The sequence below is a fragment of the Flexivirga alba genome, from assembly GCF_042661025.1.
Lineage (GTDB): Bacteria > Actinomycetota > Actinomycetes > Actinomycetales > Dermatophilaceae > Flexivirga > Flexivirga alba.
In genome coordinates this window covers 844,163-901,680 of the sequence record NZ_JBHSWH010000001.1, presented here as the reverse complement: position 1 = coordinate 901,680, position 57,518 = coordinate 844,163, and the positions used below count along the sequence as shown (strand labels likewise).

General features: G+C 67.6%; 50 protein-coding genes and 4 pseudogenes (1 of these 54 cut by a window edge). 27 read left to right on the top strand and 27 right to left on the bottom strand.

Annotated elements, in window-relative coordinates:
* From ACFQDH_RS04475 to ACFQDH_RS04465, 3 genes are all read left to right on the top strand, one after another.
* Positions 1-296, top strand: the end of a protein-coding gene (locus ACFQDH_RS04475; RefSeq protein WP_382398866.1) for a response regulator. 379 nt of this gene lie to the left of the window's left edge; only the last 296 of its 675 coding nucleotides appear in the window; the start codon falls outside the window, past its left edge; it ends in the stop codon at positions 294-296.
* Between the two features lie 221 nt (positions 297-517).
* A complete protein-coding gene (locus ACFQDH_RS04470; RefSeq protein WP_382398864.1) occupies positions 518-2,260 on the top strand; it encodes a phospholipase D-like domain-containing protein in 1,743 nt (580 codons plus the stop codon).
* Positions 2,261-2,453: 193 nt separating this feature from the next.
* Positions 2,454-3,611: a lactonase family protein gene (locus ACFQDH_RS04465; protein ID WP_382398862.1), complete on the top strand. Its 1,158-nt coding sequence runs from the start codon at positions 2,454-2,456 to the stop codon at positions 3,609-3,611.
* 2 nt (positions 3,612-3,613) lie between these two features.
* Here ACFQDH_RS04465 and ACFQDH_RS04460 read toward each other — a convergent pair whose 3' ends face one another.
* The 6 genes from ACFQDH_RS04460 to ACFQDH_RS04435 all read right to left on the bottom strand — a co-directional run bounded on the left by ACFQDH_RS04460 (position 3,614) and on the right by ACFQDH_RS04435 (position 7,296).
* Positions 3,614-3,826, bottom strand: a complete 213-nt coding sequence (locus tag ACFQDH_RS04460; RefSeq protein ID WP_382398860.1) for a hypothetical protein — start codon at positions 3,824-3,826, stop codon at positions 3,614-3,616.
* Complete coding sequence (locus tag ACFQDH_RS04455) at positions 3,823-4,515, bottom strand: sigma-70 family RNA polymerase sigma factor (RefSeq protein ID WP_382398858.1); 693 nt, start codon at positions 4,513-4,515, stop codon at positions 3,823-3,825. The genes ACFQDH_RS04460 and ACFQDH_RS04455 overlap by 4 nt, the downstream gene beginning before the upstream one ends.
* Positions 4,516-4,577: 62 nt before the next feature.
* Complete coding sequence (locus ACFQDH_RS04450) at positions 4,578-5,222, bottom strand: hypothetical protein (RefSeq protein ID WP_382398856.1); 645 nt, start codon at positions 5,220-5,222, stop codon at positions 4,578-4,580.
* Positions 5,223-5,237: 15 nt separating this feature from the next.
* A complete protein-coding gene (locus tag ACFQDH_RS04445; protein WP_382398854.1) occupies positions 5,238-5,957 on the bottom strand; it encodes a class F sortase in 720 nt (239 codons plus the stop codon).
* Positions 5,958-5,963: 6 nt separating this feature from the next.
* A complete protein-coding gene (locus ACFQDH_RS04440) occupies positions 5,964-6,737 on the bottom strand; it encodes a hypothetical protein (protein WP_382398852.1) in 774 nt (257 codons plus the stop codon).
* 142 nt (positions 6,738-6,879) lie between these two features.
* Entirely contained in the window at positions 6,880-7,296 is a 417-nt protein-coding gene (locus ACFQDH_RS04435; RefSeq protein ID WP_382398850.1) for a hypothetical protein, read from the bottom strand.
* A gap of 112 nt (positions 7,297-7,408) precedes the next feature.
* Between ACFQDH_RS04435 and ACFQDH_RS04430 the strand changes: the two genes are divergently transcribed.
* The 3 genes and pseudogenes from ACFQDH_RS04430 (at position 7,409) to ACFQDH_RS04420 (ending at position 11,094) form a co-directional block, all read left to right on the top strand.
* Positions 7,409-8,437 carry a GNAT family N-acetyltransferase gene (locus ACFQDH_RS04430; protein ID WP_382398848.1) on the top strand — a complete coding sequence of 343 codons (1,029 nt, stop codon included), beginning with the start codon at positions 7,409-7,411 and terminating at the stop codon, positions 8,435-8,437.
* Positions 8,438-8,469: 32 nt separating this feature from the next.
* Positions 8,470-9,692 (top strand): annotated as a pseudogene (gene rocD / locus ACFQDH_RS04425) (ornithine--oxo-acid transaminase).
* 82 nt (positions 9,693-9,774) lie between these two features.
* Positions 9,775-11,094, top strand: a complete 1,320-nt coding sequence (locus ACFQDH_RS04420) for a lipase family protein (protein WP_382398846.1) — start codon at positions 9,775-9,777, stop codon at positions 11,092-11,094.
* A 25-nt stretch (positions 11,095-11,119) separates the two neighbouring features.
* Here ACFQDH_RS04420 and ACFQDH_RS04415 read toward each other — a convergent pair whose 3' ends face one another.
* The gene (locus ACFQDH_RS04415) at positions 11,120-11,788 is read right to left on the bottom strand and encodes a class I SAM-dependent DNA methyltransferase (protein WP_382398844.1); all 669 of its coding nucleotides are present in this window, start codon (positions 11,786-11,788) and stop codon (positions 11,120-11,122) included.
* Positions 11,789-11,924: 136 nt separating this feature from the next.
* Between ACFQDH_RS04415 and ACFQDH_RS04410 the strand changes: the two genes are divergently transcribed.
* On the top strand, positions 11,925-12,731 hold the full coding sequence (locus tag ACFQDH_RS04410) for a hypothetical protein (protein WP_382398842.1): 807 nt from the start codon (positions 11,925-11,927) through the stop codon (positions 12,729-12,731).
* Here ACFQDH_RS04410 and ACFQDH_RS04405 read toward each other — a convergent pair.
* The 3 genes and pseudogenes from ACFQDH_RS04405 to ACFQDH_RS04395 all read right to left on the bottom strand — a co-directional run bounded on the left by ACFQDH_RS04405 (position 12,644) and on the right by ACFQDH_RS04395 (position 14,348).
* Positions 12,644-13,119 (bottom strand): annotated as a pseudogene (locus ACFQDH_RS04405) (aminoacyl-tRNA deacylase). The gene ACFQDH_RS04410 and the pseudogene ACFQDH_RS04405 overlap by 88 nt on opposite strands.
* A 19-nt stretch (positions 13,120-13,138) precedes the next feature.
* On the bottom strand, positions 13,139-13,330 hold the full coding sequence (locus ACFQDH_RS04400; protein ID WP_382398840.1) for a hypothetical protein: 192 nt from the start codon (positions 13,328-13,330) through the stop codon (positions 13,139-13,141).
* Positions 13,331-13,601: 271 nt separating this feature from the next.
* A complete protein-coding gene (locus tag ACFQDH_RS04395) occupies positions 13,602-14,348 on the bottom strand; it encodes a glucosamine-6-phosphate deaminase (protein ID WP_382398838.1) in 747 nt (248 codons plus the stop codon).
* Between the two features lie 59 nt (positions 14,349-14,407).
* On the opposite strand from ACFQDH_RS04395, the gene ACFQDH_RS04390 reads away from it, so the two are divergent.
* From ACFQDH_RS04390 to ald, 7 genes and pseudogenes are all read left to right on the top strand, one after another.
* Positions 14,408-15,331 (top strand): MurR/RpiR family transcriptional regulator, encoded by a 924-nt coding sequence (locus tag ACFQDH_RS04390; protein WP_382398836.1) that lies wholly within the window; start codon positions 14,408-14,410, stop codon positions 15,329-15,331.
* A 60-nt stretch (positions 15,332-15,391) separates the two neighbouring features.
* On the top strand, positions 15,392-15,907 hold the full coding sequence (locus tag ACFQDH_RS04385) for a GNAT family N-acetyltransferase (RefSeq protein ID WP_382398834.1): 516 nt from the start codon (positions 15,392-15,394) through the stop codon (positions 15,905-15,907).
* 89 nt (positions 15,908-15,996) lie between these two features.
* Positions 15,997-17,151 (top strand): sensor histidine kinase, encoded by a 1,155-nt coding sequence (locus ACFQDH_RS04380; RefSeq protein WP_382398832.1) that lies wholly within the window; start codon positions 15,997-15,999, stop codon positions 17,149-17,151.
* The gene (locus ACFQDH_RS04375) at positions 17,148-17,804 is read left to right on the top strand and encodes a response regulator transcription factor (protein ID WP_382404805.1); all 657 of its coding nucleotides are present in this window, start codon (positions 17,148-17,150) and stop codon (positions 17,802-17,804) included. The genes ACFQDH_RS04380 and ACFQDH_RS04375 overlap by 4 nt, the downstream gene beginning before the upstream one ends.
* A gap of 211 nt (positions 17,805-18,015) precedes the next feature.
* A pseudogene (locus tag ACFQDH_RS04370) lies at positions 18,016-18,686 on the top strand (ATP-binding cassette domain-containing protein); the annotation flags it as partial.
* Between the two features lie 62 nt (positions 18,687-18,748).
* Positions 18,749-19,537 carry an ABC-2 transporter permease gene (locus ACFQDH_RS04365; protein WP_382398830.1) on the top strand — a complete coding sequence of 263 codons (789 nt, stop codon included), beginning with the start codon at positions 18,749-18,751 and terminating at the stop codon, positions 19,535-19,537.
* 82 nt (positions 19,538-19,619) lie between these two features.
* Complete coding sequence (gene ald, locus ACFQDH_RS04360; RefSeq protein WP_382398828.1) at positions 19,620-20,735, top strand: alanine dehydrogenase; 1,116 nt, start codon at positions 19,620-19,622, stop codon at positions 20,733-20,735.
* A 184-nt stretch (positions 20,736-20,919) separates the two neighbouring features.
* Here ald and ACFQDH_RS04355 read toward each other — a convergent pair whose 3' ends face one another.
* Positions 20,920-21,300: a DUF1304 domain-containing protein gene (locus ACFQDH_RS04355; RefSeq protein WP_382398826.1), complete on the bottom strand. Its 381-nt coding sequence runs from the start codon at positions 21,298-21,300 to the stop codon at positions 20,920-20,922.
* Between the two features lie 115 nt (positions 21,301-21,415).
* On the opposite strand from ACFQDH_RS04355, the gene ACFQDH_RS04350 reads away from it, so the two are divergent.
* Complete coding sequence (locus tag ACFQDH_RS04350) at positions 21,416-22,948, top strand: M1 family aminopeptidase (RefSeq protein WP_382398824.1); 1,533 nt, start codon at positions 21,416-21,418, stop codon at positions 22,946-22,948.
* A gap of 35 nt (positions 22,949-22,983) precedes the next feature.
* Here ACFQDH_RS04350 and ACFQDH_RS04345 read toward each other — a convergent pair whose 3' ends face one another.
* The 3 genes from ACFQDH_RS04345 to ACFQDH_RS04335 form a co-directional block, all read right to left on the bottom strand.
* Positions 22,984-23,664, bottom strand: a complete 681-nt coding sequence (locus ACFQDH_RS04345) for a class I SAM-dependent methyltransferase (protein ID WP_382398822.1) — start codon at positions 23,662-23,664, stop codon at positions 22,984-22,986.
* A gap of 69 nt (positions 23,665-23,733) precedes the next feature.
* Positions 23,734-25,230: a DHA2 family efflux MFS transporter permease subunit gene (locus ACFQDH_RS04340; RefSeq protein ID WP_465253890.1), complete on the bottom strand. Its 1,497-nt coding sequence runs from the start codon at positions 25,228-25,230 to the stop codon at positions 23,734-23,736.
* A gap of 137 nt (positions 25,231-25,367) precedes the next feature.
* Positions 25,368-25,658, bottom strand: coding sequence for an Rv0909 family putative TA system antitoxin (locus tag ACFQDH_RS04335; RefSeq protein ID WP_382398820.1), 291 nt, complete (start codon positions 25,656-25,658; stop codon positions 25,368-25,370).
* A gap of 51 nt (positions 25,659-25,709) precedes the next feature.
* Between ACFQDH_RS04335 and recC the strand changes: the two genes are divergently transcribed.
* The 3 genes from recC to recD are packed head-to-tail and all read left to right on the top strand — an operon-like array spanning position 25,710 to position 34,418.
* A complete protein-coding gene (gene recC, locus ACFQDH_RS04330) occupies positions 25,710-29,168 on the top strand; it encodes an exodeoxyribonuclease V subunit gamma (protein WP_382398818.1) in 3,459 nt (1,152 codons plus the stop codon).
* The gene (locus ACFQDH_RS04325) at positions 29,165-32,623 is read left to right on the top strand and encodes a UvrD-helicase domain-containing protein (RefSeq protein ID WP_382398816.1); all 3,459 of its coding nucleotides are present in this window, start codon (positions 29,165-29,167) and stop codon (positions 32,621-32,623) included. Before recC ends, ACFQDH_RS04325 begins: the two co-directional genes overlap by 4 nt.
* Positions 32,610-34,418: an exodeoxyribonuclease V subunit alpha gene (recD, locus tag ACFQDH_RS04320; protein WP_382398814.1), complete on the top strand. Its 1,809-nt coding sequence runs from the start codon at positions 32,610-32,612 to the stop codon at positions 34,416-34,418. The genes ACFQDH_RS04325 and recD overlap by 14 nt, the downstream gene beginning before the upstream one ends.
* A gap of 274 nt (positions 34,419-34,692) precedes the next feature.
* Here the strand turns inward: recD and ACFQDH_RS04315 are convergent, their stop codons facing one another.
* Together ACFQDH_RS04315 and ACFQDH_RS04310 are read right to left on the bottom strand one after the other, a co-directional pair.
* Positions 34,693-35,313, bottom strand: coding sequence for a response regulator (locus ACFQDH_RS04315; protein ID WP_382398812.1), 621 nt, complete (start codon positions 35,311-35,313; stop codon positions 34,693-34,695).
* A complete protein-coding gene (locus ACFQDH_RS04310) occupies positions 35,310-36,524 on the bottom strand; it encodes a sensor histidine kinase (protein WP_382398810.1) in 1,215 nt (404 codons plus the stop codon). Before ACFQDH_RS04310 ends, ACFQDH_RS04315 begins: the two co-directional genes overlap by 4 nt.
* 160 nt (positions 36,525-36,684) lie before the next feature.
* Here ACFQDH_RS04310 and ACFQDH_RS04305 point away from each other — a divergent pair, with 160 nt between their 5' ends.
* Genes ACFQDH_RS04305 through ACFQDH_RS04295 form a run of 3 tightly spaced genes read left to right on the top strand, consistent with a single transcriptional unit; the run spans position 36,685 to position 38,470 of the window.
* A complete protein-coding gene (locus ACFQDH_RS04305; RefSeq protein WP_382398808.1) occupies positions 36,685-37,404 on the top strand; it encodes an ABC transporter permease in 720 nt (239 codons plus the stop codon).
* 2 nt (positions 37,405-37,406) lie between these two features.
* Positions 37,407-37,769 (top strand): FtsX-like permease family protein, encoded by a 363-nt coding sequence (locus ACFQDH_RS04300; RefSeq protein WP_382398806.1) that lies wholly within the window; start codon positions 37,407-37,409, stop codon positions 37,767-37,769.
* 14 nt (positions 37,770-37,783) lie between these two features.
* On the top strand, positions 37,784-38,470 hold the full coding sequence (locus ACFQDH_RS04295) for an ABC transporter ATP-binding protein (protein ID WP_382398804.1): 687 nt from the start codon (positions 37,784-37,786) through the stop codon (positions 38,468-38,470).
* A gap of 5 nt (positions 38,471-38,475) precedes the next feature.
* On the opposite strand, the gene ACFQDH_RS04290 is transcribed toward ACFQDH_RS04295, so the two are convergent.
* From ACFQDH_RS04290 to ACFQDH_RS04280, 3 genes are all read right to left on the bottom strand, one after another.
* A complete protein-coding gene (locus ACFQDH_RS04290; RefSeq protein WP_382398802.1) occupies positions 38,476-39,759 on the bottom strand; it encodes an aminoacyl--tRNA ligase-related protein in 1,284 nt (427 codons plus the stop codon).
* Positions 39,760-40,030: 271 nt separating this feature from the next.
* The gene (locus ACFQDH_RS04285) at positions 40,031-40,345 is read right to left on the bottom strand and encodes a hypothetical protein (protein WP_382398800.1); all 315 of its coding nucleotides are present in this window, start codon (positions 40,343-40,345) and stop codon (positions 40,031-40,033) included.
* Between the two features lie 44 nt (positions 40,346-40,389).
* Positions 40,390-41,433, bottom strand: coding sequence for an OmpA family protein (locus ACFQDH_RS04280; RefSeq protein ID WP_382398798.1), 1,044 nt, complete (start codon positions 41,431-41,433; stop codon positions 40,390-40,392).
* Positions 41,434-41,529: 96 nt separating this feature from the next.
* Here ACFQDH_RS04280 and ACFQDH_RS04275 point away from each other — a divergent pair, with 96 nt between their 5' ends.
* A complete protein-coding gene (locus ACFQDH_RS04275; protein WP_382398796.1) occupies positions 41,530-41,997 on the top strand; it encodes a PPOX class F420-dependent oxidoreductase in 468 nt (155 codons plus the stop codon).
* 82 nt (positions 41,998-42,079) lie between these two features.
* On the opposite strand, the gene ACFQDH_RS04270 is transcribed toward ACFQDH_RS04275, so the two are convergent.
* From ACFQDH_RS04270 to ACFQDH_RS04260, 3 genes are all read right to left on the bottom strand, one after another.
* Positions 42,080-43,720, bottom strand: coding sequence for a DHA2 family efflux MFS transporter permease subunit (locus ACFQDH_RS04270; protein ID WP_382398794.1), 1,641 nt, complete (start codon positions 43,718-43,720; stop codon positions 42,080-42,082).
* A gap of 172 nt (positions 43,721-43,892) precedes the next feature.
* A complete protein-coding gene (locus ACFQDH_RS04265; protein ID WP_382398792.1) occupies positions 43,893-44,456 on the bottom strand; it encodes a dienelactone hydrolase family protein in 564 nt (187 codons plus the stop codon).
* Positions 44,453-45,844, bottom strand: a complete 1,392-nt coding sequence (locus ACFQDH_RS04260) for an MFS transporter (RefSeq protein WP_382398790.1) — start codon at positions 45,842-45,844, stop codon at positions 44,453-44,455. Before ACFQDH_RS04260 ends, ACFQDH_RS04265 begins: the two co-directional genes overlap by 4 nt.
* A gap of 38 nt (positions 45,845-45,882) precedes the next feature.
* Here ACFQDH_RS04260 and ACFQDH_RS04255 point away from each other — a divergent pair, with 38 nt between their 5' ends.
* Together ACFQDH_RS04255 and ACFQDH_RS04250 are read left to right on the top strand one after the other, a co-directional pair.
* Positions 45,883-46,305 (top strand): hypothetical protein, encoded by a 423-nt coding sequence (locus ACFQDH_RS04255; protein ID WP_382398788.1) that lies wholly within the window; start codon positions 45,883-45,885, stop codon positions 46,303-46,305.
* A gap of 524 nt (positions 46,306-46,829) precedes the next feature.
* Positions 46,830-47,321, top strand: a complete 492-nt coding sequence (locus ACFQDH_RS04250; RefSeq protein ID WP_382398786.1) for a GNAT family N-acetyltransferase — start codon at positions 46,830-46,832, stop codon at positions 47,319-47,321.
* A 62-nt stretch (positions 47,322-47,383) separates the two neighbouring features.
* Here the strand turns inward: ACFQDH_RS04250 and ACFQDH_RS04245 are convergent, their stop codons facing one another.
* Entirely contained in the window at positions 47,384-48,247 is an 864-nt protein-coding gene (locus ACFQDH_RS04245; protein ID WP_382398784.1) for a helix-turn-helix transcriptional regulator, read from the bottom strand.
* Between the two features lie 603 nt (positions 48,248-48,850).
* Between ACFQDH_RS04245 and ACFQDH_RS04240 the strand changes: the two genes are divergently transcribed.
* A complete protein-coding gene (locus ACFQDH_RS04240; protein ID WP_382398782.1) occupies positions 48,851-50,797 on the top strand; it encodes a hypothetical protein in 1,947 nt (648 codons plus the stop codon).
* A 146-nt stretch (positions 50,798-50,943) separates the two neighbouring features.
* Positions 50,944-53,073, top strand: a complete 2,130-nt coding sequence (locus tag ACFQDH_RS04235; protein ID WP_382398780.1) for a C13 family peptidase — start codon at positions 50,944-50,946, stop codon at positions 53,071-53,073.
* Here ACFQDH_RS04235 and ACFQDH_RS04230 read toward each other — a convergent pair.
* From ACFQDH_RS04230 to ACFQDH_RS04215, 4 genes and pseudogenes are all read right to left on the bottom strand, one after another.
* Positions 53,009-54,280, bottom strand: coding sequence for a sensor histidine kinase (locus ACFQDH_RS04230; protein ID WP_382398778.1), 1,272 nt, complete (start codon positions 54,278-54,280; stop codon positions 53,009-53,011). The two genes, ACFQDH_RS04235 and ACFQDH_RS04230, sit on opposite strands and share 65 nt — an antisense overlap.
* A gap of 12 nt (positions 54,281-54,292) precedes the next feature.
* Positions 54,293-54,940: a response regulator transcription factor gene (locus tag ACFQDH_RS04225; protein WP_382398776.1), complete on the bottom strand. Its 648-nt coding sequence runs from the start codon at positions 54,938-54,940 to the stop codon at positions 54,293-54,295.
* Between the two features lie 396 nt (positions 54,941-55,336).
* A pseudogene (locus ACFQDH_RS04220) lies at positions 55,337-55,519 on the bottom strand (DUF6069 family protein); the annotation flags it as partial.
* 335 nt (positions 55,520-55,854) lie between these two features.
* Positions 55,855-56,877, bottom strand: a complete 1,023-nt coding sequence (locus tag ACFQDH_RS04215; protein ID WP_382398775.1) for an ATP-dependent 6-phosphofructokinase — start codon at positions 56,875-56,877, stop codon at positions 55,855-55,857.
* Positions 56,878-56,937: 60 nt separating this feature from the next.
* Here ACFQDH_RS04215 and ACFQDH_RS04210 point away from each other — a divergent pair, with 60 nt between their 5' ends.
* Positions 56,938-57,432 (top strand): 8-oxo-dGTP diphosphatase, encoded by a 495-nt coding sequence (locus ACFQDH_RS04210; protein ID WP_382398773.1) that lies wholly within the window; start codon positions 56,938-56,940, stop codon positions 57,430-57,432.
* Positions 57,433-57,518: the final 86 nt, after the last annotated feature.

Here is a 57,518-nt window from a genome sequence, read left to right as displayed (position 1 = left end):
TCCTGTCACCCGCGGCGACGACGGCCTTGCTGCGGCGGTTCCTGTCCACTCCGGTTTCCAATGCGGCGGCCGCGCTGCCGCAACTGGTCGCTCTCACCGCGCGAGAGCGGGAGATCGCCATCCTGGTTGCGCGCGGGCTGTCCAACGACGAGATCGCCGAGCGCCTCGTGATCAGCCCGGCGACTGCGAAGACACACGTCAATCGCGCCATGACCAAGGTTCATGCCCGCGATCGTGCCCAGCTGGTCGTGTTCGCCTACGAGAACGGCCTGATGGCAACAGGTTCGGGACTTTGACTGGAAGCCTCCTTTTCGGGAGTTCGCTCGATCATGGCTGAATGCTGAGTGATGGCAGGCTGATTGAACGGCAAAGGGAACGTACGACTTCGGTTCTGGTTCGCTATGGAAACGGTTCGAGCCACCTGATCGCTCATACGCTGCCGCTCGCGAAAGCCGCCCCGATCATCCCTGGCCGGCGGCTTGCGCTTCCTTTCCACCCACTCGCAAGGAGGCCATCCGTGAAGACCAAGCACTGGCTCGTCAGCACCATCTGCGCCGCGACCACTGTCGCGGCGGGCATGTTCTTCCCGCTCGCCGGGGCTGCGAACGCTGCCGGCGACTACTCACTCGTCGTCCTGCCCGACCAGGGCGAAAGCGCGATCTACAACTTCGTGAACACCGCGACCAAATCGGTCGACGTCACGATCTACGAGTTGCGCGACACCACCCTGGTGAACGACCTGGTCGCGAAAGAGAAGGCCGGCGTCAACGTCCGCGTCATCTTCGACTCCCAGCACTCCTCGATCGACGGCCCGGCATACACCGCATTGCAGAACGCCGGTGCGGGAGTGACGTATTCGTCGTCGGCATTCGTCTACACCCATCAGAAGACGATCACCGTCGACGGGACGAAGTCCTACATCAGCACCGGCAACTTCGACACGACCTACTACTCCACCTCGCGCGACTACGGGGTCTTCGACACCAACCAGTCGGACGTATCCGCGATCGAGACGGTCTTCAACGCCGACTATGCCAAGCAGTCGATCACGCCCTCTGACGGAGCAGACCTCGTGTGGTCGCCGACCGACTCACAGACCCAGATCCTCGGCGTGATCAATGGTGCGCAGCACAGTCTCGACGTGCAGGAGGAGGAGTTCGGAGACCCGACGCTGGTCAACGCGGTCGTCGCCGATGCCAAGCGCGGTGTCGCGGTCCGAGTCGTCGCGGAGAACGAAAGTAACTCGTACACCACGCAGTTGAACGAGGTCACCGCCGCCGGTGGACAGGTAAAGACCTACACGAGTTCCACCGGCTATTACATCCACGCGAAGGCGATCGTCGCCGACTACGGCACCTCGACGGCCAAGGTCTTCGCCGGCTCGGAGAACTTCTCGGACAACTCCCTCAACCACAACCGGGAGCTGGGCCTCATCGTCACGGACTCCGGCATCGTGAGCGGGATCGAGCAGGCCTTCGACAACGACTTCGGTGGCGGTTCCACCAGCGCGGTCAGCGTCACCAACCCGGGCAGCCAGTCGTCCACGGTCGGCACACCCGTCTCGCTGCAGATCAAGGCCACCGACTCGAGCGGCGGTGCGCTGAGCTACTCGGCCAGCGGACTGCCGGCGGGGCTGTCGATCAACGCTTCGACCGGGCTGATCACTGGCACGCCGACTGCGGCGGCAACTTCGAATGTAACTGTCACCGCAAAGGATTCGAGCGGGGCATCGGGTCAGGCGTCGTTCGGCTGGACCGTGGCGACCTCCGGTGGCGGTGGCGGCTGCACAGCCGGCCAGCTGCTCGGCAACCCCGGGTTCGAGAGCGGGACTGCGGCGCCATGGGCCGTGTCGTCCTCGCAGGTCTTGTATGGCGGCACCAAGGAACCCGCACGCACCGGTTCCTGGGACGCCTGGCTGGACGGCTACGGGACCACGCACAGCGACACGCTCGCGCAGAGCGTTGCGCTGCCGGCCGGCTGCACGGTGAAGGCGTCCTTCTGGATGCACATCGACACCGCAGAGACGTCGACGACAACCAAGTACGACACGCTCAAGCTGCAACTGCTCGCCGCCGACGGCACCGTGCTGCGCAACCTCTACACCTACTCGAATCTCAACGCCAACACCGGCTACAGCCAGCACACGTTCGACCTGTCGTCGTATGCCGGCCAGACGGTGACGCTGAAGTTCACCGGAGTCGAGGACTCGCAGAAGCAGACCAGCTTCGTCATCGACGACACGTCCGTCGCGACGTCTTGACGCCGAAGTCGGTATGACGAGTCCGGCGATGGTGGAAGGCGCAATTCGAACAGTTCCGTAATGCCGGCAATCGGTATGACCGGCGAGCGGTTCGACGCTCATGAGATGTCGTCGAGGCGGCACGAGCCGAACGGGCTCGTGTCGCCCCGGCGACGGACCCACGAGTTCGCTCACCGACCGCAAAGGAACTGCCATGAAATCCATTACCAAGCTCGTAGTCACGTTCGGGACCGTCGCTGCCACGGGAGTCCTCGCGGCCGCTCCGGCGATGGCTGCGACCAGCCACGCCGGGGCGTCATACAGCGGACCTACCGGTCAGGGAGTCGTGTTCGTGCAGAACGACGATCCGGCGGGAAACACGATCGTCGCCTACGACCGCACCGGTTCCGGCGGGCTCGCCCAGGCGGGTTCCTATCGCACCGGCGGCGCCGGTGGCGTGCTGTCCGGCTCGGTCGTCGACCACCTGGCCAGCGAGGGATCGCTCGCCTACGACCGATCGTCCCGCTCCCTGTATGCCGTCAACGCCGGCAGCAACACCCTCACGTCGTTCCGGGTCGCCGGTGACCATCTTGCGCGTCAAGAGGTCGTCTCCACGGGCGGGCAGTTCCCGGTCAGTGTCACGTCGCACGGCAATCTCGTCTTCGTCCTGAACGCACGGGACGGCGGTTCGATCTCCGGCTACCTGCGCGTCGGCGGCGCCTTGCTGCCCGTCCCCTTCTGGCACCGCGACCTGCACCTGAACACCTCGGCACCCGGGCAGGCCGATGAGTTCACCTCGACACCCGGCCAGATCGGGTTCACCCCGGACGGCCGCACGCTGATCGTCTCCACCAAGAACGGCGGCAACACGCTGGACGCATTCCCGATCGGGCTCTTCGGACCGTCGGCACAACCGGTCGTCACTTCGTTGCCCGGGAAGGTGCCCTTCGGTTTCGCATTCGACGCCAGCGGTCACCTCGTGGTCAGCGAAGCGGGGACGAACAGCGTTGCCACGTTCAATGTTTCGCGCAACGGCCACGTGGCGGCCCTGGACACGGCCGCCACCGGTCAGGCAGCGACCTGCTGGATCGCGACGATCGGGAACAAGGTTTATGCGTCGAATGCCGGCAGCGCGAACCTGTCGCGATACACGACGTCATACTCCGGGGCGTTGACCGCTCATGGCGTGACTGCCACCGACCCCGGGACCGTCGACGCGGCGGCATCATCGGACGGGCGCTACCTCTACGCGCAGACCGGCGCCAAGGGGATCGTGGACTCCTACCGGGTCCAGAGCGACGGTTCGCTGGCGAAGACCGGGTCCGTCACCGTGCCGAACGCGGTCGGTGCCGAAGGGATCGTCGCGCTCTGAGCTCACCCGGTCACTGCGGCAAGCAGTCCGTCGAAGTCCTCCGAGCACGGACCGCAGGCCGCAAGGTGCACGCCAATCCCCGGATAGCGTTGCGCTGCATCGGATTCGGCGGCGATGAGGTCGACGTAGACATGCAACATCGCGATGGCCTCATCGCAGCCGACGTCCCGCGGGTCGGTGGCCAGAAAGTGCTCCAGAGCCGTCCATCCGGTCATGACTCGCCCTCCTCGTCTGCGTTCTGGGGTGTCCCGGTGACCGTTCCCAACTGTCCGTTGGCGACGAGAAACAGCCGGATCTTACGGCGGGCGTCAGCAATGGTCTTGTAGATCGCACCACGGCTCGACCCGGTCTGCGCGACGAGCGCGTCCAACGGGACCCCGTTGAGCACGATGGCTACGAACAGTCCCCGTTGGTGCCCGGTCAGGGTCTCGTCGACCGCCTGGCGCACCGCGTCGATCAGTTCACGCTGCTCGGCGAGGTGCTCGGGGCCTGCTCCGAGTCGACCGGGCAGTCGCTCCCATTCCTCGACGTCCAGTTGCGCGTGCGGTTTTCGCCAGTAGTGCCGACCCAGTTTGCCCGAGACTTCCAGCACGACGAACCGATAGGCCCAGGTGGTGAAGCGGCTCTCGCCGCGGAAGGAGTCGAGTTTGGCCAGAATCGCGAGCATCGCGTCGCTGGCTGCCTGGTGGGCGAGGTCGTCGAGCTCAGGACCGGCGATGCCGGTGGACGGACCCCGGCGATTCACTTCGGCGAACGCCACGCGCAGCAGGAGCTCGTGCAGTCGGCTCAGCGCTGTCTCGTGCTGGGGTCCGCTGGCACGCAACTGTGCCAGCCACGCCGTCGTCTCCGCGTCGGCGGGTGCGGACGGCCCGTCGATCGACCGAGCGGGCGGTGAAGGGACCACAACCGCAGGGTACCGAGGGCACATCGTCGAGCGCAGAGCCGACCGGCGCGTTTACGGGGGTGTCAGTCGTGACTCCAGCAGGCAAGCACATCGGTGGCCACGGTGTAGGCGAAGTCCGTCTGGTTGGTGTCGGTGTTACCGAGCGTGCCGGAGAGCTTGCTGGCGTCGACGACCAGGGTGAAATCGTCCTTGGCGAATGCCACCGTGCCAGCACGGTCCTGGAAGCCAGGCAGGCCGAGCGACTGCAGACCGGTGATGGTTCTGCCGCCCGCTGCCTTCTTCCGGTCCTGCAGGTAACTCCGTGCAGCGTCGTTGTCCGGCGACTGGTGCACCGTCAGCACGAGCGGCCCAGCTGCGAGGTCGTAACGGCAGGTGTAGAGCGTGCCGTCCCACGTCGCATGCCCGAGCGGGGCCTGCGACAAGTGCAGCAGCTTGCCGATATTGGCACGAATGTCGTCGGAGCAGACCATCTTCGCGGTGTCGGGTGCGCTCGTGATGTCGATCTTGGCCGCGTGAGCAGATGGCGCCGAACGACGTTGTGACGTGGTGGGATTCACGTCCGCGGGCTGATCTGCCGAACTGGTCGGCGAGCTGTGGGACCCGGTTGGCGCTGCCTGCTGAGTCGCGGCCGACGACCCGCACGCAGCAAGCAGCGAGGCCATAGCGACGATGACGCCAAAGCGACTGGCGGTCTTGCGGAGTGACATGAGTGGCCTCCGTGATCAGGCAGAATGGCTGGACACGAGGTGGGCGTAGACGACGATGTTGTCCACGTAGTGATGGATCGATGTGTCGTAGGCGCCGCCGCAGGTGATCAGCCGGAGCCCGGCGTGATCGAGGTTTCCGTAGACCCGCAGGGTCGGGAAGTCGGCCTTCTTGAAGCGCTCGACGCTGTCGACCTCGAAGACCGCAACCCGATGATCGGCGAGGGTCACCGACGTGCGGTCCCCGGCCCGCAATTGCCCCAGCCGGAAGAACACCGACGGGCCGCTGTCGGAGTCGACGTGCCCGACGATCACCGACGGACCGAGCTGGCCGGGTGTCGGCGAACCGGTGAACCATCCGGCGGGCGTGTTCGCCCGCGACGGAGGTATGGCGACCTCGTCGTGCTTGTCGAGTCCGTACCTCGCCAGCGGCGCGTTCTTGATGCCGATCCTCGGCACGCTCAACGACACCGGCGCGGACCGGGCCAGTATCGGCCCGACGGTCGCAGCCGGCACGGGTGTCGCCTGTGATCCCTGGGAATCCGTGCTGGGGTGGGGCGCCGGCGCGGCGGCATTGCCCTCAGCGGCCGGGTGGGCGGCCGACGTCGGTGGTTGCGGTGCGTGGTGCTGGCCGCGCACTGCGACGACCAGCACCACGGCAGCAGCCACGACCAACACCGCAGCCAGCACGGAAAGGACCGTGCGGTTGCGGCGTCGGCTGCGGCGAGTGGGGGTCACGACGACTCAGCGCTGCTTGCCGAACTTGCGGCGAGCGGCCAAGGTGCCACCGGCACCGAGCGCGAGAACACCTGCGGCATAGAACAATCCGGCATTCTGCAGGCCGGAGGTTCCGCCGCCGCCGGTCTGGACGCCGCCGGTCGGCATACCCGACATCTGCGAGTTGACGACCTTGCCGCAGAGCGTGGGTGAGGTCGCGGCCAGCGGCAGCGACGGCACCAGGTCACTCTTCTCGCCCTGGGCCTGCTTGGAGAGTTTCGACGGGTCGAGACCGTGCACCACGATGACCGCGGAGCCGTTCTTCAGATCGGCGATCGTCGTCGAATCCAGTGTGATGGTGCGCTGATAGGTGTAGCTCCCGCCACTGGGGGCGATCTTGATGTTGGTCCCCGACGCCGGGCTGGTGTCACCCGACGTGGACAAGGTCGTCACGATGCCGCCGTAGTGCGGCGCGCCCTCGGTGGTGCTGATGACGCCGTCTCCGTTCTTGTCCGCCGACATGTCCGGGCACATACCCATCGCGCCGCCGTGGATGTGCTGCACGTGCGGGTAGGGCGCACCCATGAAGGTGGCAGCCAGACCGGTGGTCTTCTCGGTGATGACCGCCTGGTTGCCGGTCAGCTTGAGCCAGAACGTGCCCGAGGCGCCCGAGCCGTTGATGGACTGAAGAGTCGCCTGGTAGGACGTCGAACTGTCGGCCGCATGTGCTGCCGGAGCCGCGGCCATGCCCAGACACACCGCCGCAGCGGCGGGGGCAAGGAGTAGAGCCTGCTTCTTCATGAGACTTCCTCTGTTCCTTCGGGTTGAATGCCGGCGCACATATGCACTCCGACCGTGTGGCGTGCCGCTGTGGGCACGGTCACCCCCGTGGTTCGTGGCCCTGAAGATTCCGGATGGGACGAACGACGACAAACTTTTCGGGTTACGACCAGGCCATCTGCGACGTATGCCGTCCCCGGCCACGAATGGCGAGGCCTGCCGCGACGATCACAACGGATTCGCTGAGAACAGAGACGATCCCGAGCGGCTCGAACCAATTGCCCACATCGTCGGCAAGCATCGGGAAGGCGACCAGTCGAGTAGCGGCGTACCCGACGACCGCGAGGCCGCAGGTCAGCACCGAGAGCGCGTAGACCCGTTCGCTGTCACGCACCGTCAACGTCGCCGCGAGCACCAGGCAGGCCGCTGTCAACACGATGAAGAGCGCACCCATGTATGGCGCTTCATCCAGATGCGGCGCTATCACCGGCACGTGCGCGGCTGCGGCGACCACTGCCGCGACGACGACCAGCGGCCGGAAACGAGAATTCAATGACGGCCCCAGGGCACGATTCAGCATGGCGACTCCTTCGCGATCGGCGTGCGACGACTACTCGTCACATGCGGTGGTTCGTCACGGAGGCGGATTCGGATCGGAACGGGGCCCATATACTCGGCGTGCTATCGCGAGGGTGGCCGAAAATCTGCTGCGGCGACTACCGTCCACCGGCCAAGATCGACGGTATGACGATCGAACCCCCGCCACTCCCGACTTCGCCGGGCTCGGGTTGGACCCGGTGTCCTTCCCGGGCTGGGAGGCTCGGGCGCTGCGGTTCACCGACGCTGCAGCGGTCGCAACGACGATGGCCGCCTCCGAGCTACACGACACGGGCGAGGTGGGCATCGAGGAGGCCGACATCGTGAGCGACTGGCAGCGGCCGTCCTTCGACGTCGGCGCGAGCACGGTTGGTGTCTTCACCCCGGCTGGGGAGCTGGCGGCATACGCGGAGTACCCGGGGCGCGATCGGTATGACGCGACGGTCCAACCGGCCCACCGGGGAAGGGGTTTGGGGACCGCGTTGGCCAGGTGGGTGTGTGTCCGCGCCCGTGCTGTGGGCGCGACGGCGGTCGGTATGCCGGTGCCGCAGGGTTCCGCGGGAGAGCACCTGCTGCGCCGTCTCGGCTATACCGAGCGCTGGACGTCATGGACACTGCGCCTGCCGTCGGACGTGCACATCGAGCAGCGCGCGCTGCCGGACGGCCACCGCATCCGGAACGCCACATCGACGCAGGATCGGCTTGCGGCATACGACGTGCTCGAGGATGCCTTCCTCGAGTGGTCCGTTCGCCAGAAGGCGTCGTATGCCGATTTCGCCGCGCAGACCTACCAGCGGCCCGGCTTCGAGGATTGGCACATGCGCGTCCTGTGTCGCGACACCCCGGACGGGGAAAGCCTTGTGGGAGCACTGTTTTCGGTCATCGACACCAATCACGGCACGCTGTATGTCGACCGGCTCGCCGTTCGCGCAGATGCACGCGGTCGGGGCTTTGCCCGGGCACTGCTCGCCGATGTCTTCGCGATCGCGCTGGACGACGGCGCCACCGGTTGCGAGCTTTCGACCGACTCCCGGACCGGCGCACTCGGTCTCTACACCGGCCTCGGCATGCAGGTCACCAACACCTGGGTGAACTTGGCGGCACGGCTGCGGGGGATTGACTGACACGACTGCCACCATCCGCGATGCTGGGAGGTATGACGGCGTCCAATGCGAAGAACACTGCGGCCATCGAGGTCGACGACACCTACGTCGCGCACAACTACCACCCGCTGCCCGTCGTGGTCGCCGAGGCCGACGGCGCGTGGGTCACCGACCTGGACGGGAAGCGCTACCTGGACTGCCTGGCCGGCTATTCGGCGCTCAACTTCGGCCACGGGCACCCGAAGCTGCTCGCGACCGCGCACGCCCAGCTGAACCGGGTCACCCTCACCAGTCGGGCCTTCCACAACGCGGAGCTCGGTCCGTTCTGCCGGGCGCTCGCCGCGCTTGCCGGCAAGGATCTGGTCCTGCCGATGAACACCGGCGCGGAAGCGGTCGAGACCGCGATCAAGGTCTCCCGGAAATGGGCGTATGACGTCAAGGGCGTCCCTGCCGATCAGGCGAACATCGTTGTCGCACAGGGGAATTTTCACGGCCGGACCACCACTATCGTCGGGTTCTCCGACGACCCGGACGCACGAGGCGGTTTCGGTCCGGTCACGCCCGGCTTCCGCTCGGTCCCGTATGGCGACCTCGCCGCACTCGACGCAGCCATCGACGACAACACGGCCGCAGTCCTGATGGAGCCGATCCAGGGCGAAGGCGGAGTGATCGTGCCACCGGAAGGCTTCCTGCGTGAGGTCCGGGAGCTCACGACGCGACGGGGGTGCTCTTCGTCGCCGACGAGATCCAGTCCGGCCTGGGCCGCACCGGCACGACGTTCGCGTGTGACCTGGAGGAGGTCGTGCCGGACATCTACATCCTCGGTAAGGCACTCGGCGGTGGCATCGTGCCGGTGTCCGCGATCGTCGCGAACCACGACGTGCTCGACGTCATACATCCCGGCAACCATGGCTCGACCTTCGGCGGCAACCCGCTCGCCGCCGCCGTCGGCCATGCGGTGGTCGACCTGCTCGCAACCGGCGAGTATCAGCAGCGCGCGGCGCGTCTGGGCCGGCGGCTCGACGAGGGGCTGCGTGACCTCATCGATCGAGGCGTCGTCGCCGTCCGCACCCGCGGGCTGTGGGCCGGTGTCGACGTCGACCCCGACCTGATGACCGGCCGCGAACTGTGTGAGCGCCTGGCCGCACGCGGCGTCCTGGCGAAGGAGACCCACGGCTCGACCGTCCGGTTGGCGCCGCCGCTGGTCATCGAGGAGGACGACCTGGACTGGATGCTCGACCAGTTCGCCGCCGTCGTCACCGGTCGAGTCGACTGACTGACGGACCACCATCGATGGTTACCGAGTGGTAACTTTGGCGTGCCCAGCACACACCGACCACCGTCAGAGGCAGCCTATGATGCGTTCCACGATCCGCTCCGCTGCAGCCGTTGCGCTGACTCTCACGGCTTCGGTCGCCGGCGTCGGGGTGGCACCGCTTGCACACGCGACGACCACGGACCCGTTCTTCAGCTACTCGGGAAGCGCGCCACTCTCGTCATACGAGCCGGGTGCGGTGCTCAAGACGCGGACGCTGTCCTATCACGTGCTGGGCATTCCGACACCGGTGAAAGCGGTCCAGATCCTCTACCGGACCATCGACGCCCAGGGTCGTCCGACCGTGAACGTCACCTCGATCCTGAAGCCGGTCGGCGGCGGTGACCCGTCGAAAGCTGTTGCGTACCAGTCGTACTACGACTCCGGAAATCCGGCGGACGGTCCGTCCCGGGCGATTGCCGGCGACGTGCGTCTCGGCAGCGCGCTGTTCGACACGGAGACCCTGATGATCGTGCCGCTGTTGACCCAGGGCTATTCGGTGATCATCGCCGACACGGAAGGCCAGACGGCCGACTTCTTGGCTGCTCCGGAGTACGGCACGAACACGCTGGACTCGATCCGCGCGACGACCCACGATGCGGCCACCGGGCTGAACACCAGCACGCGCATCGGGATGGTCGGCTACTCCGGTGGCTCGATAGCGACGACGTGGGCGGCGCAGCTCGCGCCGAAGTATGCGCCGGACGTCGACAAGCAACTGGTCGGTGCGGCCGTCGGCGGAGTGGTCGTCGACCCCGCCCACATGACGGAGTACGCGAACGGCAGTCTGCTGTGGGCGGGTGTCATGCCGACGATGATGGCGACCACGGCCCGTGCGTATGGCGTCGACCTCTCGCCATACCTCAGCGACTACGGCAAGCAGGTGCTCCCAACCCTGAGCCACGAGGCGATGGTCAACGTCCTCGGTCGCTACCCGTACCTGCGTTGGCAACAGCTGTTCAAACCGCAGTACTCCACCCTCCAGTCCATCCCGCCGCTGGCGCGCACCCTCAACAAGATCAACATGGGCCCGGCCCCGACGCCGACCGTCCCGATGTTCCTCGGGCAGGGCGCCAATGGCGCGCTCGAGGGGACGCTCACCAACAACCTCCCGGGCATCGGCGCCGGCGACGGCATCACCGTCACCGGTGATGTGCGGGCGCTCGCGCGGCAGTTCTGCGCCACCGGCAACAGCAAGATCAGTTACCAGCAGTACGACCTGCTGAGCCACAACACCGCCGAGCCGGGTTGGGCGGTCCAGTCCCTCGGCTGGCTCAACGACCGCTTCGCCGGCAAGGCCGCACCGTCGAGCTGCGGGCACATCGCACCCGGGAACTCGTTGGCGCCACTCGCCACCAGCTGAGTCACCGCGCAGCGGCCGCTGCCGGTCAGTCGTCGCGTTGCCCGACGAGCACCACGGCCCGGCCGGAGCCGACTGCGGGCGTGAGACGCAGCTCTGCCGTCGGCGGCAGCCCGGCCGCCGACAGCATGTCCGCGAGTTGCTCCGGCTGCCAGCGATGCGTGGTCCAGCGCACGGGCACATCGCCATACGCCTCGTTGCGCTGGACGTCCTCGTCGCCGACATGGGTGGCGATGATCAGCTGGCCGCCGGGCTTCAATGCGGTGGCGCAGTGCGCGAGCACTTGCGGCACGAGGTCGCGCGGCAGGTTGAACAGTGACCACCAGCCGAGGATCCCGCCGTGTGACGCGGGCGCGAGGTCCAGCTCGGTCCACGAGCCGACCGCGAAACGGCACTCCGGATGCAGGCGCCGTGCGTTGTCGATCATCCGTGGCGACAGGTCGACTCCCGAGACGTCGACGCCGCGCTCGGCGAGGTATGCGGTCACCGTGCCCGGGCCGCAGCCCACGTCCAGCACCGGCCCGATGCCGGCGACATCGTCGGCGAAGACGTCGATCGCGGCGCGCAGCCAGGGCGGCTGCCGGATGTCGCCCAGTCCGTCGGTCGTCACCATGCGCGCATAGCTGTCTGCGACGGCGTCATACGACGCACGAACAGTGGCCAGGTCGGCGGGGTGCGCAAGAGGCGGAGGCGTCATGGTCACTCATTTCGAGAGGGCTCGGTCGGGCCGTCAGTCAACCCGGAGCCACCGACAGACGCGGCATCACCGACTTTGCTGAGAGAACACGAAGAGCCAGTACCCCGAATCGGCCATTCGCGCGGACAATTGCGGGATGCCTGCCGCACAGCCAGGAGCGTCGACCCCGGCACGACGCGCCGCACAAGTGGCCCTCGACGAACTGACCGATCGCACACCGCGTTCCGACCCGGCGCTGCCACGCACCGGTGGCCCTGCCGGTAACGCACGGATCACCGCCTGGACGGGACTGGTGCTGCTCGTGCTGCTCGCGATCGAGGGGGTGACGGTCCTCGACATACACGGCCTGATCAGCTGGCACATCGTCGTCGGTCTGCTGCTGATCCCGCCGGCCCTGTTGAAGGTCGCCAGCACGGGTTGGCGCATCGTCCGGTTTTACACCGGAGAGCCGTCATACCGGCTGGCGGGGCCGCCACAGTTGGTGATGCGAGTGCTCGGTCCGCTCGTCATACTGCTCACGCTCGCCGTGCTCGCGACCGGCATCGTGGTCGCCGTGCAGGGACCCGCCGAGCGACGCCATGGCCTACTCGGGCTGCCGGTCACCGGGCTCTTCCTGCACCAGGCAACGTTCTTCGCCTGGCTGGCAGTCATGACCCTGCACGTACTCGGGCGGACCGTGCGTGCGGTCAAGATCGCCGGCGGTCGCGCGGGGGACGGGTCGCCGGGGTCAGCGCCCGCATCGCGGTTCTCGCTGGTATGGCGGCCTCGGCCGTCATCCTCGCGGTGGTCCTCGCCGGCCCGTGGATCAGCGCGTGGCAGGACCGGGGCTTCCGGCTCCGGCACTGAGTCGGTCCGTCAGCCCAGTGACTCGGTCACGTCCGCGACGTCGGCGTCCAGCGCCGCAAGCAGTCGCGCCGCGTCGACCGTCGCCGAGACGCCGTGATCGCCGGCGCCGATCGAGATGGTGCCGGTGACACGCGAATCGGCGATCACCGGCCACGGATGCAGCGACCCGAACGGCGTGGTGGTGCCGCGTTCGTAGCCGGTGACGGCGAAGGCGGTCGCCGCGTCGGGCATCGAAAGCCGTTTGACGCCAAGCAGATCCCGAAGCTTCGGCCAGGAGATTTTGCGATCGCCGGGCACCAACACGAAGAGGTAGTCGTCGTCGTCGTCACGGCGTACGACGATGGTCTTGGCGATCTGTGCCGGCTCGATGCCGCGGACGGCGGCCGCCTCGGCGAGGAGTTGACCGGCCCGTGCCGCACGATCTCGTAGGAGATGCCGGACGCAGCCAATGCCTGCGTCGCTCGCTCCTCGCTGCCTGTGGTCACGGTGACTTTCCTCGAGGACTCACACTGCAGTCAGGACGACGAGCACGACCGTCGTCACGGCGAACATCCCGTGCACGAGAACGGCGGGTGGGGGCAGGTGATCCTCGGCGGCGTGTCGAGGCTTATGCGCGTGCCGGCCGCGAGTGATGTTGCCAGCCGCGAACCAGAGGCCGAACATCGTCAGGCCCAACGACGCGACGACGACGAGCACTCCGAGGCAGACCCAGGGCAGCGCCTTCGCCCCACTGACGAGGTACCAGACCCAGATCGCGAGGCCGACCGCAGCGAGTACCGGCGTGACCCAGGATCAGCGGCGGCGCGAAGCGCGACGCGCGACCTTCGGTGCCCTTCTGCAGGCCGCCGTTCGAGATCCAGGTCAGGAGCAGGAACGCGCCCATGGACGCGGCCAGAACCCAGGTGATCAAGGCCGCGATGCTCACGAGTTCCTCCTGAGGCCGATCCGTCTCGGCCAGTATGGCGTGTCAGGCGCCCTGGTGGCTGAGCGAGCGGCGCGACAGCGCGGCGGCAGCCGCCTGGTCGGCGACAACCAGCACGTCGGGGTGTCGCTGCAACCACGATGCGGGGCAATCCGCCGAGGGCGGTTGCTCCATGGCGCGGGCCAGCGCGTCAGCCTTCCGGGGGCCGGAGGCCAACAGCAGGATCCGGCGCGCTTCCAGGATCGTGCCGATGCCCTGTGTCAGCGCTTCGCGCGGCACGTCGTCCGGTGAGTCGAAGAAGCGGGCGTTGTCCTGCCGAGTGCGCTCGGCCAACGTGACAGCGCGAGTGCGCGAATCCGCTTGGGATCCGGGCTCATTGAAGCCGATATGGCCATTGGCGCCGATGCCGAGGATCTGCAGGTCGACGCCGCCTGCGTCGCGCAGCTGCTGCTCGAAGAGGGCCGCCGCCGCCTCCAGATCGTGAGCCGCCGCCCGGGGTACGGCGACATGCTCCGGCGCTATGCCGAGCGGTTCGGCGATGTTCCGGCGCACGAACGACGTGTAACTGCCTGGGTGTTCGGCAGGCAGCCCGACATACTCGTCGAGAGCGGCCAGCCGCACGTCCTTGAGCCGACCGTCGCTGCGACGGGCCAGCTCGCGGTAGGTGCTGGCGGGGGTGCCGCCGGTCGCGACACCGAGGACGTGCAGCGCGCCGTCGGCGCGAGCCTGCAGGATCCGATCGGCGCCGACGCGGCCCAGCGCCGCGTCGTCTGCCACGACCTCGAGATGCATGGTGAGGAACCCTTTCTCGCCTCTGTAATAGAATTTCATTCTATCTGTTGATCAGTGAAGTGCCACTCCATCCCATCCCGGAGGTCCGCGTGCCGCACCAGATGGTGACTCCGCACGGCGACGTGCTGCGCCTGGTGGCTGCTCGTCGTGACGAGCTGACGCCGGCGCTGCGCCGCATCGCGGACACGATCGCCCAGCATGCTGACGAGGTCGTCCACATGTCGACAGCTGAGCTCGCCCGTCGGGCCGACACCTCCGACGCCGCCGTCTCGCGCTTCTGCCGCAGTGTCGACGTCGCCGGATTCCCCGAGCTGCGCTCGCTGATCGCCGTGGCGCTCGCGCAAGGTCGGCAGCCGACGCCGGTCTCGCTGGCCGACGTCCGGCGCAGCAGCGACCTGGCCACGATCGCGCGAGCCATCCGCAACGCCCACGTCGACGCCGTCGACCTGACCTTCGCCCGCCTCGACTTCGGCGTGACCGCATTGGTGATCGAGGCGATGCGCACCGCGCGACAGGTCATCGGCTTCGGTGTGGGAGCGGCCAGCGCGGTGCTGGCCGATCTGGACTTCAAGCTCGGTCAGGTCGGCGTCCCGGTCACGACGACCACGGACGTGCACCGCGCGCTGGCACTCACTGCCCGGGCCGGCGCCGACACGGTCGCGATCATCGTCAGTCACTCGGGCGACACCCGCGAATGCCTGGAAGTCGCGCAGGCCGGCGCCGCCGCGGGTGTCACCGTCGTTGTGATCACGGCGGCCGCGAGTTCCGCGCTGAGCAGGGCCGCGACCCACGTCCTGCGGCCGGTCGCTCACGAGCCGCGGGTCGGCGCCGGCGGCACCGCATCCCGCATTGCGCAGCTCTATGTCGTGGACCTGCTTTACCTCGGTCTGCTGGCCCGAGCCCCGGACGAGGACGCCGTGGCTGCCGACCGGATGAACCGCGCCGTCCGACCACACCGGGTCAGCAGCGGCGAGGGCAGCTGACGCATATCTTTGTCGTGCAGCGTGCGCAGAGCGCGCTCACGAGGAAGAGGGTGGCCGGTCGTGCTGGTCGGAGAACACGTCGTGCTGAGGGCACGCCAATCCGAGGACGTCGCGATCCTGCACGAGGAGTTGTATGACGACGTGCCGACCCGCGTTCGCGCCGACACCCGCGGTTGGACGCCTGTGGGGTCGGAGCACTCGCCATACAGCGTGCATGAGGGCAGTGCCGACGCAGCGGAGTTCTCGGTCGTGGAGCGCGCGGGTGGGCAGCTGGCGGGTGAGGCGATCCTCTGGGAAATCGATCCGCACAACCGGTCGGCGCACGCCGGGCTCGCGTTGCGCCCGGGCTTCCGCGGTCGCGGTCTGGCCGAGGACACGCTGCGGGTGCTGGTCGACTACGCCTTCTCGATCCGCGGCTTGCACCGCGTCCAGCTGGAGGTGGTTTCCGACAACAAGCCGATGCTCGCGGCCGCCCGGCGGGTCGGCTTCGAGCAGGACGGCGTGCTGCGGGAATCGGTATGGGTCAACGGCTCGTTCGCTGACCAGGTCGTGCTGAGCCGGCTCGCTGCACGCTAGCGACGTCCTCGACATACGCCGTACGTCGTATGCCGGAATGTCGTCACAGCGCTGACGACGTGGCGACGTGCTCGCCGGACGATGGAGGTATGACGCTCCCCGCCGCTTTCCGCACTCGGGGCTGGGCGACCGACGCCACCGTGGCGGTGCTCGTCACCGCGGTGATGATCGTGCTGTCCGGCCACATCCCGGTCGGCTCACACACGCGCCGGATCGACTGGATCGCTCTGGTATTGCTGACGATTGCGGGCAGCGCAATGGGTGTATGCCGGCGCTGGCCACTCGCCGCGACCGGCGCCGTCACACTCGCACTCTGTGGGTTCATCGCACGCGACTACCCCAACAGTCCGATCTGGGTCACCGGCTGGGTGGTGCTGGTGGTGCTGGCCTGGCGCACGAACCGGCGAACGGCGGTCGTCGGCGCCGTCGGGATGATGACCGCGTTGTCGATCACCGCCGCCGTGTTCGGGAGAGGCAACCTGCTGGAGTCCGCCCTCTACATCGGCTGGGGAGGCGCGGCGATCTTCCTCGGCGAAGCAGTGCGCAGCCGCAGGCGCTATCTGACCGAACGGCGTGCGCGGGCGGCCGCCACCGAACGGGGCCATGAGGAGGAGTTCGCCCGGCGGCTCGCCGAGGACCGGCTGCGGATCGCGCGGGACCTGCACGACAGCGTCGCCCATGCGATGGCGACCATCAACGTGCAGGCCGGCGCGGCGGCGCACGTGCTGACCCGTCGGCCGGAAGTTGCCGGAGAGGCGCTCGCCGTCATACAGCGGGCAAGTGGTGAGGTGCTGGACGAACTCGCGGTCATGTTGAGTGTGCTGCGCGAGGAGGACCAGAGCGCGGACCGGGACCCGACGCCGGGGCTGTGGGACGTCGCGCGGCTGGTCGACGGCGCTGCCGCGTCAAGCCTCGCTGTCACGCTGAGTCTTGATGCGCCGCCGCAGCAACTGGCCCCGTCGATCAGCACCGCGGCCTATCGGGTGGTGCAGGAGTCGCTGACCAATGTGTTGCGCCACTCGGTCGCTCGGCAGGCGGACGTCCGCGTCTGCGCGAGACCCGGAGCTCAGATCGAGGTGCACGTCGTCGATGCCGGCCCGGAGCGGCTCGACCGCACCGACGGCACGGGCGTCGGCATCCGCGGGATGCGCGAGCGCGTCACGTCGACCGGCGGTCTCTTCGACGCCGGGCCGACGGAGCACGGCGGATTCGCAGTGCACGCGACATGGCGGCGGGCGTCGTGATCCGTGTCCTGCTGGCGGACGACCAGCCTTTGGTACGAGCCGGATTCGCGATGATCCTGGACGCGGAGGAGGACATCGCCATCGTCGGCGAGGCGGACGACGGCGCACGGGCCGTGGAGCTGGCCAGGGCCACGGTGCCGGATGTGGTCCTGATGGACATCCGGATGCCGGGCATGGATGGGTTGGAGGCCACTCGGCAGATCGTCACCCGGCCCGAGCTCGAGCAGGTGAAGGTGCTGATCCTGACGACGTTCGAGCTGGACGAGTATGTCTTCGAGGCATTGCGTGCGGGAGCGAGCGGATTTCTCGTCAAGCACACTCAGCCGGCTGATCTGGTGCGTGCAGTGCGCGAACTCGCCTCGGGGGAGTCGTTGCTCTCGCCGAGCGTGACACGGCGGCTCATCGCGGAGTTCGTCGCACGACCGGAGCGTCCGACGCTTGTCCCACCGGAGCTGCAGGAGCTCACCAACCGGGAGCGTGAGGTCGTCGCGCTCGTTGCGCAGGGGCTGACCAACGACGAGATCGCGGATGAGTTGGTCGTGAGTCCGGCGACGGCACGCACCCATGTCGGCCGGGCGAAGATGAAGCTGCACGCCCGTGATCGTGCCCAACTCGTCGTGTTCGCATACCAATCCGGGCTCGTCGCTCCGTAATTGGTCCCTCAACAGCTGACGTAGTGCTGTCGCCCGGAACGCGTATCCAGAAGATACGCATGGAATCGGACGACGTGAGAGGCGATTCCGCAGAGGCTGGATCTCGTGAGTTTCCAACACGGTTGGAGCGCGAGACATCGGAGTGAGACATGAGAAGCAGATCGTGGAAGAGGGCGCCATACGGATGGCGTGACGCAGGGGCGGTGCCGCGATGAGCGTGCCGGCAATCAACGTTTCGGGGCTCGTCAAGACCTACGGAACCCACCGCGCTGTCGATGATGTGTCGTTCACCGTCCGGCACGGTTCGGTCACCGGCTTCCTCGGTCCGAACGGTGCAGGGAAGTCCACCACGCTGCGTATGCTGGTCGGTCTTACCCGACCGACGTCAGGCACCACGCAGGTCCTCGGCGGACCGTATGTCGACCTGCCCAACCCAGGACGTCGCGTCGGTGTGCTGCTCGACGCTTCGGCGCAACATGCCGGCCGAACCGGCCGTGAGGTGCTGCGGCTGAGCGCGATGGTGATGGGCCTGCCGCTCGACTGCGTGGCCGACATGGTCGACCGCGTCGGACTGACTGCGGCTGAGGCGGATCGGCGCACCGGCACGTACTCCTCGGCATGCGCCAGCGTCTCGGGATCGGAGTCGCGTTGCTCGGCGACCCCGAAGTGCTGGTGCTCGACGAGCCGGCCAACGGGCTCGACCCGGCCGGCATTCATTGGATGCGTGGCCTGCTGCGCAACTTCGCCGACGAGGGTGGAGCGGTATTGCTGTCCTCCCATCTGCTGCGCGAGATCGAAGCAGTTGCAGACACTTTGGTGATCATCGGCCGCGGTCGGGTCGTCACCACGGGCAGCAAGACGCAGCTGCTCGCCGCCGCCGGCGGCGACCTGGAAGAACTCTTCCTGAGACTGACCGCAGACGATGCACGAGAGGACGTCTCATCATGAGCGCCGTATCCACGATCACCCCGGCTGCTGCCGATCGCGACGCCGGCATACCGTTCGGCCGACTGGTGCGCACCGAGCTGCGCAAGCTGTACGACACGAGAGCGAGTCGCTGGCTGCTGATCGCCATCGCTGCCATCACCCCGATCGTCATCGTCGTCCTGGTCTTCGCCCTCTCGCCGAAGGACCTCACCTTCAACAAACTGGTCGACTTCTCCTCGACACCGGAGAAGATGCTGCTGCCGGCGCTGGGGATCCTGGCCATGACGAGCGAGTGGAGTCAGCGCACGGGTCTGGTCACCTTCACCCTCGTGCCGCATCGCCGCCGGGTTCTGGTGGCGAAGTTCGTCGCGACTCTCTGCCTCGGGATCGCAGCAACCGCAATCATGTTCGCGGCTTGTGCCGTGGGCAACGTGCTCGGTGCCACGATCCGTGGCGGCGACGGGAGCTGGTCCTTCGGGGTCTCCGGATTCGGTGGCATCACCTTGGTGATGCTCATCGGGCTGGTCGAGGGCATGGCGTTCGGTATGGCGCTGCTGGTGACCCCGGCCGCGATCGTCGTCTACTACGTCCTGCCCAACGTGTGGAGTGCAGTGTTCGCCACCGTGAGCGGGCTGAAGTCGGCTGAGGCATGGGTCGATCTCAGTGAGGCGACCGGAAACTTCTACAACGACAAGATGACCGGCACCGGCTGGTTGCAACTGCTGGTCGCCCTCTCGATCTGGGTGCTGGTGCCGCTGTTGATCGGCGTATGGCGGGTCGGCCGGACCGAGGTGAAGACCACCTGACGGAGTGCCGGGTCTACCGTCGAAAGTGTCGGCGCCCCCGCGCCGGCCGATCGAAAGAGCCGCGCACGAAGGAGCACACGTCATGAGGATCGGAGTCCCCACCGAGGTCAAGGCAGACGAACACCGGGTCGGGATAACTCCGGTCGGCGTCCACGAACTGGTTCGCAACGGCCACGTTGTGCTGGTGCAGCGCGGCGCCGGTGAGGGCAGCTCGATCTCCGACGAGGACTACATCGCCGAGGGCGCGACGATCGTTGATGCGGCAGACGACGTGTGGGGTGAAGCGGAGCTGGTGATGAAGGTCAAGGAGCCGATCGCCGAGGAATATCACCGCCTGCGTGCGGATCTCACGCTCTTCACCTACCTGCACCTGGCCGCGGACGAGCGGCTCACGCGTGAGTTGCTTCGGACCAAGGTCACCGGAATCGCTTACGAGACAGTGCAATTGCCGTCTGGGTTGCTGCCGCTGCTCTACCCGATGAGCGAGGTCGCCGGCTGCCTCGCACCGCAGGTGGGGGCGCACTCGCTGCTGAAGGCACAAGGTGGCTCCGGAGTGCTGATGGGCGGCGTCGGTGGTGTCGCCAGCGCGAAGGTCGTCGTGCTGGGTGCCGGTGTGACCGGACAGAACGCCGCCAACATCGCGCTCGGCATGGGAGCGGACGTCACGGTGCTGGACACCGACCTGGAGAAGCTGCGGATGACGTTCTGGCGCTACGACAACCGGGTCCGGCAGATCGCCAGCTCGACCGTGGCGGTGCGCGAGCAGGTGCTCAAAGCCGACCTGGTCATCGGGTCGGTGCTGATCCCCGGCGCTCGGGCGCCGAAGCTGGTCACCAACGAGATGGTGGCGAACATGAAACCGGGCTCGGTCCTGGTCGACATCGCCGTCGACCAAGGTGGCTGCTTCGAGGACACGCACCCCACCACGCACTCCGACCCGACGTTCCAGGTGCACGGCAGCATCTTCTACTGCGTCGCGAACATGCCTGGGGCAGTGCCGAATACGTCCACCTGGGCGCTGACCAACGCAACGCTGCCGTATGCCGTCCGGCTGGCCAATCAGGGCTGGCGCGATGCGCTGCGCAACGACCACGCGCTGGGACTAGGCCTCAACACGTATGCCGGCAACATCACGTGCGAGCCGGTGGCGCAAGCACACGGCCTGGAATACACCGACCCGGCCAAGCTGGTCGAGTAGCCGATCTGCGGGTCGAGTACCCCACACGCAAGCGGGTCGAGTAGCCGATCCGAGGGACGAGGATCGGCGTATCGAGACCGGGCGAACGCGCACACCCCAGATTGACCGGCATACCAACGCATCGAGCGGCATACGGAATCGAGCCGAATCCGCATGCCGCTCAATGCGGGGGTATGCCGGTCAATCAGCCGGCGAACGCGAGGGCGATGAGGGCGAGCGCCGGGATGGTGCCCTGCGTGGCGGCGGCGCGTGCCTTCGACCGGTCGCTCGCGACGAGCACGAGCGACGCGGCCACCATCGAGCCGGCACCGGCGATGGCAAGCGCCACCGACGCGGCGTGCGGACCGGTGCCGCGCAGGACGACGGCGACCAGGACGACTATCGCCAGGAAAAGGTTGTAGAACCCCTGGTTGAAGGCCAACGGCTTTGTCTGCTCGGCCTGTTCGGCGCTCACCCCGAAGGTGGCACGGGTGCGCGGAGCGGTCCACGCGAAGGACTCGAGCCAGAAGATGTAGACGTGCAGCAGGGCAGCGAGCACCAGCAGCACGGACGCGACGATCACCATGGCGAGAGCTTAGGGGTCGGTGGGCAACGAAAGCGGTGCTTGAAGCGTCTCTGTGGTTGTGCAAGATTCGAAGTCGTGCGGGCGGGGTGCCGTGCATCGTTCAAAGGGGAAAGCCATGCGTAGGGGACTCACTGCTGTCGTTGCCGCAACTGCGATCGTCGCGCTGACCGGGTGTCAGAGCGGCACGGCCGCGACGGGCTCGTCGTCCGATGCGCCGTCGTCCCGGACATCGGGCACTGCGTCCGGCTCGGGGTCCGCGTCGAGCCCGCCGTCCGACACGACCCCGGAAGGCACGACGGCGTCATACCCGCTGGCGCGCTCGGACCCGAAGCCGGACAGTTATTACCCGCAGCACGGCGTGCCCTACCTCGACACGCTCCACTACCAACTCGACCTCGACTGGCAGCCGACGAGCAAGAGGCTGTCCGGGACGGCGACGATCGACTTCCGGGTCACCACCGACCGCCAGAGCGTGCGCTTCGAGCTCGGCTCGCCGATGCGGGTCAGCAAGGTGGTGCTCGACGGCAAGACGGTGCCCGCGAGCCGCTCGGGCAACAGCGTGATTGTCAACAGTGGTGCCATCAAAGCGAATTCGAAGCACGAGGTTGCCATCACGTATGCCGGGAGGCCCGCCCTCATCCAGGAGCCGGCTGAACGATCCGATGTGCAGAAGGACGGTTTCCACATCGGCAAGAACGGTCAGGTGTGGGCATTCCAGGAACCCTTCGGAGCGTTCACCTGGTATCCCACGAGTGACCAGCCCGCCGACAAGGCCTACTACGACGCGAGACTCACCGCGCACGACGGGCAGCAAGGCGTCTTCAACGGTCAGGTCACGTCCACCACCGTCACCGGCAAGGACACGACGACGGCGTTCCACCTGGACAAGCCGGCAGCGTCATACCTGACGACGATCGCGTTCGGGAAGTACAAGCACGAGGTCGTGCAGGGTCCGCACAACCTCCCGATCAACTACTGGTACGCCAACCCGAACGCTCCGACCCTGAAGCTCGCACGCAAGACGCCGCAGTACCTGGCCTGGATCGAGAAGTTGCTCGGCCCGTATCCGTTCGCCAGCGCCGGTTACCTTCTGGTGCCTGGTAATTCGGGGATGGAGACGCAGACGCTCCCGACCTTCAGCGAGGCGCTCTCGAAGCCGACGTTGGCCGAGTCGGAGGGGGACATCGTGCACGAGCTGGTCCACCAATGGTTCGGCGACGAGATCACCCCGAGCGACTGGAAGGACATGTGGCTCAACGAGAGCCTCACCATGTATGTCGAATTTCGCTACATGGAGGCCGCCAAGATGCCGATGGACTGGGGCACGTATGCCGAGATGCAGGCGGTCCTCGACCAGCGGATGCGCGACACCCAGGGCCCTCCGGGCGCCTACCGGAAGGGTGACTTCGGCGACCTCAACGTCTATCTCTCCGGTGCCTTGCTCCTGCACAACCTGGAAACCGCTTATGGCAGAACGAAATTCGACGTTGCACTGAGGGGCTGGCCGGCGACTGCGAAGTACGGCAACAGCGACCGGACGAAGTTTGCGGCATACATGAGCAAATCACTCGGCCCGAAGGCCGGCCCCTACATCACCAACTGGCTGACAGCGCAGAAGACCCCGGCTCCACTGTCGAAGCAGCCCTGACGCCGCCGCCCCGCCCGGTCACTCGGCACGGCGGCTCAGGCCCGACGGCGGGCGAGAAGGGTCGAGTCGTCGATGTCGATGGTCCGCCCGTCGCGGACGACCGAGCGGGGCCGCTGCTCCGCCACAACCACTTCGAAATCGTCCGGGAGGCCGGGCACCAGGTCCTTCGCCAGGAACATCGCGCGGCGCTTGCTCTCGGACAACTCCGCGAAGTGCGCTGCCGGGGAGTGCCCGACGACGAGCAGGTGGCCGCCGGGGTTCACCGCACCGGCCAGGCGACCGACGGCTTCGACCATGCGGCCGTCCGGCAGGTGCAGGAAGTGGCTGGTGACCAGGTCGTAGGAGCGACCGGCGGCCTCGAACTCTCGGGCATCGACCTGCCACCAGTCGGTGCGATCGGTGACCCCGGCCTGCTCGGCATGCTGTGCGGCGCGTACTAGCCCCTTGGCGGAGAAGTCGGCGCCGGTGACCTGCCACCCCTGTTGGGCGAGCCAGATGACGTCGCCGCCCTCGCCGCAGCCGACGTCCAGCGCGCTGCCCGGCTGCAGCTTGCTGGCCTCGGCCACCAGTTGCGGGTTGGGCTTGCCGCTCCACACGGACTCCGCGCCGTCATACCGGTCCTCCCAGGCGGAGGCTTCGAAGTAATCCGGGTCGTCGGCCTTGCCGGCAGTGGAGTGGTCGTGGGCGTGAGCCGCGTCGTCGGCGTGTGTATGCATAGGAACAGCGTCGCAAGATTGCGCCCTATTGGCAATCTGTGTTGCCAAAATGGCAAGTCTGATGTCCTGTCAGTTGATGGCCGTGGCCTGCTCCTTCGGCTGCTCCGGCATCGTGCGCGGCTTGTGCGGGTTGCGGAAGAAGAGCGCTGCAGCGATTGCGAGGACCGCGACGGCGGCCGGCAGGTAGATCGCCTCGCCCATCGCGCGCGCGAAACCCTCTGCCACCGCAGGCGGTAGATGCACTTGCGTGGTGCCGCCGCGCGTCGCGGAGAAGTCACCGGCCGAGCTGCCGAGGTGGTGCGCCAGTCTCGCCTGCATCACCGCGGCGATGGCGGCGCTGCCGATCACCGCACCCATCTGCCGGGTCATGTTGTAGACGCCGGACCCCGCGCCCGCGCGCTGCGGTGGCAGCGTGCGGGTGGCGGTCACCGAGATCGGCGACCACATGAAGCCATTGGCCAGGCCGAGCACGATCAGCGGCAGGATCAGTTGCCAGGTGGGGGTGTCCGGACCGATCGCGGTGCCCAGCCAGAAGAGCCCGACGGCCAGGCAGGTCAGCCCGAAGCCGGCGATGAGCCGTGGGTGGTAGCGGTCGACCAGGTGCCCCACCACCGGCGAAAGTATGGCGGCAAGGATCGCCATCGGCACGAACAGCAGCCCGGACTCGATCGGCGACAGTCCGCGCACCACCTGCGCATAGATCATCATCGGCAGCGCGAACGAGGTGATGACGAAACCGACCACACAGATCGCGACATTGGCCAGGCTGAAATTGCGGTCCTTGAAAAGCACGAGCGGCACCAGCGGGTCGGCCTTGATCCGCGACTGCCACCAGACGAAGACCACCATCAGCGCCACGCCGACCACGATGAGTGCCGGCACGGAGACGACTCCCCACATGGTGCCCCAGTGATAGGACTCGCCCTCCTGGATCCCGAAGACGAGGCAGAAGAGACCGGCACCGCTCAGTGCGACGCCGACCCAGTCGAAGCTGTGCGTGTGCACCGGCAGCGTCGGCACCAGCCACCACGCCAGTGCGAAGCCGATGACACCGACCGGGACGTTGACGTAGAAGATCCACTCCCAGCCCCAGTTCTCGGTGATGACGCCGCCGAGCACCGGACCGACGAGCGTCGCGACGCCCGCGACCGCCCCCCACAAGCTCATCGCCTGACCGCGCCGCTCGCCGGGGAAGGTCCGCGTGATCACCGACATCGTCTGCGGCGTCATCAGGGCCGCGCCGAAACCCTGCACGACACGCGCCGCGATCAGCATGCCGATGCTGCCCGTCAGCCCGCACCACAGTGAGGACAACGTGAAGACGGCAAGGCCGATCAGGTAGAGCCGGCGTGGTCCGAACCGGTCGCCCAGGCGGCCGGTGACCAGCAGGGGCACGGCATACGCGAGCAAGTAGGCGCTGGTCACCCAGACCGCGCTGTTGATGTCGGTGTGCAGGCCGTGCTGTATGGCGGGCGTGGCGACCGAGACGATCGTCGAGTCGACCAGGATCATGAAGAACCCGACGCACAGCGCGATCAACGCACGCCATGGATTGACCTGCTGCAACTCCACTGAGGGTGTGTCCTTCGAGGCTGGGATCCGGTCCGGTTGGCGGATCGGAGAAGGACACCAGCTTAGGTCGCCCCACTGACAGCGAAGCGCCCTTCCGGCGTGACCGGAAGGGCGCTTCACACTCGCGTCGCTCAGACGCCGGGCGGCGGTGTCTGGCCAGGAGCCGGCGGAGTCGGTGCCTCGCCATCGCCCGCGTCGGGGCGCTGCTCGGCCAGCTTGTCGGCGCCCTTGAGCGCCGCGTCCTGGGCCTTCTCGAGCTTGTCGTGGTATTTGCCCTGCGTCTTCTCGTCGATCTTCGAGGTCAGCTTGCCGAGCACGCCGGCGAACTTGTCGCGGTTGTCGTGTGCCAACTTGCCGGCCTTCTCCTTGGCCTGCTGGGCGGCGTCCCCGGCGTTCTTCTTGAAATCGTCAGTGTTCGGCACGGTCGGTCTCCTTGCTGTCTGGACTCCTTCAACTATTGATCCCCAACGCCGATGTCGCAAGGTCGGTTCCTTCGTGCGGTGCGACACCCGGGCGTCGGTCCGGCGACATACAGTCGTGCCCGTGACGTTGATCCTGCACCGTGCCGAGCGCACCGACGCGCTGGCCGAGGGCTCGCGCGGCTGCTGATCGACCCTCTGCAGGACCCGTTCGCGCAGGAGCTGGTCATCGTGCCGACGCGCGGTGTCGAGCGGTGGCTGGCCCAGTCGCTGTCCAATCGGCTCGGTGTCGGCCCGCGTGGTGGTGACGGCATCTGCGCAGGGGTGCGGTTCGTCGCGCCATACTCGCTGGTGGCGCTGCTGACCGGGCGGGAGCGGGACGACCCGTGGCATCCCGACCGACTCGTCTGGCCACTGCTGGAGCAGATCGACGCACATCTCGACGAGCCGTGGTGTCGCACCCTCGCCGGCCATCTCGGACACGGCGCCGCCGACGACCCCGACGGGCACAAGACCGGTCGCCGGTATGCCGTCGCGCGCCGCGTGGCGGGGCTCTTCACCTCGTATGCCGCCCAGCGGCCGAGCCTGCTCACGGCGTGGGGTGCGGGGCAACTGACCGACGGCATTCGCGGGTCGATGCTCGACCCGGACCTCGTGTGGCAGGCGAAACTGTGGCAGCTGCTGGTCGGCGCAATCCCTGAGCCGACACCGGACCAACGCCATGCGCGCACGGTGGAGACGCTTCGTGCGGGGCAGGACCCGGCGCCGAATGCCGCACTGCCGCCACGCATTTCGTTCTTCGGGCACACCCGGATGCCAGTCACCGAGTTGGAGTTGCTGGAGGCGCTCGCCATACATCGGGACGTGCACCTGTGGCTGCCGCAGCCGTCGGACGCACTGTGGGAGGCTGCCTCCGGCATACCTTCAGGAGCGGTGGCACGAGTCGACGACGACAGCGCAGAGCTGGTACGACACCCGTTGCTCGCCTCACTCGGACGCGATGCGCGGGAGTTGCAACGCGGCCTGCCCGTGGCGGAGGACCACACCGAGGCGGAGGAGGGGCCGCTCGCACCGACGACGGTGCTCGGGCTGTTGCAACGTGACATCCATCGCAACTCCTTGCCGGACAAGGAGATTCGGCGCCAGCGGCTGGCCGCGCCCGAGGACCGCTCGCTGCAGGTTCACGCGTGCCACGGAACCGCACGCCAGGTCGAAGTGCTCCGCGAAGTGCTGACCGGCCTGCTGCAGGACGACCCGACGCTGGAGCCGCGCGACATCCTGGTGATGTGCCCTGACATCGAGAGCTACACGCCACTGATCCAGGCAGCCTTCGGACTGCGGGAGCAGTCGGGTCCGACGTCCTCGGTCGGCCATCCCGCTCACACATTGCGGGTCAAGCTCGCCGACCGCTCGCTCGCCCGGGTCAACCCACTCTTCGAAATAGCTTCTGATTTGGTCGATTTCGCGGTCGGTCGCCTTCGGGTGAGCGATCTGCGGGCACTCATCGCCAGGGAGCCGGTGCGCCGGAGATTCGGTCTCGACGAGGAGGACCTGGAGCGCATCTCCGAATGGATCGACGAGGCGCAGATCCGATGGGGTCTGGACGGCGATCACCGGCGGCGGTTCGAGCTGGCAGATATCGACCAGAACACCTGGCGGTTCGGCCTGCGACGGCTGCTGCTCGGCGTGACCATGGGCTCCGCCGGAGGCGCGGCCCTCGGTGAGGTGCTGCCGGTCGACGACGTCGAGAGCGGCGACATCGACCTGATCGGCCGGTTCGCCGAGCTGATCGACCGCATCGGCGGCTCCCTCGACGCGCTGCTCGCTGCCCGCACTGCCGACGAGTGGATGGTGGCCCTGGCCGCCGGCGTTTCCGGTCTCGGTGCGGTCTCGCACGAAACCACCTGGCAACAGGCGCAATTCGACCGGGAGCTGCAGCTCGTCCGCAGTATGGCGGCCGGTGGCACTGCGCTGCGGGTCAGCGATGTCCGGGAGCTGTTGCGGTCGCGACTCGAAGGTCGCGCGACACGGGCCAACTTCCGCACCGGCACCATCACGGTGTGCACCATGTTGCCGATGCGCTCGGTGCCGCACCGCGTCATCTGCCTGCTAGGTCTCGACGACGGAGTCTTCCCACGTAGCAACGGGATTGACGGTGACGACGTGCTCGCCCGCACTCCGTTGACCGGTGAGCGCGATCCGCGCAGTGAGGACCGCCAGTTGTTGTTGGATGCCGTGCTGGCCGCGACAGATCACCTGGTGGTGACCTACACCGGCGCCGGCGAGCACACCGGTGCCGAGCACCCGCCGGCCGCGCCGCTGGGCGAGCTGATCGACGCCGCTCGCAGGTGCGTCACCTGGCCGGAAGGCCGTGACGTCGTGGTGCGGCATCCGCTGCAGCCCTTCGACGCGCGCAATCTCGTGGCGGGTGCGTTGGGCGCTGCCGGGCCGTTCAGCTTCGACCGCACCGCCCTCGTCGGCGCTCGCGCGGCGCAGCACCAGCGCCCGGCGGACCCGCGGCTGCTGACCGGGCCCCTGCCGCCGCAACCTGCCGACGACGTGAACTTCGCTGACCTTGCACGCTTCTTTGCAGACCCTGCAGCGCATTTCGTGCGGCGCCGCCTCGATGTGGCGCTGCCCTACGAAGAGCAGGAGACCGGCGATGCGATGCCGATCACGCTCGACGGACTGCAGTCCTGGCAGATCGGCGATCGGGCGCTGCAGGAGTCACTGGTCGGCACCGCGCCGGACGACATCACCCGGATGGAGCGACTCCGCGGCGCCATACCTCCTGGGGCACTGGGTGACGAAGTCCTGCGCAAGACGATCACCGGAGTGACTGCGCTTCGCGGACCTGTGGTGCCCTTGCTGGTTCGGGAGACCTCCAGCATCGACCTCGACGCGCGGCTGCCCGACGGGCGACGGGTCACCGGCACCGTCGGCGACCTGCGCGGCGACGTGCATCTCGCGATCACCTATTCCACATTGCGCGCCAAGCAGCGGCTGCAGTCATGGTTGACGCTGCTCGCTCTCGCATCGGCCGCTCCCGACCGGCCCTGGCAGGCGGCGGTCGCCGGATGGTTGCGTGGCGGTGCCAATCGGCAAGCGGGCTACTACCTGGCCGGCGGCCTCGACCAAGAGACCGCGACCCGCCATTTGGCCGAGCTGGTCGACGTCTACGACCGAGGCATGTGCGGCCCGATCCCGTTGGCGCTCAACACTTCCCTGGCGTATGCCGAGAAGCTGACACAGCGTCCCGGCAACGAACGCTTCGCCGCCGAAGCCGCCCAAAACAAGTGGGACAGCAGCGGATTCGGTGAGCGGCGCTTCCCCGGCGACGGCGATCAGCCCGCGCAGCAACTCCTGTATGGCGGCACGCTTCCCTTCGCCGACCTGCTGGCCGAGCGGCCCGAGGACGACGAGACGTGGAACGCCGCCACCAGTCGGCTGGGTCAATACGCGTTGCGCGTGTGGAGCCCGCTCCTCCAGCAGCAAGGCGCCCACACCTCATGATCACCCCATTGCTCGACGAGCCCTTCGACATACACGGACCGTTGCCGACCGGCACGACAGTGCTCGAGGCGAGCGCGGGCACCGGCAAGACGTGGACGATCGCCGCCCTGGTGACGCGCTACGTCGCGGAGGGCGTGCACACGCTCGACGAGCTGCTGGTGGTCACCTTCGGCAGGGCAGCGTCCCGGGAGCTGCGCGAGCGCGTCCGCGAACAACTGGTCGCGTGCGTCGAGGCACTGGACGACCCTGACGCCATACCGACCGACCCGCTGCTCGCAACGCTCATCGCCGTCGATCCGGTCGAGCGTGTCGCCCGCGCGCGCCGGGTGCGTGATGCCCTCGCCGCGTTCGACGAAGCGACGATCGCGACCATTCACCAGTTCTGCCACCAGGTGCTGCGGGGGCTGGGCATCGCCGGTGACACCGACGCCGGAGCGACGCTGGTCGAGGATGTCGACGACCTGCTGATGGAGGTCGTCGACGACCTCTACCTACGCGGCTTCGCCCGGCAACAAGGTCCCGCGGAGTTCAGCCTCGCCGACGCCCGCCGGATCGCCCGCACGGTTGCCGGCGACCCGAGCGCGCACCTGGTGCCGACGAACCCGAAGCCCGGGTCGGCCGCGGCACGCAAGGTCGGCTTCGCGCATGCGGTCCGTGCTGAGCTGGCCCGCCGCAAGCGTCGACTCGGTCTGCTGACCTACGACGACCTGCTCTCCCAGGTCGCCGATGCCTTGCGCGACGAAGACGGCCCGGCGCGGCAACGCCTCCGGCGACAGTGGAAAGTCGTGCTGATCGACGAGTTCCAGGACACCGATCCCGTGCAGTGGGAGGTCTTCGATCGGGCTTTCCGTGGACACGCCGCGATGGTGCTGATCGGCGACCCGAAGCAGGCGATCTACGCCTTCCGCGGCGGCGACGTCACGACCTATCTGCAAGCCGCGCGCACCGCAGGCGTGCGTCGGACGCTCGGCACCAACTGGCGCTCCGACGCCCCACTCGTCGAGTCGCTCGGTCACTTCCTGAGCGGCGCGGCGCTCGGTGACCCCGACATCCTGGTGCACCCGGTCGTCGCGAGCCACACCGAGAGCCGTCTCGTCGGGGCTCCCGACCCGGCGCCCTTCCGGATCCGGCTGCTGGGCACCGATCAGGTCAGCCGATCGCAGCTGACCAGGGACGACGCGATCCGCACAGCGGCATACCGCGAGCGCGCCGCACAGGACGCCGCCCACGACATAGCTCGGTTGCTCAACTCCGCTGCCACATATGACGATTCGGGACATGTGCGACCGATCGAACCCAGTGACATCGCGGTGTTGGCCTCCCGCAACGACCACCTGGCGCTGATGCAGCAGCAGTTGCGCGACGTCGGGGTCCCCGCGGTGCTGACCGGTGCCGGCAGCGTCTTCCGCACTCGCGCCGCACAGTCCTGGCGAACCCTGCTGGAAGCGTTGGACCAGCCGCATCGCTCGCCTCGGGTGCGTGCTGCAGCGTTGACGCCCTTCGTCGGCAAGACCGCCGCACAACTCGATGCTGACCCAGAGGGCGTCACTGAGGAAGTCACCGAGAAGCTGCGGCGGCTCGCTCTGGTTTATGAACACCGAGGCATCGCAGCCGTTTTCGAGATCTGCAACATCGACGGGCTGCCGGCGCGTGTGCTTGCCGAGATCGGCGGCGAGCGTGAGTTGACCGACCTTCGGCACATCGCGGAGGCGTTGCATGCGGTGTCGATGGACCGGGCCAGCGGGTTGCCCGCTCTGTTGGCCTGGTTGCGGGAGCAGGCCGAGCAGGACCGGCCCGCGTCCGGTGATGCTCGCGCACGTCGTCTCGACAGTGACGCGCAAGCCGTGCAGCTGCTGACGATCCACGGCAGCAAGGGGCTCGAATTCCCCGTTGTCTACTTGCCGTTCGTCGCCGACCGGTGGGTCAGCGAGGACGACAACCCGCTCTTCCACGCACCGGGCGAGCCGCCGCAGCGGTCGATCTACGTCGGTCGTCCGGACAAGGAGACCGGCGCACTGGCCCGTCGGGAGGACGCCGGGGAGTCGCTCCGCCTGCTGTATGTCGCACTCACTCGCGCGAAGTCGCAGGTGGTGGCGTGGTGGGGGCCGTCATACAACACACCGGACTCGGCGATCCACCGCATGCTGATCGACCGCGACCCGGCAGCACCGACCGCCGCAGGCGTGGTCGCCGACTCACGCGGCCAGCGCACCTCCGAGCAAGCGGCGGCGCTCCTGCAACGCTGGACCGACGTGGGTGGTCCGCAGTGGGAGAAGGTCACCAAGGCCGGCGCAGATCCAGTCCGATCCGCAGTGGCAGCAACCAATCTCGCGATCCGCAGGTTCACGCGGGTGATTGACGAGGACTGGCGCCGCACCTCGTATTCCGCGCTGAGCCGAGTGCTCGAGACGATGCCCACCGACGGCGTCAGCAGTGAGCCCGACGCCGACGTCAAGACGGACGAGACCATCCTGGAAATCGGGTTGAGCAGCGGTGAGGAACGAGCCGCGCAAGCGGATCAAGTAGTCAACCAAGCTGGTCGAGTGCCGGAGGAACGAGCCGCGCAAGCGGATCGAGTAGTGGGTGAGGAACGAGCCCACGTATCGAGATCAGACCGCGGTCCGCTCGATGGGCCATCTCCCATGGCCGAGCTGCCGGTCGGTGCGACGTTCGGCTCCCTGGTCCACGCCGTCCTCGAGACCGCCGACGCGACGGCATCCGACCTGACGGCAGAGCTGACCGATCGGGTCCGCGAGCAACTGGTGCTGTGGCCGGTCAACGTCGACATCGCCACCCTGGTCGAAGCGCTCGTCGCGGTCTACGACACCCTCTCGGGCCATTGGCCGACTCGGTCACCTTGCGCGCGGTGGGTCGAGACAAGTTGGCAGAGCTGGACTTTGAGCTGCCGCTGGGCGCGCGGGACGGCACCGAGCGCGTGCGTCTGGGCCAGTTGGCCGCCATACTCCGTCGGCATCTGCCGGCCGGTGATCCGCTGCTCCCGTATGCTGATCTGCTCGACCACGAGGAGCTGGGTGGGCAGGTGCTGCGTGGTTACCTCACCGGGTCGATCGATGTGGTGTTGCGCGTCGGTGAGCGCTACCTGGTTGCTGACTACAAGACCAACTGGCTCGGTCCGGCCGACGAACCCTTGCTGCTCTCTGCCTACGGACCCGAGCCGCTCGCGGCCGCAATGGGGCACTCCGACTATCCACTGCAGGCACTGCTGTATGCCGCGACGTTGCACCGCTACCTGCGCTGGCGGCTGCCCGACTATGACCCGGAGCGACACCTCGGTGGCGTGCTCTACCTCTACCTGCGAGGTATGGCGGGCCCGGAATCCCCTGTGGTGGACGGCAATCCGACCGGTGTCTTCTCCTGGAGTCCACCGACAGCGCTGGTCATTGAGCTGTCCGACCTGCTCGACGGAGAAGGCGGTGCGTGATGACGATCGATGACGACGTGCGCGTGGTCCGGCACGCCGAGGGTGTGCTTGCCATCGCCAACCAAGCCGGCATTCTCGAGCCTGCGGACGTGCACGTCGCGCGGGAGCTGAGCAGCATTGCAGGAGAGTCTGATTCGTCGGTCACGCTCGCTCTCGCGCTCGCCGTTCGGGCGGTCCGCCGTGGCTCGATCTGCCTCGACCTGCACGAAGCCCTCGACCCCAGGTGGCCGACGAGCGACGAAGGAGCGTCTCGAGGTCCCGACTCCGACGAGACTGACGACGAGACACAACAGGACTTGCTCGACCTCTGGCCAACTGACGCCGACGCCTGGCTGCGCGCGGTGCAGGCGAGCACGCTGCTCCGATCCGGAGTGCTACGAGTCGAATTCGGTCTCATCTACCTCGACCGCTACCACCGAGAAGAGGTCCGCGTCGCAGACATCCTGCGGAGTCGCGCAGCGCAGGACCCACCGGTCGTCGACTCCGCGATCCTCCAAACCGGACTCGCTCGGCTCTTCGTCGGCGAGGCGTATGCCGAGCAACGAGCCGCCGCCGACAGCGCTGTGCGGCAATGGACGACAGTCCTGACCGGTGGCCCCGGCACCGGCAAGACCAGTACTATCGCCCGACTGCTGGTGCTGCTCGGCGAGCAATGGGAAGCGTCGGGACACACCCGCCCGATGCGCATCGCGCTCGCCGCCCCCACCGGTAAGGCCGCCGCCCGGCTCAAGGAGTCGATCACCCAGGCGGCTGCGCAGCTCAGTCCCGCAGATGCGGCGCGGCTCCAGGACCTCGATGCGATGACCCTGCATCGGCTGCTGGGCTGGAATTCCCGCAGCAGCAACAAGATTCGCTTCAACGAGACCAATCGTATGCCGCATGATCTGATCGTCGTCGACGAGACGTCGATGGTCGCGCTGACGATGATGGCCCGACTGCTGCGTGCGACACGGGCCACCAGCCGGCTGGTCCTGGTCGGTGACGCCGACCAGCTCGCTTCAGTCGATGCAGGTGCCGTGATGGCGGACCTTGTTGACGGCTATCAGCAGCTGGCGCCGAGCACCGTCTGTCGACTGGCCACCTCGCACCGCTTCGACTCCGAGATCGGCGCGCTGGCCTCCGCCATACGCGAGGGTCGGGCCGATGACGTGACCGACTTGCTGCGTCTCGGTGGCGCGGCGGTCAGCTGGCTCGAGGATGACGACCCGAGACCGGAGCTGCGTGGGCAACTGCTGGAGCACGCGCTGCGCCTTCGTGACCGGGCCACTGCCGGGGACGCCGAGGGCGCGCTCACCGTGCTCGGCGAGCACCGGCTGGTCTGCGCACAACGTACCGGCCCGCGCGGGGTGCGCTATTGGAACAGGCTGGTCGACGAATGGCTTTCCGAGGCGACCGGCGACCCGCTCTGGGAGCCGATGTATGTCGGTCGGCCCATCCTGGTCACCCGCAACGACTACGCGTTGGGCGTGCACAACGGCGACAGTGGCGTCGTCATGGGCGGCGGCAGTCGTGCCGTCGCACAGATCGGCACGGCCGCCGGACCGGTGCCGATCGCCGCCAGCCGCTTGTCGGACATCGAGACCATGCACGCGATGACCATCCACAAGAGCCAGGGCAGCGAGGCAGTCGAGGTTACCGTCCTGTTGCCTCAGGAGGAATCCCCTTTGCTGACAAGGGAACTCCTCTACACCGCGGTCACCCGGGCCCAGCGGCACGTCACGATCGTCGGCAGTGAGGAAACCGTCCGCGCCGCCGTCAACGCGCAGATCCGCCGAGCGACCGGCTTGCGTCAGCGCCTCGAGAAATAGCACCTCGCCGCCCGTCGGCGCCATGCCAAGCGCGTCGTATGGCGCGCGTTTGGCCCTGCGCAAATTCCCGGTCGCGCCCAGACCATGCCGATCGCGCTGACCCATGCCGTGCACGCGCTTGGCATGGCACAACCTTTCCGCCCCGCCAGCGCCATGCCCATCGCGTTCTATGACGCGCGCTTGGCCCTGGGCAAAGTTTCGGCCGAGCTCCGACCATGCCAAACGCGTCGTCGTATGCCGGACGCGCTTGGCATGTCACCGACCCCAGCGCCACTCAGTCCCGGAGCAGCCCCAGCTCCCGAGCACGCGCCACGGCACCGGTCCGCGAGTCGGCGCCCAGCTTCTCGAAGACGTGCACCAAGTGCGTCTTCACCGTTGCCTCACTGACGAAGAGCGTCTTGGCGACCTCGCGGTTGGAGCGCCCCTGCGCGACCTGCCGCAAGACCTCCAGTTCACGAGCACTCAACGTTGGCGCGGGGTTTCGCAGCCGTGCCAGCAATCGATCAGCGACGACCGGGGCAAGCACGGTCTCGCCGCGGGCCGCTCGATGGACCGCGTCGACCAGGTCGTCCGGCGGTGCGTCCTTCAGGAGGTAGCCCGACGCCCCCGCCTCCACCGCGCGCAGGATGTCCTGGTCGGTGTCGTATGTCGTCAGGATCAGCACCCGCGGAGCGTCCGGCTTCGCCAGCACCAGCTCGGTGGCGGCGACGCCGTCGATCCCGGCGCCCATCTGCAGGTCCATCAGCACGACATCGACGTCACACTCCTCCGCCAGTCGCACAGCGTCCTGGCCATTGGCAGCCTCCGCGACGACCTCGATCCCTGCGGTGGTCAACAACATTCGCAGCCCGGTGCGCACCACGGGGTGGTCGTCGACGAGCAACACTCTGGTCATCGCGGACCTCCGGTCGGGACCTGCACGTGCACACTGGTCCCCTCGCCGGGCGACGACTCGACCGAGGCGTGACCGCCGGCATCCCGCGCCCGCTCTCGTATGGCGCGCAGCCCGAAGCCGCCGGCCGGACTCGGGACGACCTCGGCAGTGGTGTCGAAACCGACGCCGTCGTCGGTGATGTCGAGCGAGATTTCGTCACCGAACCCGAGGGTGATGACTGCGTGTGCCGCCTGAGCGTGCTGGCGGACATTGGACAACGCACCCTGCGCGACTCGCAGTAGCGCCGCCTCGATCGCGGTGGGCAGCGGCCGCTCGGCGCCGTCGACCACCAGCCGCACGGCAAGCGCTCCCTCCTGCCGGTCAGCGAGTCGTTGCAGCGCTGCGGACAGCGGTGACCGCTCGAGATCCGTGGGGGTGAGCGCGTGCACAACGGTCCGCACATCGCCCAGGCCGGTCGCCGCCGACTCCTCGATCTGGCGCAGCACCTGGACCAGTCGCTCAGGGTCGGGGTCGCCGGCCAGCCCGGCACGGGACAGCAGCAGGATGCTGGAGAAACCCTGCGCGACGGTGTCGTGCACGTCACGAGCGATGCGGGCTCGCTCGGCCAGCACACCGGACTCCCGTTGTGCACCGTCCAACGCATCGTGGGTGGCCACCAGATCCTCTTGTGTCGCAACGAGTTCGGCATTCAAGGCACGTCGTCGTTCGTTCTCCCGCCGCAGCCCGGAGTAGATCCAGGAGATCCCGACCGCGACCAGTGCGCCGAGCACCGGCCCGAGGATCGAGGGCACCGTCGCCGTGTCCGGGAGGCGCAACTGGGCGAAGATCACCAGCGTCGTGCCGACGACGACGCCAGCGATCCCGGCCCATCGGGGCAACAGGTGCAGGCCGAGGAAGAACAGCGCGAAGACGACCCAGATCAGGTCGGCGCTGGCCAGCAGGAGCGCCGCCCAGCCGACGAAGAGGACGACGAACCAGACCCGTCCGACCGACGATCGATGGTCGCCGACGTGACCGGGCGTGAGGGCCAGGCCGAGCAAGTACCAGGCGAAGAGAGCCAGGCATCCGGACAGTAGCCAGAACGGATGACCCGACTCCTGGACGCCACGAATCGTGCCGATCACCAGTAGCACCACGAACAGCCCGTGCATGGCCATTTGCAAGGTGCGAATTACCGGTGCGCCGGACGTCGGGGCGTGGTCTTCGAGCATCACCCCCGACGCTATGGGATCAGGCACCTGTATGTCGCCTGCGGCGCATCCATCGATCGATTGAGTCGCGGGTCCATCGAAGCGGGCTTCCCGGTTCCACCGTTCTCCCGATGTGCTGGAAGGGGATACGCGATGGACTGAAGACAACAAGTTTTGGACCGTGACGAAGGAGAAGACGTTGTTCCTGGCAATCAGGGATCTGTGGTGGGCACGCGGCCGTTTCGCGTTGATGGCGGGTGCGATCGCGCTGATCACCCTGCTGGTGGTCATGCTGAGCGGTCTCACCGAAGGCCTCGGCAGGCAGAGCACGTCGGCGATCACTTCGCTGCGCGCGGACCAGATCGCGATGGAGCGACCGGCGTCGGGCGAGACGCTCTCGATGTCGACCAGCCGGATCACGGATGCCGCGCTGCAGAAGGCCAAGACGCAGCCGGGCGTGAGCGCCGCGGATCCCATCGGCATCAGCACGACCCGGGTCACGGTTGGCTCCACGCCCGCGCCGGCGACTCTCTTCGGGGTCGACCCGAAGGCTGCCGTCGCACCGTCGGGGCTCGGCCCGGACAGCGCCGTGGTCAGCAGTGAACTCGTGAAGGACCACACGATGCAGGTCGGCGACTCGATCTCGGTCAACGGCAAGACGCTCCGCGTCGCGAAGGTCGTGGACAACGCCTCGTTCAGTCACATTCCGGTGGTGTGGGTGCCACGGTCCCTGTGGTTGCAGACGGGGGCGCAGCCGGAGGGCAGGGCAGTGTGCTCGCGCTGCAGACGACGAACGGCTTCAACCCACAGTCCTTCGACAAGGCAACAGGCCTCGTCGCGGAGTCACGCGCCGGCTCGCTGTCGGCGATCGGGTCCTACTCCGCCGAGAACGGCTCGCTGACGATGATCCGCGGTCTGCTGATCGCGATCTCCGCCCTGGTGATCGGCGCGTTCTTCACGGTCTGGACGGTGCAGCGCGAAGGTGACCTCGCGGTGCTCAAGGCGATCGGCGCCCGCACGGCCTACCTGCTGCGGGACGCACTGGGGCAGGCGTTGCTGACCCTGCTGATCGGCGGCGGTATCGGCACCGCGGCCGCGCTTGCACTCGGCCTCGCGGTCCGCGGGCAGGTACCGGTCGTGATTGACCTGTCCACCGTCGCCGTCCCGTTCGGACTGATGATCGCTGTCGGCCTACTCGGCGCGACCACAGCACTCCGGCGAGTAGTGACCGTCGACCCGATGACAGCTCTTGCAGGTGCGCGATGACGAAAGGAACGAACATGCACGCGCTCGAAATCGACCAGGTGACAGTGCGATTCCGCGATGGGGAGGGCTGGACCTACGCGCTCCGCGACGTCTCACTGAACCTTGCACTCGGGGAGTTCCTTGCGGTCACCGGCCCGTCCGGGTCCGGAAAGTCCACCCTGTTGGCCGTCGCCGGGCTGCTGCTCACCCCGACCGCGGGCACGGTGCGCCTCGGCGGCCAGGACGTCACGGGCGACAAGGCGAATACGCGAACCGACCTGCGGCGCAGCGACATCGGCTTCGTCTTCCAACAACCGCACCTGCTCGGATCGTTGACGGCGCTTGAGCAACTGCAGATGGCCGCGCGCTTGGACGGTGACCGCTCGAAGGCCACCACGGAGCACGCGAAGGAGCTACTCAACGAGGTCGGCCTGGGCAGCGTCATGCACAAGCGTCCGTCGGCGCTGTCCGGTGGGCAGCGGCAACGGGTCGGCATTGCCCGGGCGCTGATGGGCGACCCCAAGCTGCTGCTGGTGGACGAGCCGACCTCGGCGCTCGACCACGAGCGAGGCGTTGCGATCATCGACCTGCTGCGCAACCTCACCACCGAGCGAAGCCTCGGCACGCTGGTGGTCACGCACGACCTCGGCACCCTCTCGCCGGATGACGAGGTTGTGCGTTTGGTCGACGGGAAGCTGGCAGTGGAGCAGCTCACCCACTGATGCCGTCATTCGGCAGGTTTCGGCCAGGTCGGAGCGGAGCGGGCAGCATACGCGTCGGCGAGTATGTCGGCGACGTCCTCCCGTGGCAGTGATCCGCGGTAGCCCGCGAAGACGTCATTCACCTGTACCGAGCCGTCGGCCGCTTCGGCGTCACCGATCACCGCGAACGCGTAGTCGCGGCGCGCACGGGCGTTCCGGATCCGCGCCCCCAGCGATCCGGCAGCGTCCAATTGCGCGCGCAGGCCCCGTGCCACCAAGGTGTCGACGAACTCCCGTGAGATCGCATCCACCGACTCCGACACCGGCAACACGGACAGCTGGATCGGGTTGAGCCACAACGGCATACGCCCGTCATACCGCTCAAGAAGTGCGGCGGTCACCCGCTCCATCGACCCGACGGTGCCGCGGTGGATCATCACCACCTGTTCCTTGCGGTCGTGCGGCCCGTCATACACGAGGTTGAAGCGCTGTGGCTGCACGAAATCCAGCTGCACGGTCGCGATGGTTTCTTCGTGCCCGTTGCCATCGATCACCTGCAGGTCCAGCTTCGGGCCGTAGAACGCGGCCTCCCCCGGCGCCTCCACCACCTCCAGCCCGTATGACGCCAGATCGACCGCGACGGCGGCCCGCCGCAACGCTTCGCCCGCGTCGGCCCACACCGCAGGGTCGCCGAGGTAGCCGGGACCGTCGTCCGGCAGCGACAGTCGGACGTAGTCGACGGCCAGGCCGAGCACCCGCTGCGCGTAAAGCGCTGAACGCAGGGCACTTTCGGCCTCGTCCGCGACCTGGTCCGGCCGGCAGAAGACGTGGGTGTCGTCCAGGTTGATCTGCCGAACCCGGGTCAGCCCGGACACCACGCCGGAACGCTCGGCACGGAACATCGGCGCGAGTTCGTTGAGCCGGATGGGTAATTCGCGGTAAGAGCGTTGCCGAGAGGCGTAGATCATCGCGTGGTGCGGGCAGTTCGCCGGCCGCAACACCAATTGATCACCGGGCAACTCGTCGCTCAACGCCATCGGGGGAAACATGTCGTCGGCGAATTTGGCCCAGTGGCCGGACTTTTCGAAGAGTGCGCGCTTGCCCAGCACCGGGGTGTGCACGCTGACACAGCCGTCGGCCCGGGCGATGTCACGGGCCAGGCGCTCCAACTCGTCACGGATCACCGACCCGGCGGGCAGCCACAACGGCAGCCCGGACCCGACGATCGGGTCGCCGGCGAAAAGGTCCAGATCTCGACCCAGCTCGCGATGATCGTGGCGTGAATGTGGTTCATTTTCAGGTGAATTCATGGCATCCTCGGATGTGTGGCCCGAAGTCACCTGCGGCACGAAAAACGCCCCGGAGGTGACTCCGGGGCGTTGATGTGCAGGTGGTTCAGTGCAGCACGGCGCAGCCGGAGGGATCCGGCGTCGTCGTCCGCTGTGCGTCATACATGAGGGTGAGTGTAAGGGGATCGACTGTCGCGTCGCATCCTCTTTGTCGCACTCTGACGGCGCGATTGACCAGTGACGGCCTAATTCGACCGTCAATGGTCAATCACGCCGTCAGGCTTGCGGGCAGTCAGGCCCGGTCCGCCACGAGGTATGCCGCACCGGCGCTGACCGCAGCTGCGGTGAACACCGACGGCCAGGCGCCGATCTTCTTGGCGAGCGGATGCGAAGCGCCGAACGACCCGAGGTAGATCGCGCTGAGCGCAGCAGTGCCGATCGGACCAGACTTGGCCAGCCACGTACGACCGGCATACACACCCGCGGCGCCGAGCACCACACCACCGAGCGGACGGATGCCGGTCTCGCGGGCAGCGAGGAAACCGCCTAGCAGTCCGAGGGCTGCGAGGGGTGCGGTCTGGACGTCGGTTGCTTTGCGAAGAGCCATGCCGCTGACTGTAATTCGCGACCCTGAGCCATCCCGAGGCGGTGCTACTTGTTGCCCCAGGAGATCGTCACGCGGCGGTTCTTCGCCCGACCGGTCGGGTTGTCGGAGCCGTCGGCCTTGGTGTTGGCCGCGATCGGCTGGGACTCGCCGTTGCTTGAGATCTTCAGCTGGACGCCGGGCAGCTTGCTCCGCAGCTCAGCTGCGACGGCGTCGGCACGCTGCTTGCCCAGCTTGAGGTTGAACGCGTTGCTGCCCTTCGAGTCGGTGTTGCCGACGACAGCGACGGTCTTGCCGGACACGTGCGACTTGATCGTTGCGGCGGTCTGGTCGACGACCTGCTTGCCCGAAGCGGTCAGCTTCGCGCTGCCGAACGCGAAGAGGACGTCGGCGTTCAGGTCGACCGTCGAGGTGTCACCGACGTTGCAGACGACATACCGGCCGGCCAGCTTGCCGCCCTGCGGCGGCTTGCCGGCGATCGTCTTCTTGCCGGACTTGTCGACATAGAACAGGCCGCTCTTGTCGGCGGCGCCCTTGGTCCCGTCGGACCCGACGAACTGCAGGCCGTCCTTGTTCGCGCAGGTCACCGAACCGTCGGGCAGCACACCGATGAGGCCGGACCGGTCCGCGATGACTCCAGCGCCCTTGCTGTCGACCGTGGACGGAGCGCCGTTGGCGGCGATCCACGTCGCCTGTGTGTCGGTCAGGGTGAGCGAACCCTTGGCGGTCTTGCTCTTCGTGTGATGCAGATCGGTGATCGGGGCGCCCGAGTCGACGGTGAAACGGATGCCGTTGGTGTAGACGAAGGTCACGGTGCTGCCCTCGGCATACCAGCCGCCGCTGTCGCCGAGCGCACCCGCCTCGGGACCGGTCCCGCCGGCGGATGACTGTCCGCCGGTGCTCGTACTCGGGGAGTCCGACGGCCCGGAACTCGGGTCCGCGCTGGTGGTCCTTGCGTCGCCGCCGGTCGGTTGTGACGTTGCGCTGCCGGTGGACACCGTCGCGCCCTGGTCCTGTTGCTGGCACGCGCTCAGCATTCCGGCAGTCGCCAGCACCACCGTGGCTGTCGTCAACGACGTGATTCGCTTCATGTCCCCTGATCCTTCGGTGTCTCGGTCGCGAGGTTTGATCGGTATGACGCAGCCGCGGCCGGACCGGCTCCGTCCATCCGCGCCTACGATCGAACCATGTCACCACGCATTGCCACGGCAGATCGGGTCGGTCGCGACGAGCTGCTGGACTTCGTCCGTACCCGCCATCGGGCCACGCTGGTCACCCACAAACGCAACGGCGCACCACAGCTGTCGCTCGTCACGTGCGGCGTCGGCGACAGCGGGGAGGTGCTGATCTCGACCTACCCGCAGCGCGCGAAAGCGTTCAACATCCGACGTAATCCGTTGGTGTCGTTGCTGATCCAGTCCGACGACTGGGACGACGCCTACGTCCAAATCGACGGCTCGGCCCGGGTGATCGACCTGCCCGAGTCGGTCGAGCCGCTCGTCGAATACTTCCGATGTATCTCCGGCGAACACCCCGACTGGGACGAATACCGCCAGGCCATGCGCGACCAGGGCAAGTCGCTGATCGCGGTCACCGTCACCGGATGGGGCCCGATCGCAACCGGCGGCTTCCCGCCGGAGATGGCGAAGGACTGACGACATACGAAGAAGGGCACCGACACTCAGGCGAGTGTCGGTGCCCTTCGTCACCTCGTATGACGCGAGGCGTTGACGAGTGTCAGTGCATCATGATCGGTGCGGCGTCCTCATCTGCAGCTGCCTCCGGCAACGGCTTGCGCGGCAGCATCAGCGCGGGGACGATCGTCAACAGGCAGAGCACCGCAGCAACCCAGAAGGTGTTACCGAAGGCGTGCCCGCCGGCGCTCTGTGCTTCCTTGAACAACGGCGCGAAGACCTGTGCAGCGTGCGTCGGGTGCGTAGCGAGGTCGGACAGCTGCGAGGCGATCGACGGGAAGTGACTGCTGACGTAGGCGGTCTGGTCGGCGGTCAGCTTCGGTGTATTGCCCGCGCGCTGCTGCTCTCCCAGTGACTGGGCGATGCCCACCGACGGGGAGCTCTTGAGGTGGTTGGTGAGCACCGTCGACATCACGGCGACACCGACCGAGGAGCCGATCTGCTGGACGATGTTGATCAGCGTGGAGCCACGGGCGATCTCGTGGTGCTTCAACGTCTTCAACGCCGATGTCATGATCGGCATCATCGTGCCGCCCATGCCCAGGCCCATGATGAACAACACCGGGATGATGTAGCCCCAATAGCTCGTGCTGCCATCGATCTGGGTCATCGCGAACATGCCGCCAATGATCAGCACCAGCCCGACAGGCACGATCCGGCCAACCGGGAACTTGTCGGTGAGTGCGCCGGCGATCGGCATCGTCAGCATGGCGCCGATGCCCTGCGGCGCAACGAGCAGGCCGGCGTTGAGGGTCGACTCGCCGCGGATCTGCTGGAAGTAGGTCGGCACCAGCAGCAGGCCACCGAAGAACGCCGCGACGAAGAGGAACATCGTGATCGTCGACATCGACAGCAGGCGGTTCTTGAAGAGCCGCAGGTCCAGCAGGGGGTGCTGCGGCCGGAAGGTGTGGAAGATGAAGGCGATGATCAGCACGATCCCGACGGCAGCAGGGATGATGACCTTGACCGAGCCGATGCCGTCGGACGGGATCGACGACACGCCATACAGGAAGAGCGCGAGGCCCGGCGACATCATCAGCATGCCGACGAAGTCGAAGGACTCCGACGGGGTCGGCTTGTCGTCCGCCAGTGCGAACCATGAGTAAACCAGCGCGATGACACCGATCGGCAGGTTGATCAGGAAGATCCAGTGCCAGCTGGCGTGCTCGATCAGGTAACCGCCGATGATCGGGCCGAGGATCGGACCCAGCAGCATCGGCACACCGAGGATGGCCATCAGGCGGCCCATCCGCTTCGGACCTGCTGCGTGGGTCAGGATCGTCATACCGAGCGGCATCAGCATGCCGCCACCAAGGCCCTGCAGGACGCGGAAGCCGATCAGCATGCCGATCGATTGCGCCAGTGCGCACAGCACCGAACCAAGGGTGAAGAGCGTGATCGCCAGCATGTAGAGGCGCTTGGTGCCGAATCGGTCGGCAGCCCAGCCGGTCAGCGGGATGACTGTCGCGAGCGAGAGTGTGTATGCCGTGACGGTCCACGCGACGGTCGAGTAGGCGACCGGCTGGCCGTTACTGCCGAACACGTTCTGGAAGGTCGGCAACGCGACGTTGACGACCGTGATGTCGAGGATCGACATGATTGCGCCGAGGACCACGACGCCGGCGATCTTGAGGACGGCGCCGTCGATTTCCTCTGGGTACTCAGGCGGTGCAGCGGTGGACACGCGGGGTGCTCCTTCAGGGACATGGAAATGCTTGTGGCAGTAGCCTGACCGTCGCCGGTTTCACAGCGGTTTCACCGGCAACTCTGCAACTTTTCGCAAAGAACCACCCAGGCGACTTGTCCAGCGTATTACGCGGAGGCTCTCTCCGGAAATGTAATTTTGATCCGCTTCGTCACCGCGTCAACAGCGCCGCGACCCGGTCGATGGTTGCCGCGGTGGCGGCCGCATCGCCTTCCGGAAGGTCGGTGTCTGTGAACAAGTGCCCCTTGCCCGCTGTCACGAAATCCTCGAAAGCAGCACCCGACGCGCGCACCGCGTCGCCCAGGGCCTGCAGGTCGGCCGGGTCGACGAAGGGGTCTTCGGCATACCGATGGACCTGCACGGGTTGCCCGCTCCACGTCCCGCGGCGGGGCGCGGCAACGCTGTGCATAAGAATCACCGCCGCAGCTTCCGGGCGGTCCGCGGCGAGGCGTTGCGCGAACGCGGCGCCGAGCGAGAATCCGGCCAGCACAGTGTCGGGCGGCAGCTCGTCGATGACCGGGCGGACGCGCGCCAGCAACTGTGCCGGGCCGACGTCGTCGCGGTGCGACAGACCCGCGCAGTTGTCGTCGAAGACATTGCCGGAGTAGTAGTCCGGCGTCACCACGTCGTGGCCGCGCTCGCGCAACGCGTCCGCGAAACGGGTCACGGCCGGCCGCAGCCCGAGGGCTGAGTGCAGCAGCAATATGGTGCTCATGACGCAATCACCTCAGCTGCATTCTCGTCCTTGGGCGGCGGCGCCGCACGCAACAGCACTGCGAGCAGTCCACCGAGCACCATCACGATGCCGACCAGCCACAAGCCGGTCTTCTCGGTGCCGGTGCCGTCCTTCAGCCAGCCGGTGAAGTATGGCGCGAAGAACCCGGCGGAGTTGCCGACCGAATTGATCAACGCGATGCCGCTGGCAGCAGCCGCGCCGGACAGGAAGTTGGTCGGCAGCGCCCAGAAGGTCGGCAGCGCGCACATGATGCCGGCGGCGCAGATCGTGACCGCCACCATCGCCGCGAACGGGCTCCCCAGATAGAGCGTGATCGGTATGGCGAGGCCGCCCACGATGGTTGGTCCGGCGACGTGCCAGACGCGTTCGCGGGTCCGGTCGCCGTGCAGCGCCCACGGGATCATGACGAGCGCGCCGACGACGTAGGGGACGGCGTTGATCAGGCCACGCTGCACGATCGAGTAGTTGGTGCCGTACTGGTCGGCGAAGCCGGAGATGATCGTCGGCAGGAAGAAGCCGAGCGCATAGAGGCCATAGACGATGCCGAAGTAGACGAACGCGAGCGCCCAGACCCGCGGCCGGATGAGCGACTGCAGGATGTTGACCTGGTAGGCGCGACTGCGGCCGCGCTCCTCCGCGTCCAGGGTGCGTTGCAAGGCGTCCCGCTCGGCCGGCGGCATCCACTTGGCGTTCTCCGGCCGATCGGTGAGGTAGAACCACGTGACCACACCGAGGATGACCGCCGGCACGCCCTCGACCAGGAACATCACCCGCCAGCCCTCCAGGCCGAGCCAGTTGTGCGCGTGCTCGATCAGCAGCGACGAGACCGGCGTCCCGATGGCGCTCGACAAGGGGACCGCGACCATGAAAAGCGCTGTCATCTTTGCGCGTTGGCGTTGCGGGAACCAGTAGGTCAGGTAGAGCACGATGCCGGGGAAGAAGCCTGCCTCGGCGATGCCGAGCAGGAACCGCAGGAGGTAGAGCGACCCGGCGTTGGGCACGAAGGTGATCGCCGCGGCGACGATGCCCCAAGTGACGAGGATGCGCGCGATCCAGCGACGTGCGCCGAACTTGTGCAGCGCCATGTTGCTGGGCACCTCGAGCAGGAGGTAGCCAAGAAAGAAGATGCCGGACGCGAAACCGAACATCGACCCGGACAGGTGCAGGTCGTCGTTCATGCCGTTGGGTCCGGCGAACCCGATGTTGGTGCGGTCGAGGTAGTTGACGAAGTAGAGCAATGCGACGAACGGCACCAGCCGTCGGACCGATCGTCGCACCGCGCTGCGCAGGATGGGATCGTCGGGGTCCGGGGCCGCAGCCGCGACGAGTGTGGTCAGGTCGGGGCCATCAGCACGCCTCTGCGTCATACGTGCAAACGTATCGGCATCCGCGATACAACTGGGTAGTGGATGGCAACCAGGTCTGGCACGTCAGAGATGGCGAACTCGTTGGGGATCGACCGGATTCATGGGTCTATGTCTGGCGGCTGCCGGACAGTCGCGACCCCCGCGCGAACGTCCTGTATGTCGGCACGACGGGTATGCCGCCCGCGCTGCGCACCTGGCTGCATCTGCACGCCAAGGACAAGGAGCTGGGCCGCGTCGCGAAGCGCTTCCCGAAGGTCACCACCACCGAGGCGGCCGACGTCTATGCGTTCCCCGTCCCGGCCGGCCTGTCGCGGCCCGTGGTCAAACACGCCCTGGTGCACGCCCTCGCCGACGCCGGCCTACTTGCCCCAGAGTATGTCGGCCCGCCTCTCGAAGGGGCGTCGCGAGTGAGCGACGCCGTGGCGTCATACATCGCGGAAGTGCTGGCCGAACTCACCTAAAGGTGTCCGAGTATGCGGGTCGAGTGCCGGGGGAGCGGGCGGGGTCCCCGCGAAGTATTCGGAGGAGCGCAGCGGGGGAGGCGTCTCGAGGTCCCGCGCTCAAGGTGGCCGAGGAGGCGGAGGAGCGAAGCGGGGGAGGCGTCTCGAGGTCGCACCACTTTGGTCACTACCTTGTCCACACCCTCAGGCCTCGGTGACCGTATGACGTCCCTGTCCAGGATGCCTGGGCGCACGGCTCTTACGGGACCGGCATCGCTATACCGACGCGAGATCGCGTCGTGACGTGCGGGTTCACCGTTTGCGGAACGTCTATTGGGCCGCGACGTATGGCACGGGACGAGACTTGACCGAGCGCGCCGACTCGCACAGCAAACGCCGAGTCGCGCAACGGCAGCTGTGCGACTCGGCGTTTGCTGTGCGGCTCGACTCACGTCGGCTGACCGCAGAGCGATCGTCACGCGGAGCGTGCCACAACGGGATCGCGCGTGGAGAATGGTGCGGTGAGCTTGGACTACCCAAAGTCCGTGACGGTCGGTGGGTCAATCGTGGTCCGCTTGGCAGACGACTCTGACGCCGAACTGATCAGCAGTTGGACCCGAGCGGCGGAGGTATCGCAATTCTGGGGCGGCCACGAAATTCCGCTCGATGATGTCCTGGCGAAGTACACCGGTCGCCGAGCGCCGGAGGTCGTGTCGTACGTGATCACTGAATCCGGACAGTCTGTGGGCTACTTGCAGGCGTGGCAGGGCGGTGAGCGTTTCGGCCTCGACATGTTTCTCAGCGCGGAGGCGCAGGGCCGCGGAATCGGTAGTCGCACGGCCCACGCTATGGCGGTGGAACTAACCGCTCGCGGCTGGACGCCATTGACGGTTGATCCGGCGAGTGACAACGCACGAGCAATCCGGGCGTGGCGCTCAGCAGGATTCGTGCCGTCAGGCGAACTCGGAACCGACGACGGCAGGACGACGCAGATCATGTATTTCTCAGCCGGCGAGGCAGCGATTCAGGAGTCCTGAGTCGGCGACGGCGACGGCGACGGCGAAACTGTGTCGTTTGACGTTCGACTTGCGGGATGGCATCAGGGGCGGCTTGGGTCAGCCTGGTCAGTCCGCGGCGCGTCTGTGACCCGCGAGTGGAGGCGGGCGAGGGCTTGAGCGTCTGGGCTGCCGGGAGCGGCGCTCACCACGAAAAGCCTCTGCCGGTCCGTGCCGTCGACGGCGAATGTCTGGTATCGCAGACGGATGTCACCCAGTATCGGGTGGCCGTACAGCGGTCCTTCGCCGACCAGAGCGGCGTGCACGTCGTGGCGAGCCCAGATGTGGCGGAACTTTCCGCTGCGCTGGGACAGGTCCTCGACGAGGTCCCGCACGTGAGGGTCATCGAGATCGTCGCCGACGATGGCGCGGAAGTAGGCGACTGCCAAGGTGAGGACATAGTTGATGCCGGGTTGCCAAGTGCGGTCCTCCCAGTCCAGGAACCACGACCACAGCAGGTTGGTGCCGGGTTCGGACAGCGGCGTCAGCGCCCGCGCCATCGCGTTCGAGGCCAGCACGTCGAGCCGACGTCCGTGGACGAGGGCGGGGGTGGCGGTCCACTCGTCGAGCAGCTCTTGCAGCTCGGGTGCGACGACCTCGTCGGGGCTCGAACGAGGTTGCCTGATCTGGCCGTCTGGACGGCCCAGCTCGAGTAGGTAGCGGGTGGCGTCGTCGTCGAGCCGGAGCGCCCGGGCCAAGGACTCGAGCACGTGGTCCGAGGGTCGGTGGTCGCGCCCCTGCTCGAGTCGGGTCAAGTAGTCGGCGCTGATTCCGGCCAGTATCGCGAGCTCCTCTCGACGCAGGCCGGGCACGCGGCGCCGGTCGGTGACCGGTAGGCCCACGTCATCGGGCGTGATCCGTTCGCGTCGAGCGCGTACAAACTGGCCCAGCTGGTGCGGGCGATCCACGAGCCGATCGTATCCGAAGGTGGCCCTGGCGTACCTAGGAAGCCAAGGCCTCTTCCTCGGCGACGTCGCCCGCGGCATCCTAGGACGGCCAGGACGCGCGAGGCCCCGGCCGGGCAGGCCGCGACCTGAGCGGGCGATCGGAACGAAAGATGACGCGAATCGGTCATTTCGGTTTGTCCGGACGGGCTGGGAGGCACGGGAGTCCCGGGCCGGCGGGCGCGCGGTCGCTGTGGGCGTGGTTGGACTGCTCGCCCGCGCCGCCGCCGTCCCGGGACCGCGTGAGCGCAACTGCCCACCGAATGCGTCCAGGCCACGCCAGACGGTCACCTGCGCCTACACCTTCACCGGGTGCCGCGTCGCCGCTAGGACCCGAATGAGCGCGCCCCGTCATGCCGGCTGCCGCTCCGCGTCCACACCTCGGCTGCGCGGCGAGCGCGCTCGACCGACCCGGTCGACCCGCGTGTCGGCCGATCGGTGGACTGGCGGGTCATCCGGTAGGTCGGCCGACTGGGTGACGTCACGAACTGCTGCCGGCGGCGAGCATTTCTCACGTCAACATTTACAGGGCCTCGAGTGGCCCACCAAGCAAAGGAGATGACCCCGATGTCGACGTCCAAGATGACCGGCAGGCTGGCAGTGGTCGGGATGTGCAGTGTGCTGGCGGTCGGCCTGACGGCCTGCGCCGGCGGCGGCCACGCGAAGGCTGCTGGCACCACCAGGAGCTCAGCGTCCTCCCGGGACACCAGCCCGGGCGGGATGTCCGGTAACGCGGCCAACTCGGTTCCCGCGTCGGCGAAGGCCGCGACGGGCTCCCGGGGCCTGAAGGCTGCGACGAGCACGGGGGTCTACGCCCAGGTCACGAACCTGACGCCGTACCCGTGGACTTTGGTTCCCGACGGGACGTGGGGACTAAATGTCGGGCCTTACGACAGTGCGCCGCCGGCGACGCTGCTGCCGGGTCAGACCGCGACGTGGAGTGCGCACAACCCTTGGGGTGCGCAGAAATTCGTGCGTACCCTCTACACGTTCCAGGACGCGGCCGGCGACAAACACGTCCAGCAGGTCAACGAGTGGGCTCAGGAGGTCGGCGACCCCATGTACTACTCGTACTCACAGGACGTGGGGTTCGACGCCAACCACCACCTCCAGCTCACCGAGTCGCCGGATTTCCACATGGCCATGGACTCGGACGGGTACGGGCGGCACGCCGACGCGATCTGGAACTCCCCGACGACGATCAATATCGACGCGCTGCAGGATCCGACCGCGGCGGCGAACGCGGTGGACAACGAGTTGCCGCGGGCGATCGCTGACCAGACACACTGGGCGCCGAATCCGGGCGTGAAGGGCCCGACGTCCGTGAAGGGGCCGGCGACGCGGGCCAGCAGCCTGCTGACGAACTACTCCAGCCTGCCGGCGACCTTGTACAAGGGTCACGGGACGAGTAAGGGACAGAGCACCACTCTCGGTGTCGAGGTCAGCCACTCGGGCTCGACCAACGTGGACGGGATCGTGTTCAAGGACGCCGAATCCGTCACCGGCGACCACTCGTGGGGCAGCGGGGACTCGGTCACCACGACCGTGGACGGCCTGGTCGATCCGGGACAGACCGGCTGGATCAACAAGCGACCCACGATCTCGAGCATGACCGGTCATCTGGTCTTCACCACCGCCAACAACACCACCTTCGACCTCAGCAACGTCACGATCTCGATGGGTGACATCGCCAACACCGGCGCCGGCGGGGTGCCGCCGGGGATGGACTTCTCGGCGACCGAATGCGTGCTCGCCGACTGTGCGTCCGCGGACAGCCCCACCGGCGGCACGGCCCTCACGAAGACCGGCGCCGCCAACGTCCGTGCGGGGATGAAGGCCACGGCGATCTCGGCCTCACCCGGTCAGGTGGTGACCATCGACGGGGCGACTGACCCGGCCGACGCGATCGAGGCGTTGAAGAAGTACCAGGACGCCACCGACCGCAGCTTCGTCCCGACGGCCGACCCGACCTTCGCCCACAGCAGCTGGGCGCCGGTCGACGACACGTCCGGTGAGGAAGCACCATCCGTCTCGACCGATCCGGGCGCCGCAAACCCGACCGAGGAGCGGCTGGACATCGCGCACAAGGAGACGTCGAGCTGGTCGCTCGGCGGATCGGTCCAAGAGACCGTCGGCTTCAACCTGGCCGGCATCATCGCCCAGGACCTGAGCGTGAAGTTCACCAAGAAGCAGACCTGGACCTCGGACACGACCGACAACCAGACCATTTCGATCAAGGCCGCGCCGGGCAAGACGGTGTGGATCGAGGCATCGACCGGCACCGCCAGCTACACCGGCAACTTCCTCTTCACCGCCGGCGGGGTGCGTTACCAGGTGAACAACGTGACCATCACCCAGCCGGGCTCATCGGATGTGGACGCGATGTCCAACACGTCCTACCGAGTCGAGGAAGTGAACAACACCACGGCCGGTGTGTCGCCCACGGCGGCCAGTGGCAAAAAGGCCATCAGCAAACTGCCCAAGCTGCGGGCCTACATCAACCACGGCCACTGATCAACAGCGACAGGACCCCGCGCCCGCCCCGGCCGATGCCGGCGGCGGGCGCGGGTATGCCGTCCGCAGGGACACTGCCTCGTCCTCACGGGTGTGGCGCGCGCAGGACCGGCTGCCGGGCAATCGGCCTACTGCTGTGCGTTGCGGTGGCACTCGGTGTGATGACCGGCTGCAGCCGTAGCCACCCGAGCGCGCCGCTGCGGATCGGGGTGATGATGCCGTTGACCGGCCCGGGCGCGGTCAGTGCGCAACTCCCGCTCGACTGGGCCCGGGAGAACGTGGACGCCGCGGGCGGGGTGGACGGCCGTCCCATCCAGTTCGTCTATCGGGATCTGGGCCGCCAGTCCGCGCTCACCGCGGCCCGGGCATTCGCCGCCAACTCCTCGATCACGGCCGTGATCGGTCCGGGCAACTCCGAAGACGCGCTGCAGGTCGCCGGCCTGTTCGCCGACCATCACAAGGTCATGGTGACGCCGTCGGCGACCTCCGGGGACCTGTTCCGGGCCTATTCCGCCGACCCCCCGCAGTACGTATGGCGGCCGGTCGAATCCGACATCGCGCAGATGCGCGTCATGCTGCAGGTGGCCGCCCGGGACGGGGCCCGCTCGGTGGCGCTGGTCAGTGGAGACAGCCCCTACGGCACCACGTTCTTCGACTCGTTCGGCTTCCTGGCCACCGAAGAGGGACTCCGGGTGACCTCAACGCAGCGGTACGACCAAGAGGCACAGAACTGCCAAGGCCCGCTGCGGCAGGCTCTGTCCAGCGGTGCTGACGTGGTGCTGGCGGTGCCCGACCATGCCAGCCAGGCGATCTGCATGGCACGCGCCTGGCGGGCGGGCGGGTCCCGTCCCCGGCTGCTGTTCTCCGACGCCGCCCAGTCCCCGTCGCTGATCTCTGCGCTCGGCGCGCAGGCGCAGGGCCTGAACGGCATTGGTCTGGCGCCCGACCCGAACAACGGGTTCGCGGCGGCGTTCCGCGCCCGGTTCCACCGTGAGCCGTCCCCGTTCGCCGCCAACATCTACGACTCGGTGCTGCTGATCGCCTACGGCTTGGCCCGCGCCCACGGCACGGTCGGCGCCGCCCTCGCGCAGGCGATCAGCGGCGTCGTCCACGGCACCGGAGCGGCGACCGGCTGGGACCGGAGCGGCGTGGCACGCTCGCTGGCGGCGATCCGTGCCGGAAGACTGCCCGCGATCAACGGCGCCGTCGGCCGGTGGGCGTTCGACAAGGACTCCGGAATCGACCTGGTCGCCTCCACCTACGAGCATTGGCGCGTCACCGGGGGCCAGTTCGCCGCGGCCGGTTACCTGTCCACCGCAGACCTCCGGACCGCCCGGCAGGGGATCTCCGAAGCCGACACCCGGGCCACACCCGGGAAGGCCACCGCCGCACTGGGCGGCACCTACCGGCCCGGCCCGAAGGCCGGCACCTGGGCACTGCTGATCGCAGCCTCTGACGGCTGGACCAACTATCGGCATCAGGCCGACGTGCTGGCGCAATACCAGCGGCTACGCGCCGACCGTGTCCCCGCCTCGCACATCATCGTGATCTCCGACCACGACCTGGCCCACAACCGCAAAAATCCACACCAGGGCCAAGTGCCGTACGCCGTCGGCGGCCCCAACCTCAACTTCCAGATCCCGATCGACTACCCACTGCAGGGCATGACCGCCCAGCGGCTAATGGACATCCTGGCCGGGCACACCACCCCGGGCACCCCGACCGTCATCCGGTCCGGGGCCGGCGACGACGTATACGTCTACCTCGCCGGGCACGGCAACCAGAACGGTGTCTACCTCGGCCTCGGTCAGCCCGTCCCGCCTCCGGACAACGCCTATTCGGTGCTCACCCCGACCCTGCTCGACCAGACCATCGCCGCGATGGCCACCGCCCATCACTACCGGCGCATCCTCGTCGCCGTCGACGCTTGCGAAGGTGGAGTGCTCGGCCAGCACCTCGACGCCCCCGGCGCGTTGCTACTCTCCGCTGCCAGCCCGGTCGAGAACTCCCTGAGCACCAACTACGACGCCGACCGGCAGACCTGGCTGGCCGACCAGTTCTCCTACCAGCTCTGGAAAGCAGAGGCCGCGACCCCGACCATGTCCATCGACCGGCTCTATCAACATCTCTACCTCACCGTCACGGGCTCGCACGTGAGCGCGTACGGACCCGGTTTCGGCAACGCCGCCACCGTGTCGCTCAGCGAGTTCGTCACCGGCGGATCGGTCGCTCCGGCGGCTCCGACAAGTGCGGGTCAAGGGGCAGCCGCACACTGATCCGGGTGCCGACCGAGGCGCCGGGTCCGATCTGCAATTCGCCCCCTGCGGCGGCGACGCGGGCGCGGTGCGAAGCCAGCCCGATGTGTCCTTCCGCCAAGCGGCGATCCAGCAGGCCGTCGGGGATCCCGCGCCCGTCGTCGACGACCGCGAGTAGCGCCGCCGACCCGTCCAGCCGCAGAGTGACGGTCACGGTGCGGGCGCGGGCGTGTTTCACCACGTTGTTCAGCGCCTCCCGAGCCGCGCCGAACAGCACCAGATCGGCGCTGGTCGGCCGGTCGGGCCAGCCGGTGAGGTCGACCTGAGCGGCGAACCGGCCGCGCTGGGCGACGCCGGTGGCCAGATCGGTGAGTGCCCGGGCGAACCCGGCCTGTTCCAGCACGGCGGGGTGCAGCTCGGACACCGTTGAACGCAACATCGCCGACGATTCGCGCAGGGCCAACGCGACGCGCGCAAACGCGTCCGGATCCCCGGTGGTGCGGGCCTCGTCAAGGTCCTGGCGGGCCGCGAGGAGGTACTGCAACGCTCCGTCGTGCAGCTGTTCGGCGAGCAGCGCACGTTCGCGGGCTTCGATGCCGACGATCTCGGTGAGCAAGTCGGTACGTTCGTGTGCGAGTTGGCCGATGGTGAGCACTCGTGACAGCTGGACCCGCGACAGCGCCACCGAGCCTGCGGCCAGTCCGGCAATGATCAGGAAGCGAAGCAGGATCGACGCCCATGGCTCGGCGTTGGCGTCCTGAGTCAGGACGCTCACCGCGAGCTCGGCGGCGACGGTCGGAGCCGCGACCGCCGCGCAGATCGCGGGCCGCAGCGAGGTTGCGGCGAGCATCGGGACGACGAAGAAGCCGTTGATCAGCACGTCGGCCGTCCAGGACTGCTCGGCAGCGAGGCCGGCGACGAGCGTCAGCGCCGAGATCGCGGCGGAGTCGGCGAGCAACGCCAACCACATCCACTGCACCGGGCCGAGTCCGCCACGACGCGCCCACCAAGCCAGCGCGCTCGCCCAGGCTGCGTACCCGGCGACGATCAGCCAGCAGGCCGGCCGGTCGTGGCCTGGCGGGACGAAGCCGATGGTCAGGACCATGAACACAACAAGCAGGGCGCGCAGCCCAAGTTGCACCCAGACCCCGCGGTAGGCGTGCCGCAGCACGATCTCGCGCAGGTCGGCAACCTTGCCGAGCTCGTCGAGACTGAGCCGATCCGCCATTCTGACCGCCAGCTAGTCGATCAGGCCGCGGCGCATCGCCTCGGCCACTGCAGCGGCGCGGTCCGAGACGCCGAGCTTCTCGTACAGTCGTTGGGCGTAGGTCTTGATCGTGGCGACCCCGAGGAACAACTCGGCCGAAGTCTGCGGGATGGAGAGCCCGCGCGCGAACGCGGCCAGCACCTGCCGCTCCCGATCGGAGAGCACTGGCGTGTCGGACTTAGCCCGTAACCGGATTTGATCGGCTAACCCGCCCGCCAGCTCAGCTGGCACCACGGTTTGCCCTTTCGCCACCCGCAGCACCGCGTCGACGATCTCGCCGCGGGGCGTGTCCTTGGCCAGATACCCGGCCGCGCCCTCTTCCAGTGACTTGAACACCACTGCGCTGTCAGTGAACGCCGACAGCAGGATCACCCGGGTCGGAAGGTGGTCGCGGATCACCGCGTGCACCACGTCGATCCCGTTCAGCTCGGGCATCTGGTAGTCGACCAGCGCCACCACCGGCTGCTCGGCACGAATCATCTCCAGTGCCTGCCGTCCGTCGCCGGCCTCGCCGACCACCTGGATCTGCCTGCTGTTGTCCAGCGCCCGCTTCACGCCGTCGCGGAAGAACGGATGATCATCGGCGATCACCACAGTGACCAAACTGCCCGACACCGACATTCGCACTCCCCGCGTCCACGCCCAGCATAGATGTCAGCCCGCCCAATAGCGCCGCCGCGACCAACCGCTGGACCCGCGACTGCGGAGAAACTCAGCGCGTGGCATGCAACACCGCCGTCCCTCGCATCGGCCCAATGCACCGAACTCGGCTATTCAGCTGCGACCACGGATGCTGTCCCCGACAAAAGTCACCGAGTGTCACAAGCGGATGCGTCACCGGGACTCCTGTGCTTCGTCGCGCGTGGTTCCTTCACGGCAGCAGCGTGAAGGCGTCGATGTGTTGAGGTCGCACGATACGGAAGTGGCGTCGGTCGACGGACCACATTGCGATTGGTGCACGTCACCCGATCACGACCCAAGGGCGCTTGAGAAGCGCGTGCCGAATCGCCATGTCCTTCAACGCAATCGGGCCCTGAGCCCGGGGATGACAATCGCGGCAACGGCGACGTGACTGCTCACCAAAGCGATCCGAGTCGTCGTGTCGATGTTCGGTGTCGCCAGGTCTGGAATGAATGAGAGCAGGAGCAGCGTAAGAGTCGTCCAGGTGAATACGTTCGCCGGCCGACGCGCCCAACGCCGACAGGTTGCGGCAACGCGACGCCGACGAACGAGAGGACGAACGCGAGTTGGGCAAAGTCGAGCACCGGGATTGCATCACCAGCGACTTCCAGTGACGCCCCGGCCGCATGGGCCATTGCGGCGACCAGCAACGCAGCGCCCGCTCCGGCCGCAGACAGCCCTACGCCGGGCCACCACAGCTTCGCGCGAGTTGTCGGAAGAACAATTGACTCGCCGCGGACGGTTGAGATTTCGAACATGTCAGGCAACCCTCGGTCGGTGAAGCGGCCCTACACCGCCTCCTGACATGACGACGAACAAGATCAGCCAAGTTCGACACCTCGCCGATGAATGGGTCAGCCGAAAAGGATCGCCGCTTCGTCCCAGCGCTCCTGCGGGACCGTCTTGAGGACGGTCGTCGCGGAGTGCAGATCGACCAGCTCAATGTCAGTGCCGATCAGCGAAACCATGGTGCCCCAACGCTTTTCGATGACAGCGTCGACGGCTGCGGTGCCGAAACGCGTGGCCAGCACCCGGTCGTATGCCGAGGGCACGCCGCCACGTTGCAGGTGCCCGAGAGTTGCGGAGCGCGTCTCGATGCCGGTGGCCTGCTCGATCTGCGGGGCGAGGCGCTCGCCGATGCCACCCAGCCGCGGCCGGCCGAACGCGTCCAGGCCTCGCGGTGCGTGCAGCTGCTCCTCGCCCGACGGGACGAAACCCTCGGCGACGACCACAACAGGTGCGCGACCGCGATCTCGGGCATCCTCCGCCCAGCCACAGATCTGCTCGATCGACACCTCGACCTCGGGAATCAGGATGGCGTGTGCGCCCGCAGCGATGCCGGCGTGCAGGGCGATCCACCCGACGTGCCGGCCCATGACTTCCACGACCATGCAGCGGTGGTGTGACTCGGCGGTGGTGCGCAGCCGGTCGATCGACTCGGTCGCCACGGACACGGCGGTGTCGAAGCCGAACGTGTAATCCGTTGCGGACAGGTCGTTGTCGATCGTCTTGGGCACGCCGACCACCGGAATGCCTTCGTCAGCGAGACGGCGGGCCGCGGTGAGGGTGCCTTCACCGCCGATGGCGATGAGCCCCGTCATACCGCGTGCTTCCATGACTTCGCGGATCCGCTGCGCGCCACCGTTCTCGAAAGGATTGGTGCGCGAGGTGCCGAGGATCGTGCCGCCGGCGCGGGAGATGCCGCGCACATCGCGGCGGGGCAACGGCACGATGTCATCCTCGATGAGGCCCCGCCAGCCGTCGCGGATGCCGAGGAACTCCACCTGGTGGATGCGGTCGCCCTTGATCACCGCCCCACGGATCACCGCGTTGAGGCCGGGGCAGTCGCCGCCGCTGGTCAGGATTCCGATGCTCACGGCACCCATCGTGGTGGGTGGCGGGCGTTCGCGTGTGAAATGTCCGGCATGCTGTCTTAGGTGACGAAACCGATGTGCCTCGCGTTCCTACTGCGCCGCGATCCTGCCGGCGAGGGTGAAGTCCTGCTCGGCCTCAAGCAACGCGGCTTCGGCACCGGGCGGATCGTCGGCATTGGCGGACACGTCGAGCCCGGCGAGAGCGACCTCGAGGCGGCGGTGCGGGAGACCTTCGAGGAGACGGGCCTGCACGTCATACCCACTGATTTGTATGACGCAGGGCGTGTCTCGTTCCGGTTTCCGAGCGCGCCCGAGTCGGACATGTCCGTTGCGCTCTACCGGTGCACGACGTGGACCGGTGAGGTGGTCGCGTCGGACGAGCTCGACCCGCAGTGGCACCCGGTGGCGGCGCTGCCGACGGGGGAGATGTGGGACGACTCGCGGATCTGGCTACCGCACGTGCTGCGCGGGGAGCGCATCGAGGCCGACATCACGTATGACGCAGCGGGCGCCCTGGTCGCGCGTGTGTCCCTGACCGTCCACGCCGACGGCGAATAGCGCGCGAGAGACTCCGAAGAGCCCCACGAGGATCTACCTGTGGGTAGTGTGGAGAGTCCTGCCACATGTGGTTCTCGGGGGCAGGT

What these genes read in the sequence shown, in the direction of transcription:
- ACFQDH_RS04465 (WP_382398862.1), top strand. Translation starts at nt 2,454, where the DNA reads ATGAAATCCATTACCAAGCTCGTAGTCACGTTCGGGACCGTCGCTGCC.
- ACFQDH_RS04460 (WP_382398860.1), bottom strand. Translation starts at nt 3,826, where the DNA reads ATGACCGGATGGACGGCTCTGGAGCACTTTCTGGCCACCGACCCGCGG.
- ACFQDH_RS04450 (WP_382398856.1), bottom strand. Translation starts at nt 5,222, where the DNA reads ATGTCACTCCGCAAGACCGCCAGTCGCTTTGGCGTCATCGTCGCTATG.
- ACFQDH_RS04440 (WP_382398852.1), bottom strand. Translation starts at nt 6,737, where the DNA reads ATGAAGAAGCAGGCTCTACTCCTTGCCCCCGCCGCTGCGGCGGTGTGT.
- ACFQDH_RS04435 (WP_382398850.1), bottom strand. Translation starts at nt 7,296, where the DNA reads ATGCTGAATCGTGCCCTGGGGCCGTCATTGAATTCTCGTTTCCGGCCG.
- ACFQDH_RS04420 (WP_382398846.1), top strand. Translation starts at nt 9,775, where the DNA reads ATGCGTTCCACGATCCGCTCCGCTGCAGCCGTTGCGCTGACTCTCACG.
- ACFQDH_RS04415 (WP_382398844.1), bottom strand. Translation starts at nt 11,788, where the DNA reads ATGACGCCTCCGCCTCTTGCGCACCCCGCCGACCTGGCCACTGTTCGT.
- ACFQDH_RS04410 (WP_382398842.1), top strand. Translation starts at nt 11,925, where the DNA reads ATGCCTGCCGCACAGCCAGGAGCGTCGACCCCGGCACGACGCGCCGCA.
- ACFQDH_RS04395 (WP_382398838.1), bottom strand. Translation starts at nt 14,348, where the DNA reads ATGCATCTCGAGGTCGTGGCAGACGACGCGGCGCTGGGCCGCGTCGGC.
- ACFQDH_RS04380 (WP_382398832.1), top strand. Translation starts at nt 15,997, where the DNA reads ATGACGCTCCCCGCCGCTTTCCGCACTCGGGGCTGGGCGACCGACGCC.
- ACFQDH_RS04365 (WP_382398830.1), top strand. Translation starts at nt 18,749, where the DNA reads ATGAGCGCCGTATCCACGATCACCCCGGCTGCTGCCGATCGCGACGCC.
- ald (WP_382398828.1), top strand. Translation starts at nt 19,620, where the DNA reads ATGAGGATCGGAGTCCCCACCGAGGTCAAGGCAGACGAACACCGGGTC.
- ACFQDH_RS04355 (WP_382398826.1), bottom strand. Translation starts at nt 21,300, where the DNA reads ATGGTGATCGTCGCGTCCGTGCTGCTGGTGCTCGCTGCCCTGCTGCAC.
- ACFQDH_RS04350 (WP_382398824.1), top strand. Translation starts at nt 21,416, where the DNA reads ATGCGTAGGGGACTCACTGCTGTCGTTGCCGCAACTGCGATCGTCGCG.
- ACFQDH_RS04345 (WP_382398822.1), bottom strand. Translation starts at nt 23,664, where the DNA reads ATGCATACACACGCCGACGACGCGGCTCACGCCCACGACCACTCCACT.
- recC (WP_382398818.1), top strand. Translation starts at nt 25,710, where the DNA reads ATGTCGCAAGGTCGGTTCCTTCGTGCGGTGCGACACCCGGGCGTCGGT.
- ACFQDH_RS04325 (WP_382398816.1), top strand. Translation starts at nt 29,165, where the DNA reads ATGATCACCCCATTGCTCGACGAGCCCTTCGACATACACGGACCGTTG.
- recD (WP_382398814.1), top strand. Translation starts at nt 32,610, where the DNA reads ATGACGATCGATGACGACGTGCGCGTGGTCCGGCACGCCGAGGGTGTG.
- ACFQDH_RS04315 (WP_382398812.1), bottom strand. Translation starts at nt 35,313, where the DNA reads ATGACCAGAGTGTTGCTCGTCGACGACCACCCCGTGGTGCGCACCGGG.
- ACFQDH_RS04310 (WP_382398810.1), bottom strand. Translation starts at nt 36,524, where the DNA reads ATGCTCGAAGACCACGCCCCGACGTCCGGCGCACCGGTAATTCGCACC.
- ACFQDH_RS04300 (WP_382398806.1), top strand. Translation starts at nt 37,407, where the DNA reads ATGATCCGCGGTCTGCTGATCGCGATCTCCGCCCTGGTGATCGGCGCG.
- ACFQDH_RS04295 (WP_382398804.1), top strand. Translation starts at nt 37,784, where the DNA reads ATGCACGCGCTCGAAATCGACCAGGTGACAGTGCGATTCCGCGATGGG.
- ACFQDH_RS04290 (WP_382398802.1), bottom strand. Translation starts at nt 39,759, where the DNA reads ATGAATTCACCTGAAAATGAACCACATTCACGCCACGATCATCGCGAG.
- ACFQDH_RS04285 (WP_382398800.1), bottom strand. Translation starts at nt 40,345, where the DNA reads ATGGCTCTTCGCAAAGCAACCGACGTCCAGACCGCACCCCTCGCAGCC.
- ACFQDH_RS04280 (WP_382398798.1), bottom strand. Translation starts at nt 41,433, where the DNA reads ATGAAGCGAATCACGTCGTTGACGACAGCCACGGTGGTGCTGGCGACT.
- ACFQDH_RS04275 (WP_382398796.1), top strand. Translation starts at nt 41,530, where the DNA reads ATGTCACCACGCATTGCCACGGCAGATCGGGTCGGTCGCGACGAGCTG.
- ACFQDH_RS04265 (WP_382398792.1), bottom strand. Translation starts at nt 44,456, where the DNA reads ATGAGCACCATATTGCTGCTGCACTCAGCCCTCGGGCTGCGGCCGGCC.
- ACFQDH_RS04260 (WP_382398790.1), bottom strand. Translation starts at nt 45,844, where the DNA reads ATGACGCAGAGGCGTGCTGATGGCCCCGACCTGACCACACTCGTCGCG.
- ACFQDH_RS04240 (WP_382398782.1), top strand. Translation starts at nt 48,851, where the DNA reads ATGTCGACGTCCAAGATGACCGGCAGGCTGGCAGTGGTCGGGATGTGC.
- ACFQDH_RS04230 (WP_382398778.1), bottom strand. Translation starts at nt 54,280, where the DNA reads ATGGCGGATCGGCTCAGTCTCGACGAGCTCGGCAAGGTTGCCGACCTG.
- ACFQDH_RS04225 (WP_382398776.1), bottom strand. Translation starts at nt 54,940, where the DNA reads ATGTCGGTGTCGGGCAGTTTGGTCACTGTGGTGATCGCCGATGATCAT.